Genomic DNA, 57,671 nt, shown 5'->3' on the forward strand with positions numbered 1-57,671 from the left:
CCCAGCGTACGGATACGCCGGGCCGACTCGGTCAGGAGCGGGACCACAGTTGAGTGGTAGCGGTACCGCAGGTCAGCTGTTGGAGGTCGACCGCGTCGGACGCCAGCGCCAGGCACTTGCCCGAGTGGCGCGCCTTGAGCTGGTAGTAGCCGCTGCTCGCGACCCACGACCACTGCTGGTTGGCGCCGGTCCCGCACGCGTACTGGATGATGTTGGCGCCGTCCGCCGTCGACGACGACGCCACGTCCAGGCACTTGCCGCTGTTGCGGTTGATCACGTGGACCCAGCCGCCACCGGTGGAACGGAAGTCCCACTGCTGGTTGGTGCCGGTGTTCGCGGCGTACGTCTTGACCTCGGCGTTGTCCGCCGTCGAGGAGTTCCAGACGTCGATCACCTTGCCCGAGCTGCGGTTGGTGACCTGGTAGTACGGCACCGCACTGCCGGTGACCGTGCCGGCCGCCGCGTCCACGGTGATCGTCGGTGACCAGCTGAGCGTCATCGAGGTGCTGCTCGGGAAGCTGATCGGCAGCCAGACGTACTCGGAGCTGTTGACCGGGCCGCCCCACGCGCCGGCCCAGCGGTCACCCAGGTACAGGAAGCTGTTGCCGAGCTGCAGCACGTACGCCGGCTGGGAGTTGTAGGTGGTCGCGTCGCCCACGTTGGTCCAGCCGGTCCACGGCCCCGCGATGCTGGACGCGGTGGCGTATTTCGACTGGTTGGGGTTCCAGCCGGACGTGCCGGAGGTCAGCATGAAGTACGTGCTGCCCCGCTTGAACAGGGCCGGCGCCTCCCGGGACGCGTCGTTCCAGAAGTTGCCGACCACCGACTCGACGTTCAGGTAGTCCGACGTGAGCCGGTAGATCATCAAGTCCCGGTTCTCGTCGGCCGCCGAGATCATGTAGGCCGTCGAGCCCTCCTGGTAGAGCGTGATGTCCCGGGACATGTAGCTACCCAGGGGACGGAAGCTCCCCGCGTACGCATAAGTGCCGTCGACCGTGTCGGAAACCGCGACCGCAGCGCGGGCCTCGGCATAATCGGTCCCGTTCTCCTTGTGCATCCACATCACGTACTTGCCGGTGGCCGCGTTGTAGACCACCTTGGGCCGCTCGATCTTGGCGGAGGCCAGCTCGGCCGCGGACGAGCGGGTGAGCACGTTGTTGCGGAACTCCCAGGTGAGCAGATCGGTCGACCGGTAGACGCTGACGGCGTAGAACGTGTCGTCCGCGCTCCGGTTCTCGCCGAACCAGTAGTAGTAGGAACCGACCTTGATCACGCCGCCGCCATGGGCGTGCACCCCGCCGAACTGGGTCCCGTTCGTCACGGTGACCGGGGTGAACAGCATCAGGAGCGCCATGAGGATCTTCATGCCGCGCTCCGCGTCCACTGCTGGTTGGTGCCGCCGTTGCAGGTGTACTGGCTGATGTCGGCGCCGTCGGCGGTGCCCGCGGCGACCACGTCCAGGCACTTGCCGCTGTGCCGCGCGACGAGCGTCCAGTAGCTGCCGGTGGCGACCCACGACCACTGCTGGTTGGTGCCGGTCCCGCAGGTGTACTGGACCACGTTCGCGCCGTCCGCGGTCGACGCCGACGCGACGTCCAGGCACTTGCCGCTGAACTGGTTGACCACCCGGACGTAACCGCTGCCGACGTCCTCGAACGCCCACTTCTGGTTGGCGCCGCCGTTCCAGGTGTACTGCTTGACCTCGGCGCTCTCCGCGATCGACGAGCCGACCACGTCCATCACCTTGCCGCTGTTGCGGTTGGTGACCCGGTAGTGCGCCAGCAGCGCGTTCCCGCCGCCGTCCAGGCCCCACGAGTAGCGCAGCTGGTCGCGCCCGGAGGCGTTGGTGGTGGTCAGGGTCAGCGCCGTGCCGCTGCCGCCGATCTCCTGCAGCCGGTACGGGTCGGCGATCCGGATGCCCGGCCAGTAGACCGTGCCGAGCCCCTCGGCGCGCGCCTCGGCGGCGACACCGCGCAGGAACGGTACGAACTTGTCGCTCGACGACACCGCGTTGTAGTTGCGCCCGTCGGTCATCGTGGCGCCGAACTCGGTGATCAGCACCCGGCTCGCGTAGCTGCCCACGCTGGTGCGCAGCGCCTCGCGCCAGGAGTCCTCGGTGACCCGGGCGGCGTCGAAGAACTGGTAGATGTGCCGGGAGATCAGCGTGCCGTCGAACCGGGTGTCGCTGCCGATCGTGGTGAGCCGCTGGTTGTACCCGGCCCCGCTGATGATCACACGGGCGCGCGGGACGCTCGCGTAGTTCGTGAGCCACTGGGCGGCGAGGTTCTTCCAGTCGGTGTCGCTGTAGCCGTACGGCTCGTTGAACGGCTCGAAGTAGACGTTGGCGTTCGACGCGTACTTCGTCACGATGGTCTGCCACATCGACCAGAACTGGGTGCTGTTGTCGACCAGGCCGTCCCGGGAGCTGTTCGCCTCCCAGTAGCTGAGGATGACCTTGCCCTTGCTCGCGGCGGTGTCGATGGCGCCGACGTACGACGCCCAGTACGACCCGGACACCGTCGGGTAGTTGACCGGCATCCGTACCGTGTTCGCGCCCAGGTTGTTCTGGAAGCCGGTGATGATGGCGTTCGCCTTGGCCTGCGTGGTGGCGTAACTGTCCGACGTGCTCAGACCGCCCAGGACGAGGGTGTCGTCGACGAAGTTGTCCCGCTGGTCGGCCCAGTTCACCCCGCGGAAGCCATTGGTCGCGGCGGTGGCCGGGGAGGAGGACGCGACGAGCGCGCCGGAGAGGAAGAGCAGGACCGCGCCGAGCGCGGTGGGGATTCTTGCTCGCATGACACATTCGTAATACCCGCGACACATGGGCACCACGATGCGAACCCAGGTGTTCAGAAGCGTTCAGAGTCGAACAACCCGGCCCAGCGACGACTCGCGGATCATCAGCTCCGGGGCGACCAGCACGCCCTGCACCGGCCGCCGGTCGCCGCTGAGCAGCCGGGAGACCATCAGCTCGACGGCGATCCGGCCCACGTGGTTCTTCGGCGGGCGGACCGCGGTCAGCGCCGGCTCGGCCAGGTGGGCGATCTCGTCGTCGTAGGAGACCAGCGCGAGGTCGCCGGGGACGTCCAGGCCGGCCCCGGCCAGCGCGCGGGCGATCGCGATGGCGTCCGGGTCGCTGTGCACGATCAGCGCGGTCGGACCGCCCCGGCCGCACGCCGCGACCGCCGGGTCCGGGCCGGCGAAGACCAGGTCGTCCGGCAGGCCGAGGTCGGCCCAGCCCCGGGCCAGGTAGGCCGAGGTCGGGCTGCCCGCGGAGAGCACCAGGCCGATCCGGCGATGCCCCTGATCACCGAGGTGCCGGACCGCCATCTCCAGGCCCAGGCCGTGGTCGCTGCGGACCCACTCGATCCGGCGGGCGGCCGGTGACCAGCGCCGGGGCTGCCGTTCGACGAGCACGGCCGGCACCGGCAGCCCGCCGATCCAGTCGATCATCCGATCCGCCTCGGCCGGCGCCGGTGACAGGCACGGCGCCAGCAGCACTCCCTGGACCTGCTGTTCGTCGACGAGCCGGCCGATCTGCCGGCGGTCCTCGGCCGGGTCGTACCGGGAGCCGCGCAGCTGGATCGTGACACCGAGGGCCGCCGCCGCGGCGCGCGCACCGGCCACGATCGGGGGCCAATAAAAATCCAGCGAGGGTACGACCATGCCGATCGTCCAGGCCTGTCGCGGGCGCAGCGCGGGCCGCGGCTGCGCCGGCAGCGTGGCGCCGCCGTGCACCCGGGTGACCAGGTTCCGGGCGGCCAGTGCGGCGATGTCCCGCCGGATGGTCAGCTCACTGACGCCGAGGTCGCGGGCCAGTTCCCGGACCCGGATCGCGCCGTGGTCACGCACCCGGCCCAGCAGCCGTTCGTGCCGCTGCGCCTGGAGAAGCCGGTCCTCCGTCACGCCGCTCCCCAAGGATCGAGATGCAGCGATGTTAACGTAAACCACCGGCCGGGCGTCAGTAGCGGAACGTGTTGACCAGGCTCGTCATGTCCCCGGCCAGCCGGGACAGCTCGGCCACCGCGTCCTGTGCCTCGCGCGCGTTCGCCGAGGCCTTCCGGGCCACCTCGTTCACCTCGGCGATCGCGTCGGACACCCGCCCGGTGTTGCCGGCCGCGTCGGAGACACCCCGGCTCATCTCGGTGGTGGTCGCGGTCTGCTCCTCGACCGCCGAGGCGATCGACGTGGTGTAGTCGCCGATGGTCGCGATCACCTGGACGATCTGGGTGATCGCCGAGGCCGCGTTGCCGCTGATCGACTGGATCGCGGTGATCCGGTTGGTGATCTCCTCGGTCGCCCGGGCGGTCTGCTGGGCCAGCTCCTTCACCTCGCCGGCCACCACCGCGAAGCCCTTGCCCATCTCACCGGCCCGGGCCGCCTCGATCGTCGCGTTCAGCGCGAGCAGGTTGGTCTGCTCGGCGATGCTGGTGATCAGCTTGACCACGTCGCCGATCTCGTCGGTCGCCGTGCCCAGCTCGGCCACCTGCCGGTTGGTGGTCTCGGCCACGGTCCGCGCGTTGTTGGCCACCTCGGCGGCCTGCGCGGCGTTGGAGGCGATCTCGCCGATCGAGGCGTTCATCTCCTCGGCGCCGGCGGCCACCGACTGCACACCCTCGTCGACGGTCTGGGTGGCGTCCGCGGCGGTCCCCGACTTCTCGGAGACCCGGGCCGCGTCGGCGCCGAGCCGGATCGTGGTCTCGTTGAGCCGCTGGGCGGCGGCCCGCACCTGGTCGGCGGAGCCGGCGATGCCGCGCACGGTGCCGGCCACCTTCTCCACGAACCGGTTGAACGCCTGCGCCAGCTCGCCGGACTCGTCGTCCCGGGTCACCTCGGCCCGCTGGGTCAGGTCACCCTCGCCGTCGGCGATCTGCGCCATCCGGTCCCGGAGCCGCTCGATCGGCCGGACCACCGACCGGGCCAGCAGCAACGCGATCCCCGCCGAGATCAGCACCGCGACCAGCGTGATCCACATGCTGGTGCGCTGCGCGTCGTTCGCCTCGGCCAGGATGGTGGCGGTCGGCACCGTGACGATCAGCGACCAGGTGTCCTCGGTCCCGAGCGCCACCGGCACCGCGATCTGCACCTGCTCGGCACCGTCCCCGGAGATCACGCGCTGCGCCGCCGCCGCGGAGCCGGCCGCTTTCGCACCCAGCTGGGCCACCGCCGTGTCGGCGGCCTTACCCGCCTGCGCGCTGTCCCCGCCGCCGGCCAGCAGGCCGTTCGAGCTGACCAGCATGGCGCTGCCGGTGCCGAACGGCTTGATCGCGGCGACCGTCGCGCCGACGCTCTCCAGCGGCAGGTCGACACCGGCGACACCGACCGTCGTGCCACCCTTGATGATCGGCGCGGCCATCGAGGTCATCAGCACGGCCTTGCCGCCCACCTCGTACGAGTACGGCTCGAGCACCTTCTCCTTGCCGGTCGCCTGCGCGATCAGGTAGTAGTCGCCGGCGCCCTGTTTCGTGTAGTCGGTGAGCACCGCCGACGTGATCGTGGCGCCGTCCCGGAACCAGTACGGCACGAACCGCCCGGTGGCGTCGTGCCGCGCGTCGGCGTCGCGGTACCGCCGGTCCCGCCCGTCGAACGCGTTCGGCTCCCACGCGGTCCACACCCCGAGATAGGCCGGATGGCCGCTGAGGATCGCCTGGAGCTCGGCGTTCGCCGTCGACCGGTTGCCACCCGAGGTCGACTCGGCGGCCATCGCCTCGGTCAGATCCCGGGCGGTGTTCATCGCGGTCATCAGGGTCTGCTGCACCTCGGCGGCGTTGCGGGCGGCGACCTCCCCGGCGTACGCGAACCCGGTCCGGCGCGCCTCCGCCGTGTTGTGCCGGGTGATGTAACCGGCGACCAGGGCCAGGGAGATGCCGGTGAGCAGCACCACGCAGATGATCAGGCGGAGCTTGATGGTCATACGTGGCAGGCGCACCATTGCCCCCTCGGTGGCTCAAAGCAGTCGACAACACCGTGTTCGGCACGATCGCACGGTCGCTGAGGGGAACACCGCGGAACGGGGCATGAGATCATCCGGCGGTGCGCCGCCTGATCGTCACTCTGCTCGTGGTCTGCCAGAGCGCCCAGGCGCTGATCTTCGGCGGGATCGCGCTGTTCCTCCCGCTGATCCGCACCGACCTGGGTCTGAGCTTCGCGCAGGCGGGCACGCTCGCCGCGGCTAGCAGCCTGACCTACGCGCTGATGCAGGTGCCGTCCGGTTTCCTGGCCGACCGGTACTCCCCGCGCACGCTGTTCCTGATCGGGCTGCTCGGCACGAATCTGCTCGCCGCGATGTTCGCCGTGCTCCATTCGTACGACATGCTCCTGATCAATCAGGCGCTCTCCGGTTTCTTCCGGGCGCTGGTCTTCGCGCCCGGCCTCATGTTGATCAGCGAGCAGTTCCCCAGTGACCGGCGCGCCACCGCGATGGGTCTCTACGTGGCCGGCGGGTTCTCGTCGAACATCCTGCTCAGCTCGACCGGCCCGCTGCTGGTCGGCCCGCTCGGCTGGCGGCTGCTGTTCGTGCTGTTCGCCGCGTCCGGGCTGCTCGCCCTGGTGCTCTACCTGCGGGCCGCCGGGCCGGCCGTGCCGAAACCCGCGCCGGACCACCCGGTACGCGTCGCCGACCTGCCCGTCCTGCTGCGGCACCGGATCGTCTGGCTGACCGGGGTGATCCAGTTCGCCCGGCTGGCCGTCGCGCAGGGCTTCACGTTCTGGCTGCCCACCTGGCTGGTCGTCGACCGCGGCCAGTCGCTCGCCGCGGCCGGGCTGGTCGCCGCGCTCGGCGCCGCGGTGACCGCGCCGGCCAACTTCCTCGGCGGCTACGTCTCGGACCGGATCGGCCGCCCGCTGCTGGTGATCAGCGGCTCGCTGGTGGTGCTGACGGCCGGGCTGGCGCTGCTCACCTACGTGCCCGGGATGCCGGCCGTGCTGGTCGTGGTCGCGCTGATCTCGATGGTCGTGCAGGTCTACTTCGGACCGCTGTTCGCGCTGCCGATCGCCGTGCTCGGGACGCAGCGGGCCGGGCTGATCAGCGGGTTCGGCAACTTCTGCGCGAACCTGGGCGGCTTCGCGTTCGTCTACCTGCTCGGCGCGGTGAAGGACGCCACCGGCTCGTTCCGGGCCGGGTTCCTGAGCCTGGCGGCGCTCTGCGTGGTCGCGCTGGTGGCGGCGTTCTTCGCGCGGACCCGGTCGGACTTGTCCACGTACAGCCGGCCGTCGGCGACCGCGTAGAGGGCGTCGAAGTCGTCGCCGTCGTGGTCCAGCACAGCGGCGCCGACACTGGCCGGGGTCCGCTCGGCGAGAGCCGTCCGCAGCCGCCGGGCGGCGTCGGCCGCCGTGTCGCCGATCGCGCCCGGGACGCCGGCATCGCCTGTCGGGCCCGGGGACCCCACGTCGGTGAGCAGGACCACGAACTCGTCGCCGCCGAGGCGGCCCACCACGTCGTGCGGCTGGGCGGCCCGGCGCAGTGTCGCGGCCACCCAGCGCAGCAACTCGTCACCGGCCGCGTGCCCGGCCGAGTCGTTGAGCTGTTTGAACCCGTCCAGGTCGAAGACCAGCAGGGCGACACCGCGGGCTCGCCCGGACTCCGCGGTGAACCGCTCGGCGAACCCGCGGCGGTTCAGCACGCCGGTGAGCGCGTCCACCCTGGACAGTGCGGTGAGCAGCTCACGCTGCCGGGCGGCGGCACGGCCCTGTGTCGCGGTGGCCACCGCCACGGCGGCGGTGCCCAGGAGGCTGATCACGACGTACCAGAGGCTCGCTCCGCCGACGGTCACCGCGACCGTGACGTACAGCGCGCCGGTGGCGACCGCGACCGGCGCGGCGATCGCGCGGCGCAGACCCAGCATCAGCAACGGCACCGCGAGCAGCATCCCGATCCCGAGCGGGCCGGCCACCCCGCCGTCCAGGGCCGCGATCGCGGCGCAGCTCAGGAACGAGCTGACCGCGAACGCCAGCATCAGCGGGCGGGCCAGCCGCGAACGGCTGAGCCGGTCGGCGCCGGCGACCAGGGCGAGGCCGGTGGCGAAACCCCAGAAGCAGAGCGCGACCATGCCGGAGCGGTGCGGGTGGCCGCCGGCGAAGAGCAGCACGTAGACGGCGGCGGTGCCGGTCTGCGCGACCGCCATCCAGCCCGGGTCGGCGATCGCGTGCCGTTTGCGGGTCGGCGCCGAGCACGGCTCCGGGTCTGTCGACCTCTGCTCGCCGAGTTCGGCGCCGGCCTCGGCCACCGCGGCGGCACTCGGCGCGTGGCGGTCCCGGCCGGCCTTGTCGGCATACAGGCGCCGGTCCGCGGCCGCGGACAGCCCGGCCGCGTCGGTCGCGTCGTACGGAAAAGTCGCGGACCCCAGGCTGGACGGCGCGCAACGGTTCAGCCGGGCCCGGACCCGGTCCACCGCCGACGCCGCGCCGCCCGCATCGGTACCGGTCAGCAGCAGCGCGAACTCGTCGCCGCCGAGCCGCCCGGCCGCGTCCGGCCCGCGCAGACCGGCCCGCAGCTCGCGTCCGGCCCAGGTCAGCAGGTCGTCGCCGGCCCGGTGACCGTGACTGTCGTTGACGGTCTTGAAGTGGTCCAGGTCGAGCAGGATCAGGGTGACCGGCTCGCCGGTGCGCTCCGCGCCGGCCAGCGCCGCGGCCACCCGCTCGTCGAAGCCGCGCCGGTTCAGGCAGCCGGTCAGCGGGTCGGTGCGCGAGCTGTCCGCGAGGCGGCGGCGCAGCCCGATCAGGACCGCGGCGTGCCGCCGGCAGAGCACCGCCGAACCGGCGAAACCGAGCACGTGGACCACGGCATATCCGGCCGGCGCCGGGTCACCCCAGAAGACCACCGCGGCGTACGCCAGCGCGCTGTACGCACCCACCACCGGGAACGCCGCCGGGGGCAGCACGATGGCCAGCAGCATCACCGAACCGGGGACCAGCGTGCCGAGCGGCCCGGCCACCCCGCCGTCGAGCAGGGCCAGGACGGCCGACCCGGTCAGCGTGACGGCCGACCCGGCGAGCAGCGCCACGAGCCGGCCCCGGCGTGAACCGGCCAGCCGCCCGGACCGGGTCCAGAGCAGGACGCCGGCCAGGACCATCGTCGCGGCCACCGCCAGCATCACGCCGCGGTGCGGATCAGACCAGGTGACCGTCGCGTACCCGGCGGCGAGCAGTGCCGGGGCGCTGCCGTTCACCGCGATCGCCCGGAGCGTGCGGCGCCGGGACCGGACGGCTCCCACCGACACACCTGGCATGAGCACCTCCCGGCCGTGAGTCACGGCCGGCACGATCGGCCCTCCACGGGCGGCCTTGAGTGTTCCGGCCACCGCAATTGCGCCGTCGTGCACCCGGGCCGCAACCCGGGTGGATTAACCGCCGCCCGGGGCCTTGCCGGAGTGCACGAATCTGCAACGTCGCGGACCCGACCTGCAACCACGTAAGGCTTCAGCGGCCCAGTGGTCGGACCGAAGTCATAGTTGCCGCCAGCTGAACCTGACGGTGACCGCACAGCCAAGGAGAAGCGCCATGGACAAGCTCAACATGATCGTCGCCTACGCCCACGCCCGCTTCGCCTCGATGGAGCGCCGCAACGACGAGGGCGCCACCGCCGTCGAGTACTCGCTGCTCGCCGCTCTGATCGCCGGCCTCTGCATCGTCGCCGTCACGGCCTTCGGCACCCAGATCGCCTCGGTCTTCTCCACCCTGACCACCAAGATCAAGATCACCTGAGCCGACTCCCCCGGCGCGGTGCTCCCCCGGTCCCGCCGGGAGCACCCGCCCGGGAGGCAGGCCCCGGTGCCTCGCGGAAACGCCTGGCCGGGGCGGCAAGCTCAGCACTCTGCAGACCGCCGGCAGGAAGCCCGGATCCCTGGTCGCCGCACAGCGGAGGCCGCGTCCACGTCGCAAGGAAGCGCCATGCAAAGACTGACCATGCTCGCCGCCTACCTCCGTGCCCGCTGCCTCTCCCAGGCCGACGACCGCGGCGCCACCGCCGTCGAATACTCCCTGCTGGCCGCCCTGATCGCGGGCCTCTGCATCATCGCGGTCACCGCCTTCGGCACCCAGATCGCCTCGGTCTTCGACACGCTGACCTCCAAAATCAAAATCACCTGACCAAGGCAAAGGCGCAGGGGTACGGCCGGTGGCCGCGCCTCTGCGCTTTCGTCGTCCCGGAGGGGAGCGCACTTCGCCCGTCTCACGCGGCCGCACAGCCGGGTGGGAACGTGGTTGCCCGGCCGGTCGGGCTGCTCCAGGATGACCGCCATGAGCATGAGCCCGGCCGAGGTGGCCGACGCCGTCGACGAGGCACTGGCCGCCGAGGAGGATCGACGCTGGGCGCTCCTCTCCCACCTGCAGTTCCACGGTGGCGAGGCCGCCCTGCACCGCGCCACCGACCTGAGCCGGGACACCGATCCCGAGCGCCGCAGGCTGGCCGCCGACATCCTGGCCCAGCTCGGCACGGGCCAGGGGACGCCGGCCCGGACGAGCCCCTACCGCACGGAAGCGACCACCGTGCTGCTCGCGATGGCCCACGACGACGAGGCGCCGGAGGTGCTCGACTCGGTGGCCTACGCGTTCGGGCACATCGGGGACGACCGCTGCGTGCCGGCGCTGATCCGGCTGAGCACGCACGCATCAGACCAGGTTCGGCACGGTGTCGTTTTCGGACTGCTGGGCTGGGACGACCCGGCCGCCCTGACCACGCTGATCCGGCTGACCACGGACACCGACCCGGAGGTGCGCAACTGGGCGACGTTCGGCCTGGCCCGGCAGACCGACGCGGACACCCCGGAACTCCGGGCCGCGCTGGCCGCACGGCTCGACGACGAGGACGAGATCCGGTACGAGGCGATCAGCGGCCTGGCCCTGCGTGACGACGACCGCGCCGTCGAACCGATGCTCCAGGCGCTGACCGCCGCGAAGAACGGCGACAGCGGCTGGGACCTCACCGAGGTGCTGCACCGCACCGCCGCCCGCACCGCCGACCCCCGCCTGCGGCACCACCTGCCCGACTGGCCCCGCTAGGCACCACACGCGTGGGGAGTTCGGGTGCGCACCGCGCCCGAACTCCCCACGCTCGGGGTGGGTCAGAACAGCGAGCGGGGGACGGCGCCGGCCAGCGCCGCATACCCCGCCGGATTCATGTGCAGGTGATCCCCCACGTCGTATGCCGGGTTCAGCCGGGCCGGCGAGGCCGGATCCGCCACGGCCGCCGCGAAGTCCACATAGGCGTCGAAGACCCCGCCCCGGATCACCCCGTTGACCGCCACCCGGGCCCGTTCCCGCAGCCCGCCCGGATCGTCATACCCGGCGTTCCCGCCGAACGGGGTGATCGTCGCCCCGTACACCCGCAGGTCCTGGGCGTGCGCGCGCTGCACGATCTGCCGGTACGCCCCGGTCAGCGCGGTGATCACCTGCCGCTGCCCGGCCTCGGTCGCCTCCGCCGTGCCGATGTCGTTGACCCCCTCGAAGACCAGCACCCAGGCCGCCCCGCTGACACCGAGCACGTCCCGGTCCAACCTGGCCAGGACGTTCGGCCCGAGCCCGTCGTGCAGCACCCGATTCCCGCCGGCCGCCTGGTTGAGCACGGCCAGCCGCGGATCGCGCAGCCGCGCGGCCAGCTGGTCCGGCCACCTGTCGTTCCCGTTCGTGGTGGAGCCCCGCCCATCGGTCAGCGAGTCCCCGATGATCACCACGCCGGCCGCGTCGGCAGCGGCCACCTCCACCCCGCTGAGCAGGTACCAGTGGTCCACCGGCGTACCGGCGACGTCCGGCGCGGTCAGCGAATCGCCGTTAACCAGCCAGGACGTCGTCCGGGAACCGGGATGCGAAGTCAGATTCACTCCCGCCTGACCGGCCGCGAGATACACCGAGACGCTCAACGCGGAACGGGCCGCGACGGTCAGCGCGACCGGGTCCGAGACGACCTGCGCACCGGCCGGCACCACGACGGACGGCTGCCCGCCGAAGGTCAGCACCCGTGAGCTGCCCGGCACGATCCCGGAGACGCCCGAGCCCCCGCCTGCCGGGAGTGCCACGGCCGCCGAGGTGAGCGGCAGGTCGGTGGTCCCGAACGCGTTCGAGAAGCGGATCCGGATGCTCTTCCCACCGATCGAGGCGCGCACGGTCTGCCGGATCGTGGTGTCCACCAGCACCGCGTCGCTGCCGGTGAACGGCGCGGGCGGCAGGTTCCCCGGCTCGGTGAGCTGCGGCATCGCTGTCCAGGTGTGCACCCACGCGAGCCGCTTGGCGGCCGCCGGGGACGGCGGGACCGCACCGGCGGCCGGTGCCGCGCCCACGGCGGCCGGAGCCAGGCCAGCCGCGGGGACCAGGCCAGCCGCGGGGACCAGGCCCACCACCCCGGCCGAGCCGGCCAGCAGAGCACGACGTTTCATGATCAGAACCTCCGGCTGGTCGGCGGGCCGAGATAGCTGTACTTCACGCCGCCGGTGTCCACGATCAACCGTTGCAGGATCACCGCCGGGTCGACCGCCCGGAACGTCACGGTGTGCGTGCCGGGCCGGTCGATCTGATGCGTGGTCGTGGTGACGTTGACGTTGTCCGAGGTGTTGCGGGCCCACTGCCGGTTCATCGTGGTGTCGTTCGCCCCGGTGGCCGCGACCGCGTCGACGAGTTGCGGCGGCGCGCCGTCGACCGAGACCGAGTACCGCAGCGACCCGTTGCGCGGCGCGAGCATCGCGGAGATCTTCACCGGCCCGGTCGTGGTCAGCGTGACCCGATAGTCGAGCCGGGATTCACTTCCGGTGCCGCCTCCGGCCTGAGCACCGGCGTGATCCAGCGGCAGCGGCATGATCCCGTCACCGCTCTTGCCGATCCCGGGCAGCACCTGCCAGCCGCCCACCTTCCGATCGAATCCGGTCGCCGGGATCGAGACGTAGCCGTTGGCCTCGGCGAAACCCCGCGGCGTGATCTCCGGCTTGCGGATCGGCGCGCGGACCACGACCGTGCTTCCCGCGCCGTTCACCCTCAGGGGTACGTCGGTGAGCCCCGCCGGCGCCCGCGCCCAGTCCACCGCGACGGTCACCCGCACCTGGGTGCCGACCGTCCCGGAGGCCGGCGTCACGTGCACCCACGGTTGCCCGGACGTGACCGTGTAGGCGAACGGCGTGCTCCCTCTGTTGTAGACGTCGAGGTACTGCCGCGGCTGTGCCTGCCACGGGCTGAACTCCGGCAGCGTCACCGCGTCCCCGCCGTCGAGCGCGACACCCAGCGCCGCACCGGCGGGCACCTCGATCCGCTGGAGGTACGGGTAGATCTCGTCCGGCAGCGCCACGTTGTTCAGCTCCGGCTGCTGCCACGGGGCGTTCGGGCCGTACCGGGCCACGTTGCCGTACCCGATTTTCGGCTGGAGCTGCCAGTCGCGCCATTTACCGTCGGCGAGCACGGTGTTGTAGTGCGCGTTCAGCGCCTGATCCGCGGCGAACAGCGCCTCCGCCTCGTCGGCCAGGCCATTCGCGGCCGCCCGGCCCTGCCCGGCGTACAGAATGTTGGTGAACTCGGCCCGCCGAAGTGAATACAGATTCGCGGTCGCGGCCACTTGGTAGTACACCAGCTGGAAGTAGGCGTCCTGCCAGGCATCAGGCACCCGGGCGCGCAGCCGGGTGGCCCGGCCGGCCAGATTCTGCCACTCGGCGACCACCCGATCCATCTCGCCGTAGTCGGTGAGGCTGAACGGATTGCCCTGATCGTCGTAGACCACCGCGCTCGGGTCGGTCGCCGGGTTCTTGGCCGGGTCGAGCGTGATCCGCCGGTTGAGCAGCTCGGGCTTGCGGCGGGACTGCAGTACGCCGTACGCCGAAAGCACCTCGCCGATCTCAGCGGACAGTGACTCTCCGAAGTTCTCCGCCGCGTAGCGGCGCTCCCAGTCCTTGATCCCGCCCAGCGGTATCGCGTCCGGATTCCACGCGTAGTCCAGGAAGAACTGCGTCGGTTCCTCTTCGTTCTTCAGGTCACCGACGTTCGCCACCCAAAGACGATCAACCCCTGAGGTGTACGCACGGTGAAGCTGCTCCCAGGTGTTGGTCAGGTTCGCGGTGTCCACCCACTTGTAGTTGCGGCCGTCGCCGACGTAGTCGAAGTGGTAGTACAGCCCGTAACCGCCGCTGCGGGCCGGCAACGACGGGTCGGGCAGCTTGCGCATGTTGCCCCAGTTGTCGTCGCAGAACACCACTGTCACGTCGTCCGGCGGCCGGTAGCCCTGATCCCAGTAGCGCTGCACCTCCTTGTAGAGGGTCTGCACCTGGGGCGCGCCGAGCATCCCCTGTTCGCCGAGGATCTGCCGCTGCGTCTCGATGATCGAGCTCATCAGGTCGATGCCGTCGCCGTCCGGCAGGCTGACGTCGCCGTTGCCGCGCATGCCGAGCGTGACCACACCTTCGATGTCCTGATCGCGCATCCGCTCGACGCCGGCCCGCCAGTACGCCTTGATCGCCTCCGGGTTGCGCCGGAAGCTCCATTCGCTGGTCCCGGCCGGGTGCCGGTTCCACTCCTCGATACCGCGCATCATCGGCGCCTCGTGCGACGTGCCCATCACGACGCCGTAGTAGCTCGCGGTGGCGTGGTTGGCCGGGTCGTCCTCGGCGAACGCCCGCCCCCAGACCGCCGGCCACAGGTAGTTGGCCTTGAGCCGGAGCATGGTCTCGAAGACCTTCGCGTAGTACCCGGCGTTCAGCCCGCCCGGGTAGCCGGGCGCCTTGCCGGGTCCGAAGAAGCCGGGCGCCCAGGTGCCGGTGTCCGGGTTCTCGTCGTTGATGAAGACGCCGCGGTACTTCACCTTCGGGGTGCCCTGGCTGTGCCGGCCGGGCAGGACGTAGAGCGCGTCCGCGTGCGGGACCGGCACGTCGTCCCAGAAGTGCCAGGGCGAGACGCCGATCAGCCGGGACACGTCGTAGACGCCGAAGATGGTGCCGCGCTGGTCGCTGCCGGCGATCACGAACGCCCGGCGTACGCCCGGGAGCGGGTGGTCGACCACCTGTTGCAGCGAGGTCTCCCACTTGCCGGCGATGCCGCGGGTGTCGAGTGTGCCGGCGGCGACCATCCGGTCGATCAGGGTGGAGCGACCGAGGGTGCCGACGATGATCGGGTCCTGCCCGGCCGGGACGGTGCCCTGGCTGAGACCCGGGGTGACGCCGGTGGCGGCGCCGAGGTCGGATCGCAGGTCACCGGCGACGCGGAGCACCCCGGCGTAGTCGTTGCCACTGGTCACGATGGGAGCGGCGGCGCCGCGCGCAACCAGCGGGAACCGGCCGGGCCCGGGTTGCTGGGAGAGATAGCCCGGCGCCGCGGCCGGGGGACGGGCGGCCGCGGCGGGGACGGGGACGACGGCGAGCAGGGTGAACGCGGCAAGGGCAGCCGCAAGGGGATGTCGCATGGGTACGCCTCCGGTGGACGAAGCGCTCCGAAACTTTCGGCAACACGCCGATCGCGTGCCGGTAACGTATAGCCGCTCTTCTATACGAGTCAACCCATCGACACATGACGATCATTGATGAAGAGGGGTGCCGAAAGTTCCGGACAGCGGAGCGCTTCGCCGGAGGTGCGGATCAGAGGACGGCGCAGGCGGTTCCGTTCACGGTGAAGGCGGACGGGACCGGGTTGCTCCCGGTCCACGAGCCGAGGAAACCGACCGACGCCGAACCGCCGGCCGGCAGCGCGCCGTTCCAGGCCGCGTTCGTGACGGTGACCGCGCTGCCGGACTGGGTGACCGAGCCGTTCCAGAGCTGGGACACCGTCTGCCCGCCGGTGAACTGCCAGCCGAGCTTCCAGCCGCTGATCGCCGCGGCTCCGGTGTTGGCGATCTTCACGTCGGCCTGGAAGCCGCCGGTCCAGCTGCCGGTGACCCGGTAGGTGACCGCGCAAGAGGCAGAGGTGCCGGTCGACGCGCTGGGGCTCGGAGAGGTGCTGATGGACGCGCTGGGGCTCGGAGAGGTGCTGGTGGACGCGCTGGGGCTCGGGGAGGTGCCGATCTTGGTGGGGTCGACGACTCCCCAGTACGCGGACTTCGCCTGCAACCGGGTGTCGAACAGCAGCGGCGCGTCCTTGCGGGCCACCGGGTAGGTGTCCAGCCAGGTGTTGTCGTCGGCCAGGCCCCACAGCGTCACCGAGGTGACGTCGGCCGCGTACCGGCGGAACAGCGCGAACATGTCCCGGTACATGTACGCCTGCGCCAGCAGCCGGTCGGCCGGCGGCGTCGGGAACGACTCCCCGCTGCTGGTGTAGATGCTGACGTCCATCTCGGTGATCTGCTGCTCGACGCCGATGCCCTGGAACTTCTTCAGCATCGCCTCGGTGTCCGCGATCGACGGCCAGCTGACGTTGACGTGCATCTGGTGCCCGACGCAGTCGATCGGCACGCCCTCGCCCTTGAGCTGGACGACCAGGTTGTAGAGCGCGTCCCGCTTGGCGGCCACGTTGGTGTTGTAGTCGTTGATGCAGAGCTTGGCGGCCGGCGCGACCTCCCGGGCGACCCGGAACGCGGTCCGGATGTAGTCCAGCCCGGTCACCGTGTACCAGGTGCTGCGCCGCATCCCGTCGGACTGCGACTCGTCGATGACCTCGTTGACCACGTCCCACACCCCGATGGTGGTGCCGTAGTGCGCGGCCACGTTCCGGATGTGGTTCTCCAGCCGGGCCAGCAGGGTCGCCTTGTCGGCGTTCGCGAACACCCAGGCCGGTGTCTGGTTGTGCCAGACCAGGGTGTGCCCGCGCACCTTCATCCCGTGCGCCGTGGCGAACGCGATCAGCGGATCGGCCTGCGTGTAGGTGAAGGCGTTCTCGGTGGGCTCGGTCGCGTCCCACTTGAGCGCGTTGCCGGGCGTGACCGAGGTGAAGTGCCGGGCGAGCAGGTCACCGTGCGTACCGATGATCTCTGCGCCGGTGATCGCCGCGCCGACCGGGAATTCGGTGACCACACTCTTCACCGCGGGGATGTCGGTCTGGATCGGCAGCGCCGGGACGTAGCTCGCGGTCACGTCGTCGAGGTAGAACGATCCGGTGGTGGAGGCGGTCTCGATGTAGACGCTGAGGAAGTCCACGTCGGTGGCGAGGGTGTACCGGCCGGTCAGGTTGACCCAGCCGCCGGAGGTGACCGCGGTGTTGCCGACCACCGTCTCGTAGGTCGCGGTCCCGGCGGTGCGGCGCTCCACGCTGAGCCGGGCGTTGTCCGAGCCCTCGGCCATCCGCACCCAGGCCGAGATCGTGTACGACGTGCCCTTCTCGAACGTGTCCAGCACGCTCAGCGACGGCCCCTGCCAGGTGGCGGTCCGGCCGGTGATCGACAGGCTGCGGGTGCCGCCGTGCGCGACCGTGGCGCTCGCGGCCAGGGTCTCGGCCGAGCGACCGGCCCAGCCCTGCACGGTGCCGTCCTCGAAGTCGCTGGTCAGAACGGTGATCGGGGTGGGGTCGTCGGCCGCGTGGGCGGCCACGACGGCGGCGAACGGCACCGCGGCCACCAGGGTGGCCAGGGCCAGCCGCGTGAGTACACGCATCGGCGTTCCCTTCAGGGGATCATCGGTTTTCCGGCTCAAGACAGTGACCGACATCGTTACATGGGAGCGCTCCCATTACAACGGTGTGTCAAGAATGTTGCCGGGCAGGATGCCTCAACTCCGCGGGTCGCCGACCGATAGGACGAGCGTGCCGGACCAGATGTTCCTGCTGGCCAACCTGGTGATCATGGCCGCCTATGCGGCGATCACGGTGGCCATCGTGGTGCCCGTGACCCGGGCCGGTCAGCTGCGCAGCAACAAGCTGGCCACCGCCACCGCGCTGATCTTCTTCAGCTGCGCGGTCGGTCACGGGCTGCACGCGCTGGGCGCGCTGCTGGCGGCGGTCGGGGCACCGGCCGGTCACGGGGTGCACGCGCAGGTCACCGGATGGTTCTGGGCCTCGGCGATCTGGGACGCGTTCACCGGGGCCGTCGCGGTCTACTACTGGACGCTGCGCCACGGCTACGGCGTGCTGCTCGGCCCGGGCGCGATCTACGTCGACCCGTTCACCCGGCTCCGGCTGGACGAGGCCGACGCCCGGGAACGTGCCGCCCAGGACGTCGCCGAGGCGCACCGGGCCACCCTCGCCACGGTCGTCGAGCACAGCGACGACGCGATCATCGGGCTCACCCCGGACGGCACGGTCACCGCGTGGAACGGCGGCGCCGTACGGCTCTTCGGGTACACCGCCGAGGAGATGCTCGGCCGGCCGGCCACCATGCTCGCCGACGAGGCCGGCGCCGGCCAGCAGTCCGCGACGCTGGCCCGGATCCGTGACGGGGAGCGCAGCATCGCGTACGAGGCGCGCCGGGTCGGCCGGGACGGCGCCCCGGTCGACGTCTCCCTGGTGATCACCCCGATCCACGACCAGGCCGGCACGGTGATCGGCGTGTCCGTGGTGGCCCGGGACATCACCGCCGCGAAGGAGAACGCCGAACGGCAGCAGGCCGTGCAGGAGCGCACCCAGCAGGCCCAGCGGATGGAGAGTCTGGGCAACCTGGCCGGCGGGGTGGCGCACGACTTCAACAACATCCTGGCGATCATCGGGAACTACACCGAGTTCGCGATCGAGGAGACCGCCGATCTGCCCGAGGTGCAGGCCGACCTGATCCAGGTGCGTACGGCCGTGGAGCGGGCCACCAACCTGACCCGCCAGCTGCTGACGTTCACCCGGGGTGACGCCATCCAGCCGCGCAACGTCGCGCTCAATCCGGCGCTGGCCGAGATCCGGGCGATGCTGGAGCGCACCATCGGCGAGCACATCACCCTGGTCACGGTGCCCTCGGCGGCGCCGCTGACCGTGCACGCCGACCCCGGCCAGCTCCAGCAGGTGCTGCTGAACCTGGCGATCAACGCCCGGGACGCGATGCCGGAGGGCGGCACCCTGGTGCTCGAGGCGAACGCCGCCGACCTTGACGGGTACGAGCTCAACATGCAGCCGCCACTGCCCGCCGGACGGTACGCCCGCCTGCTGATCAGCGACACCGGCGAGGGCATGCCGCCCGAGGTGGTGGCGCGCATCTTCGAACCGTTCTTCACCACCAAGCCGCGCGGCAAGGGCACCGGGCTGGGCCTGGCCACCGTGTACGGCATCGTCACCGAGGCCGGCGGGAGCGTGAACCTGTACTCGGAACCCGGCGTCGGCACCACGTTCCGGATCTACCTGCCGCTCGTCGACGCGCCCGGCGATCCGGAGCAGGAGACGGCGCGGCCGGTCGCGCCGCGCCGTGGCGAGGGCCGGGTGGTGCTGGTGGTCGAGGACGAGGTGGCCCTGTCCCGGATCATCACCCGGATCCTGACCGAGAACGATTACCGGGTGGTGACCGCGCCGGACGGCCGGCAGGCCCTCGCGCAGTTCGACCAGCACGGCTGCGACCTGCTGCTGACCGACGTGATCATGCCGGAGATGTCCGGCCCCCGGCTGGCCGAGCTGCTCACCGAACGCCGGCCGGGCCTGCCGGTGATCTACATGTCCGGGTACAGCAACGGCCTGCTCGGCAGCACCCACGTGCTGGACGGCGACATCACGTTCATCGAGAAGCCGTTCACCGCCGCCGAACTGCTGCACAAACTCGCCGCCACCCACCGCGAACCCGTCAGCTGACGGCCTCCGGCTGGTGCTCAGGGGTGTCTCAACGGGCGTGAGACACCCCTGAGCACCAGCCGAGAACCCGGTGCCCGGCCCAGCACCGCCGGGCGGCACGGCGCGAGCGCGGAGCGTGGCGTGGCGTGGCGCCGGGGGTATCGAGAGTCTTGACTGTCGTGGTGTGAGCGTTAACACTCGGGCAACCGCCCCGACACGCGCGCGACTCCGCAGCGTCCTCTTCGGACCGCGCGCGGCACCCCGAGCAGGGAGAAACGATGCCCCTCACCGCACGCCGGAGCACCGCCCGGCGCCTGCGATCGCCGCTGTTAACGTTCCTCACCACGGCCTCCGTGCTGACCGGCGTCCTGGTCACCGAAACGCCGGCCACTGCCGCACCGGCCGCCACGAGAGACGCCGCGCGAGACGCCGGACAGGCCGCCGCGGACGTCACCGACGGCCTGCTGCTCTGGTACAAGCTGGACGAGAACTCCGGCACGGTCGCCACCGACGCGTCCGGCCACGGCCGGAACGGCGCCGTGCAGGCCGCGACCTGGTCCGGCGCCCAGGGCCTCACCTTCGACGGCGCCACGACGTCGGTCAAGGCCCCGAACGACCTGATGAGCAATCTGGACGCCATCACCGTCGCGTTCGACGTGAAGATCGACAGTGCACAGGCGACGCCGTACTTCCTCTACGGCTTCGGCAACACCGATACCGCCACCGGGTACGGCAACGGCTACCTCTTCGCGACCGGGGACGGCTTCCGCAACGCCGCCTCACTGAGCAACTGGAGCGGCGAGCAGAACACCCGCCCGGCGACCGGCCGCAACCTGGTCCGCAACGCCTGGAAGCACGTCGCCTACACCCAGACCGGGACGACCGGCACGCTCTACGAGGACGGCGTCGCGGTCGGCACGAACACCGCGATCAGCATCCAGCCGGGCGCGATCGGCGGCGGCACGACCACCGCCAACTACTTCGGCCGCTCGCTCTACACCGGCGACCGGTACTTCAAGGGCGGCATGCGCGACATCCGCGTCTTCGACCGGGCGATCACCGCGGACGAGGTGAACACCCTGGCCACGCCGTCCAACACCGCGGCGGTCACGGCCGACCAGTCGACGCTCGATCTCGGCGACACCAGCGCGCTGACCGCGAATCTGAATTTACCTTCCACCGCCCCGAACGGCTCCGGGCTGAGCTGGGCCACCAGCGACCCGTCGGTGATCACGGCGGCCGGGCGGGTCACCCGTCCACCGGCCGGTGAGCCGGACGCGCACGCCACCCTCACCGCGACCGTCACGCGCGGCACGGTCACCGCCACCAAGACCTTCGCGATCACCGTTCGGGCCGAGCTCGACGACGCGGCCACGGCCGCCGCCGCGGCAAGTGCCTTGATCGTACGCAACGCCGACGACGTACGCGGGAACCTCGCTCTGCCCGGCAGCGGCGCCGCCGGCACGACGGTGACCTGGACCAGCAGCGATCCGGCCGTGCTCGCGCCGAGCGGCGAAGTACACCGTCCCCCGCACGGCGCGGGCGACACCACCGTGACCCTCACCGCGACGGTGACCAAGGGCAGTGCGGCCGCGACCCGCGAATTCACCGCGAAAGTCCCCGCGTTGCCCGCTGCGGAGCCGTTGAAGGGTTACCTGTTCAGCTACTTCACCGGCGAGGGGTACGCCGACGGCGAGCAGATCTACCACGCGCTCAGCAACGGCAACGACGCGCTGAGCTGGCGCGAGGTCAACGCCGGGCAGCCGGTGCTCACCTCGACGCTGGGCACCAAGGGCCTGCGCGACCCGTTCATCATCCGCTCGCCGGAGGGCGACAAGTTCTACCAGATCGCCACCGACCTCAAGATCTACGGCAACGGCGACTGGGACGCGTCCCAGCGCAGCGGAAGTAAATCGATCATGGTGTGGGAGTCCACCGACCTGGTCACCTGGACGAACCAGCGCCTGGTGAAGGTCTCCCCCGACACGGCCGGCAACACCTGGGCGCCGGAGGCGTTCTACGACAAGAAGCTCGGCGCCTACGTCGTCTTCTGGGCCTCGAAGCTCTACGACGCGGCGGACACCGGGCACACCGGCACCACCTACAACCGGATGATGTACGCGACCACCCGCGACTTCTACACGTTCAGCGAGCCGCAGGTGTGGAAGGACCCCGGGTACTCGGTGATCGACTCGACGGTGGTCGAACACAACGGCGAGTACTACCGCTTCACCAAGGACGAGCGCAACAACTCGTCCTCGTCGCCGTGCAGCAAGTACATCATCGAGGAGAAGTCCACCGATCTGCTCGACCTCGGCTACGACTTCGTCGCGGAGTGCATCGGCTCGTCCGCGCTGAGCCGGGGCGAGGGACCACTGATCTTCAAGTCGAACACCCCGTCGTCCGACGGCAAGGACAAGTGGTACCTGTTCATCGACGAGTACGGCGGCCGCGGCTACGTCCCGTTCTCGACCACCGACCTGGACTCCGGCCAGTGGACCGCGGAGACCGGCTACACGCTGCCGTCCCGGCCCCGCCACGGCACGGTCCTGCCGGTCACCCAGGCCGAGTACGATCGGATCTCGGCGAAGTACGAGGAGCCGCCGGCCACTCCCGGGCTGCGCCTGCGCTACCAGTTCGACGAGACCGGCGGCACCGTCGCGCGGGACTCGTCGGGCAACGGCTTCAACGGCGCGTTCAACCGCGAACCGGCATTCACTTCCGGGGTCGACGGCGGCGCGGTAAGCCTCGCCGGTGGCGCCGCTTCGTCGAGCACCGCGCCGTACGTCACCATCCCGAACGGCGTGCTCAAGGGCGCGACGAGCGCGACGGTCTCGCTCTGGGCCAAGTGGACCGCGTCGACGACGGTCAACCAGTGGATCTACGGGCTCGGGCCGGACAGCACAAAATATCTGTTCACCACACCGGCCAACGGCGGCTCGCTGCTCTACTCGGCGATCACCAGCGGGAGCTGGTCGGCCGAGTCGAAACTGCCCGGCGCCGCGACACTGCCCGGCGGGAGCTGGCAGCACCTCGCGGTCACCGTGGACGGCCCGGCCGGCACCGCGGCGATGTACCTGAACGGACGGCGGGTGGCCGCCGCGACCGGGGTAACGGTCAAGCCCGGCGACCTGTACGACGCGTCGAAGGCCTACTCCGGCTACATCGGCAAGTCGCTGTACTCGGCGGACCCGTACTTCGCCGGGTCGGTGGACGACTTCCGGATCTACAACACCGCACTGACCGGGCCGGAGATCCTGGCCCTGGCCGGGAAGGGGACCTCCCTCGGCGCCGTGACGTTGCCACAGCTCAAGGCGGACGCGATCGTCGACGACGCGGCGGGCACGGTGAAGCTGCCGGTCGCCGAGGGCACCGACGTGACAGCGCTCGCGCCGCAGTTCACGCTTGCCAGCGGGGCGACGATCAGCCCGGCCTCCGGCACGGCGCGTGACTTCAGCAGCTCCCAGTCGTACGAGATAGTCGGCGGCGATGGCGCGAAGCGGACCTGGACCGTCACCGCGGTCGTGATGAAGAGTCCGGTCCTGCCGGGCCTGAACGCCGACCCGAACATCACCGTCTTCGGCGACACGTTCTGGATCTACCCGACCACGGATGGTTTCGCGGGTTGGTCCGGCACGCAGTTCCACGCGTTCTCCTCGACCGACCTGGTGCACTGGACCGACCACGGGGTGATCCTCGACCTCGGACCGGACGTGACCTGGGCGGACGACAGCGCGTGGGCGCCGGCGATCGCGACTCGGAACGGGAAGTACTACCTCTACTTCTCCGGCGGGCTGAGCAGCGGCAACACCGCCAAGCAGCTCGGCGTGGCGGTCGCCGACAACCCGGCCGGGCCGTTCCGTGACGCGCTCGGCACGCCGCTGGTCGCGGCCGGCAGCCACAGCGGGCAGATGATCGACTCGGCGGTGTTCACCGACGACGACGGGAAGTCCTACCTGTACTGGGGCAACGGCAGCTCCTACCAGGTGCCGCTAAACGACGACATGATCTCGTTCGACCCGGCGCTGGTGAAGACGTACAAACCGGCGAACTACAACGAGGGGTCGTTCGTCGTCAAACGGAACGCGACCTACTACTTCATGTGGTCGGAGAACGACACGCGCAGCGCGGACTATCGGGTGGCCTATGCGACGGGGAATTCGCCGACCGGGCCGTGGAGTGACCGGGTCGGCGTGATCCTGCAGAAGGACGCGTCCCTCGGCATCCTCGGCACCGGCCACCACTCGGTGGTCCGCGCCCCGAACAGCGACGACTGGTACATCGCGTACCACCGGTTCGCGATACCGGGCGGCGACGGCACCCACCGGGAGACCACGATCGACCGGCTGGAGTTCACCGCGGACGGCGCCATCACGCCGGTCGTGCCGACGCTGGAGAGCGTGAATCCGGTGACCGTCGCGCACGCCGGCGAGGACGCGACCGGGGCCGAGGGCTCTGCCATCGCATTGACCGGCACCGTCTCCAACACCGCAAACCGGCCGACCTGGACCGTGCCGGACGGCACGCCCTGCTCGTTCGCCGATCCGCACGCCGCGACCACCACGGTGACCTGCACCGATGACGGAACGTTCGCGGTCACCCTGACCGCAGGCGGCAGCCACGACACGGCCCGGCTGACGGCGGCCAACGTGCCCCCGACGGTCACCGCCCCGGGTGGTCACCCGGCGCCGGAAGCGCCGTTCGCCACCGGAACGCCGATTAACTTCAGCGTTCCGGTCACCGACGCCGGCGCGCACGACACCCTTTCCTGTACGGCTTCGTGGGGCGACGGCCGCTCCACCCCGGGAACGGTCAGCGGCGGGGTGTGCACGGTCTCGCACGCCTATCCGACAGGTGGCGTGTTCCAGCCGACCCTGACAGCGCGCGACGACGACGGCGCGGCGGCCACGGTGACCTTGCCGTATGTGGTCACCTACGCAACCGGAAGCGGCCAGGTGGCCGGCAGCGGCTGGCTCACCGCGGCACCGGGCTCCCTGCCCGGCAACCGGGTCGGCGGCACGGTGGATCTCGCCTTCTCCGCCGGCCCGTCCCCCACCGGCTCTCCCTCGACCGGCGCTCCCCCGACCGGCAGCTCTTCGGCCGCCGGCTCTTCGTCGGCGGGCCGCACGTGGATCCGGTTCGCCGCCGGTGACCTGCTGTTCCAGTCGACGTCCCAGAGCCCGGCCGTGATCGCCGGGAAGACCGCGACCTACACCGGAACCGGCACGGTCAACGGAGCCGGCTCCTACCGGTTCCAGGTCACCGCTGTCGAGGGCACCGGCCGCCTCGCCGACCGCTTGGCGATCCGCATCTGGTCGGCCCGCACCGGCAAGCCCGTCTTCAACCTGACCAACCACGGCCCAGCCCGCCTAACCGGAGGCGGCATCGTCATCACCCCGAAAAAGCACCACCCCTGACCCACCACCACTGACACACCGGCCCCGAGGCATCGGCGCTGAAGCATCGGCGCTGCGGCGCTGCGGCGCTGCGGCGCTGCGGCGCTGAAGCATCGGCCGGGTCCGGATTCCGGACTCGGCCGACGCCTGGCTGGTGGTGAGGGGTGCCTCCGGACCCGCGAGACACCCCTCACCACCAGCCCACGCCGCGCGGCTGGCCACCAGAGGTGCCTCACACCCCCAGACACACCCCTCACAACCAGCCCGCCACGCCCAGCTGGTGCTGACGGTCGCATCAGCGGCCTGGATACCACCATGGACACCAGCCCGACGCATTCGGCTGGTGCTGGTGGTCGTATCAGCGGGCGGGATACCACCGTGAGCACCAGCCGAGCCCGCTTTGCGTGCGCCTGCCGCCCCCGGCAACCCGGAGCGGACCAACTGCCAGGACCGGACGCCCACCTTATGGGACAACCGGCCCTGGCTCGGGCAGTGATCGGCGTAGCGGACCGCGACCAGCCGCCAGCCCAGCCTGGCCGCCACCCCAGCCACCCACCAACCGCGACCAGCGCAGAAGAGCCCCACGCCGGCGCCCTCACGCCCATCCGGCACCACACCGGCCGGTCCCTGTGGCCCGGAGGCCCGAGGCCCGGAGGCCCGGAGGGCACGCGCGACCCAGAGGGCACGCGCGACCCAGAGGACGGGCGCGACCCCATAGGCAGGTGCGGGCCGGGCAGGCCGGAGGCTAGGCGACCCGGAGGCAGGCTGGCGGACTGGCGGACTGGCGGACTGGCGGGCTGGCTGGCGTGGCGGGCTGGCTGGCGTGGCGGGCTGGCTGGCGTGGCTGGCGGACTGGCGGGGCTGGCTGGCGGGGCTGGCCGCCTGGGGTGTCTCGCCAGGCCGGAGACGCCCCTGGCGGCCCGCCGGGCACTGACATCATCCGCCCGCGCAGGAAACCGCATTCCCCGTGCTGAGAACGTTTCATTTCATCGTTGACTGACGATTGACACCCGTGCAATGCTGCGTCAACGCATTGAAAATCACTGATTTACATAGCCCCGGGCAACACCCACCGGCGGCGTTGCACCCTCATGTCTTGAAACGTTATAAAGCACGGGAGGCGTCATGGCGGTCAGCAGGCGAACACTTCTCCGGGGCGGTTTGGCCGGGCTCGCCCTCGCCGGGACGGGCGCGGCGGCCACCGGGTGCGGCGACTCCGGGGACGACGGCAAGACGCTGCGCTTCGCCTGGTGGGGCAGCGAGGAACGGGCCAAGGTCACGCAGAAGGTGGTGGACCTGTTCCACACCAAGCACCCGGACATCACCATCAAGACCACGTACGCGGCGTTCGACCCGTACTTCCAGAAGCTGGCCACCGAGATGAGCGGCGGGAACGCCCCGGACGTGCTGCAGATGAGCGAGCGCTACGTCCGCGAGTACGCCGAGCGCAACACCCTGCTCGACCTCACCCCGCACATCGGCTCGAAGGTGCAGACCGCCGACCTGGAGCAGAAGCTTTTCACCTCCGGCAACATCGGCGACAAGACGTACGGGCTGCCGATGGGCCAGACCACCCACGTGCTGCAGTACGACGCCGCGCGCTGGACCGAAGCCGGCGCGAAACTGCCCGCTGACGGCTGGACGTGGGACGACCTCCGCGACGCGAGCGCGAAGGTCTCCGCGAAGTTCGGCCCGAAGGTCAGCGGGCTCAGCGACCCGTTCGGCATCGAGGACTGGTTCGGCGACTGGCTGCGCCAGCAGGGCAAGGACCTCTACACCGCGGACGGCAAGCTCGGGTACACCGAGGCCGAGGTGGTCCGCTGGTGGCAGATGGCCGTCGACTTCAAGAACGCCAAGGCGCTCACCCCGCCCGCGGTCACCAGCAACACCACGAACACCCCGTTCCCCCGCAAGGAGTCCACCGCCGAGTTCTGCCCGGACTCGACGGTCGGGATGACCTCGTGGGAGACGTACGGCTCGGAGTTCAAGCTCTCCGCGTTCCCGACCGCCGGCACCAGCCTCGGCCAGTTCACCCAGCCGCCGATGATGCTCAGCATCGCGCAGCGGACGAAGAACCAGGACGCCGCGCTGACCTTCGCGGACTTCTTCCTCAACGACCCGGAGGCCGGCGCGCTGCTCGGGATGAGCCGGGGACTGCCGCCCAACCTGAAGATCCGCCAGACGCTGTCCGGGACGCTCAAGGACGAGTGGAAGATGGTCGCCGACTACGAGGCCCTGGTCAGCCCGAAGCTGCTGCCCGCTCCCCCGCCGCCGCCGAAGGGCGCCGGCGTGGTGAAGACCCAGTTCCAGCGGATCTACGACGACGTCATGAACGGCACGGCCACGCCGGAGAAGGCCGCTCCCCGGCTGATGAGCGAGATCCAGCAGGCGCTCGGGGCCTGAGCGGATGACGACGGTGCTCGACCGCCCACCCCGCGTACCGAAAACTCGGACCGCGGACCGCAAGCGGCGCTACGGTGAGCGACCCTCGGTCGCCTATCTCTTCCTGTCCCCCTGGATCGTCGGCGCGCTGCTGCTGACCCTCGGCCCGATGGCCGCCTCGCTGTACCTGTCGTTCACCGACTACGACCTGTTCACCTCGCCGGAGTGGACCGGGCTGGACAACTACCTCCGGATCCTGACCGACGACCCGCACTTCTGGAACTCGGTGTGGGCGACCACCAAGTTCGTGGTCATCTCGGTGCCGGTGCAGCTGGCCGCGGCGCTCGGCGTGGCCATGCTGATCAACCGGCGGAGCCGGGCGCAGGGCACGTACCGGTCGGCGTTCTACGCGCCGTCGCTGCTCGGCGCGAGTGTCAGCGTCGCGGTGGTCTGGCGGGTGATCTTCCACGACTGGGTCGGTCAGCCGAACCGGGCGCTGCTGGCCCTGGTGCTGCTCGCGGTCTGGCAGTTCGGCGCGCCGATGGTGATCTTCCTGGCCGGGCTGCAGCAGATCCCGCAGGAGTACTACGACGCGGTCGCGGTGGACGGCGCCGGCCGGTGGCGGACGTTCGTCTCGATCACGCTGCCGATGCTCTCGCCGGTGATCTTCTTCAATCTGGTGCTCGACACGATCCGCGCGTTCCAGGTCTTCACCGGCGCCTATGTGATCAGCAACGGCACCGGCGGACCGAGCGACTCAACCCTTTTTTACACCCTTTATCTGTACGAGAAGGGCTTCGTGGAGTTCAAGATGGGCTACGCCTCCGCGATGGCGTGGCTGCTGCTGGTCGCCGTCGCCACGATCACCGCGCTGCTCTTCCGCTCGTCGCGGCGCTGGGTGTTCTACGGGGGCGACGCGTGAACCCCGCACTCCGCCGCGTGGGCTGGCACCTGCTGGTGCTGGCGCTGCTCGTCCCGCTGCTCTACCCGATCGTCTGGCTGGCCGCCGCGTCGTTCAAACCGTCCAGCGAGATCCTGCAGAGCCTGGCGCTGCTGCCCAAGCAGGTCATCCTGGACAACTACGCGGCCCTGGCCGACGGGCTGGGCGGGGTGCCGATCTGGCGGTTCTTCGTCAACTCGATCCTGGTCTCCGGCGGCTGCGCGGCGGCCAACATCCTGAGCTGCTCGCTGGCCGGGTACGCCTTCGCCCGCCTGCGGTTCCGGATGCGCGCCCCGCTGTTCGGTTTCATGCTCGCCACCATCATGCTGCCCACCCACGCCGTGCTGATCCCGCAGTACACGATCTTCCAGCAGCTCGGCATGGTGGACACGTTCTGGCCGATGATCCTGCCGAAGCTGCTCGCCACCGACGCGTTCTTCGTGTTCCTGATGGTCCAGTTCATGCGGAACATCCCGCGCGAGCTGGACGAGGCGGCCCGGCTGGACGGCTGCGGCTCGATCCGGATCTTCTCGGCGGTGATCCTGCCGCTGATCCGGCCGGCCGTGATCACCACCGCGATCTTCACGTTCATCTGGACCTGGAACGACTTCCTCACCCAGCTGATCTACCTGTCCAGCCCGGAGAAGTACACGCTGCCGCTGGCCCTGCGGCTGTTCATCGACACCACCGACTCGTCGCAGTACGGGCCGATGCTCGCGCTCTCCGCGCTCGCCCTGGTGCCGATCCTGCTCTTCTTCGCGGCGTTCCAGCGCCTGCTGGTCGAAGGCTTCGCCACGTCCGGCCTGAAGGGCTGACCAGTCCCCGCCCCCACCCCCCCCACGGAGACCTAAATGTCGGAAATGCCGCATGTCTCGCGCCGCACCTTCGTCCGCGGTGTCGCCGCCGGCGGAGCGGTCCTGCCCTTCGCCCAGCTGCCCGGCGGCACACCGGCGGCCGCAACCCCCGCCGTACCCAAGGAAACAGCAGAAGCCCCGCAGACCGTCACCCTGCGCTGGCTCGAGGGCACCCCCGCGGCCGGCGTCGGCAACACCTGGGGCGTCCCCTGGCCGCAGGGCGCGCTCGCGCCCACCGAGAGCTTCGCGCTGACCGCCGCCGGCGGCGCGGACGTCCCGGTGCAGACCTGGCCGATCGCCTACTGGCCGGACGGCACGCTGAAGTGGAGCGCGCACGCCATCCCGGCCGACGCCCCGCTCACCGAGACCTACACGCTGACCCGCGGGCAGCAGAGCCCGGGCAAGACCCCACCGGTGCTGGTCACCGAGACCCGGGACCGCGTCACGATCAACACCGGCGTGATCAAGGTGGCCGTCGAGAAGCACGGCACCGCCCTGATCAGCTCGATCCTCCGCGGCAGCGTCGAGATCGCCCGCAACCTGCACCTGGTCAGCCTGCGCCAGCGCAAGATCGAGGACTTCCGCTCCGCCAGCGAGCCACTGACCAGCGCGATCACCTCGGTCAGGGTGGAACAGCGCGGCCCGGTGCGCGCGGTGGTCCGGATCGACGGGACGCACAAGCGGCGCGGCACGTCGTGGCTGCCGTTCACCGTGCGGCTCTACCTCTACTCCGGGGCCGAGCACGTCCGGATGGTGCACACGTTCGTGCTGGACACCAACGGTCAGGACGAGTTCATCGCCGGGCTCGGCGTGCGGGTCGGCGTGCCGATGCGCGACGCGCTCTACGACCGGCACGTCCGGCTCTCCGGTGACGGCGACGGGCTGCTGCGCGAGGCGGTCCGCGGGATCACCGGGCTGCGCCGCGACCCGGGCGCGAACGTGCGGACCGCGCAGGTGGCCGGCACGAAACTGCCCGACCCGGCCACCTGGGACCAGCGGGTCACCACCCGCCTCGAGTTGATCCCCACGTGGAGCGACTACACCCTCAGCCAGGCCAGCTCGGAGGGCTTCACGATCAAGAAAAGGACCAAGCAGGGGTACGGGTGGGTAGGCGCGGACGCGGGCCAGCGGTCCCGTGGCTTCGGATACGTCGGCGGGGTCACCGGCGGCCTCGGCTTCGGCATGCGGGACTTCTGGCAGCGGCACCCGTCCCAGCTGGACATCCGGGGCGCGGCGACCGACGAGGCGGAGGCCACCGTGTGGATGTGGTCGCCGGAGGCCGGCCCGATGGACACCCGGTTCTACCACGACGGCCTGGGCCAGGACACGTACCCGGAACAGCTCGAGGGCCTCAACATCACCTACGAGGACTACGAGCCGGGGTTCGGCACCCCGTACGGCATCGCCCGCACCACCGAGCTGACGTTCTGGGCCCTCGCGGCCACCCCGCCGGCCGCCGAGCTGGCCGCCCTGGCCCGTACGGTGTCCACCCCGCCGCAGATCGTCGCCCCGCCCGCGCACCTGGCCGCGAGCGGAGCGTTCGGTGGCCTCTTCGCGCCGGTCGACCGGTCCACCCCGGCCCGCGCCACCATCGAGGACCGGCTGGACTTCCTCTTCGACTACTACCGCAACCAGCGCGAGCAGCGGCACTGGTACGGCTTCTGGAACTACGGCGACATCATGCACACCCCGGACCCCGACCGGCACGTCTGGCGCTACGACGTCGGCGGGTACGCCTGGGACAACTCGGAGCTGTCCCCGGACCTGTGGCTGTGGCTCGCCTATCTGCGCTCCGGCCGCGCCGACATCTTCCGGTTCGCCGAGGCGATGACCCGGCACACCGGTGAGGTCGACGTCTACCACCTGGGCAAGTGGGCCGGTCTCGGCACCCGGCACGGCGTGCTGCACTGGGCGGACAGCGCCAAGCAGCAGCGGATCAGCACGGCGGCGTACCGGCGGATCTACTACTTCCTGACCGCCGACGAGCGGTGCGGCGACCTGATGCGCGAACTCGTCGACTCGGACCAGACGTTCCTGGCGCTCGACCCGCTGCGCAAGATCCGGACCGAGCCGTACACGCCGGATCCGCACGCGCTCTCGATCGGGCTGGGCACCGACTGGAGCGGGCTGGCCGCGGCCTGGCTCACCGAGTGGGAGCGGCGCGGCCCGAAGGCGGGCGTCGCGGAGAAGAAGCTGCTGGCCACGATGCGCACGATCGCCCGGATGCCGAACGGCTTCGTCACCGGCAGCGGGCTCTACGACCTGGACACCGCGGAGTTCGCGGTCGCCGCGAAGACGGTCAGCGTGTCGCACCTGAGCGCGATGTTCGGCCAGGTGGAGATCTGCGCCGAGCTGATCGGGCTGGTCGACGTGCCCGGTTTCGAGCAGGCCTGGCTGCAGTACTGCCGGCTGTTCAACGCGACGAAGGCCGAGCAGGCCGCTGAGACCGGCGCCGACTTCGGCAACCTGATCCTCAAGCAGGGCCACTCCCGGCTGACCGCGTACGCGGCGGTCCGGCTGGGTGACGCCGCGCTGGCCGCACGGGCCTGGAAGGAGTTCACCAGCACCGACGGCTACACCGACGCGTCACCGTGGCGGACCACCCACCTGGAAGGCCCCGAGGTGCTCAACCCGGTCGACGAGGCGTCCTGGGTGGACACCAACACCACCGCGCTGTACGGCCTGGCCGCGATCCAGAACCTCGCCCTGATCGGGGACCAGCTGAGCTCCTGACCACGAAGCACCCGGCATCGAGGCTCTTGACATTGATAACGGCACATGTCGAGACTGTTGCGACCACCGATGTTAACGTAAACATGAGGGGTCACGCATGAGGATCCTGCTGTCCGGGCTGGCCACGGCGCTGCTCACCGTCGTACCCACGGCTGTCCCGCAAGCGGCCGCGGCCGCTCCCGAAACCGCGGTCTCGACCACCGTCATCCCTGATCCGTCCTATCAGGGCGCCGCGTGGCAGGGCTGGGGCACCAGCCTGGCCTGGATGGCCGAGGCCACCGGCGACTACCCGGACCCGATCCGGCAACGCCTGGCCGACCTGGTCTTCGGGGCCGACGGGCTGAACCTGAACATCGCCCGCTTCAACATCGGCGGCGGCAACGCGCCGACGGTGCGCGACTACCTGCGGCCGGGCGGCGCGGTGCCCGGGTTCTGGAAGGCGGACCGGCAGTACACGCCGGCCGACAAGGACTGGTGGGATCCGGCCGACGAGGCCGACTGGGACCTCGACGCCGACCCGAGCCAGCGCTGGTGGATCGACCAGATCAAGGACAAGGTCACGCACTGGGAGGCGTTCAGCAACTCGCCGCCCTGGTTCCAGACCGTCAGCGGCTACGTCAGCGGCGGCTTCAGCGCCACCACCGAGCAGATCCGGGCCGACAAGGTCGACCAGTTCGCGCAGTACCTCGCGACGGTCACCACGCACCTGGAGCAGGCGCACGGCATCACGTTCGACACGATCGAACCGCTCAACGAGCCGAACACCAACTACTGGGGCACCACGCTGGGCGCGGACGGGCAGCCGACCGGCGGCCGCCAGGAGGGCGCGCACGCCGGCCCGGCGCTGCAGGCCGCGGTGATCTCCGCGCTGGCCCGGGTCGCGCCGGACCGGAAGATCGCGGCGCCGGACGAGACCAACCCGGGCACCATGGTCACCGACTACTACGGGTGGACCGACGAGGCCCGCGCCGCCGTCGACCGGCTCAACGTGCACACCTACGGCACCGGTCAGCGCACCAGCGTGCGGGACATCGCCAAGGCCGCGCAGACGCCGCTCTGGATGAGCGAGGTCGAGGGCAGCTGGGGCAACGACTACACCAGCATGAACTCCGGGCTCGGGATGGCGCAGCGGATCGTCGACGACATCCGCGAGCTGGAGCCGTCCGCGTGGGTGCTCTGGCAGCCGATCGAGGACGCCAAGAACATGCAGGCCGAGGGGAACCTCCAGTGGGGATCGATCCACGTCCCGTTCGACTGCCAGGCCACCGACACCCTGGCCACCTGCCCGATCAGGACCAACACCAAGTACGACACGATTCGCAACTTCACCCACTTCGTGAAGCCCGGTGACCACTTCGTCAAGGTGTCCGACACCCGCAGCCTGGCCGCGGTGACCGCGACCGGGGCCACGGTGGTGCACGTCAACCCGGCCACCACCGCCGAGACGGTCACCCTGGACCTGTCGAAGTTCGCCACGATCCGCCGCGGCGCCACCGTCACCCCGGTGGTGACCAGTGCGGACGGCAAGCTCGTCCCGGGCTCGCCGGTGCGGGTGTCCGGCAAGCGGGCGGTGCTCGCGGTGCCGGCGCAATCGGTCACCACGTTCCTGGTCGACGGCGTCTCCGGAGTCGCGGTTCCGCATCTGGCGCCCGGCAACACCTACCGTCTGCAGGGGGTGGCCAGCGGGAAGTCGCTCGCTCCCGGAATCACCATTCGCGCGAACGACGCCACCGCCGCTGATCAGCTCTGGACGTTCCAGGCGGCCGGGGACGCGTACCGGGTGACCAACGCGGGCACCGGGCAGCGGCTGGCGGTGCGGGACGGCACGCCGGTGCTCGACGACACCGGCTCGCTGTGGCGGGTGTCCACCACCGGCGACGGGACGTACACGCTGATCAGTGCGGACGCCCGCGCGCTGCTCGACGTGAACGGCGGCTCCACCGCGGACGGCGCCGGGGTCGGGCTCTACCGGCCGACCTCGGGCGGCAACCAGCGCTGGACGGTCGTCGACGAGACCGTCGGGACGCTCTCCGACGCGACCGCCTACACCGTGCCGGGTCGCGCGCCGACCCTGCCGGCCACGGTCACCGACGGGACGCACGCGCTCCCGGTGGTCTGGAACCTGCCCGCGGCGCGCACCTGGCGGCACCCCGGCGTGGTCACCGTCACCGGCACCGCCACCGACGTGCTGGGCCGCACCCACCGGGCGCGCGCCCGGGTGACCGTGGACGTGTTCACCTCGACGCTGCCGGGACGGGCCAAGACGTACCCGGGCGGGCAGCCGGTCCGGCCGGCGACGGTGGTCGCGCTCGGCGAGCACGGCGGCCGGGCCGACGTGCCGGTCACCTGGAACACCGCCACCTACCCGCACACCGGGGTGGTCACCGTGAGCGGTACGGCCCGGGTCGTCCCGGGCCAGACCCTGCCCGCTTCGGTACGGGTGCAGGTCACCCCGCCGGTCGACGCCCCGCTCACCACCGGGGTGACCGTCGCCGCGAGTTACACCGAGCCCGGCTACTCCACCGCCGGGCTGACCAACGGCGACACCACCGACAAGGCCTGGTCGAACTGGAAGTCCGCGGGGCGCAACGCCACCGACACGTTCACCGTGACGCCGCCGGCCGGCGCCTCGCCGTCCCGGCTGACCGTGCACTTCTACCGGGACAACTCGTCCGGTGGCGGGCTGCCGCAGAGCGTGCAGGCCGGGGTGCCGGACCCGGCAGGGGCGTGCGCGGTGACCGGCCCGGTGGTGCCGGTCGGCGTGGACAGCCCCCTCGCCGTCGACGTGCCCGTGCCGGACGGGGTGACCGGGCCGGTGTGCCTGGTGCTGACCGCCGTGCCGAACGGGTACCTGACCGTCGCCGAGGTGCAGGTGCTCGCGAAGGCACCGGGCGTGGGCACCGACGCGTCAGCGGCCGGGATCCGGGTCGGCGGGGTGCCGGTGCGCGGGTTCGACCCGGCCACGACGTCCTACCGGGTGGCGGCCGCACACCCCGAGCGGGTCACCGTCACCGCGACGGCGGCCGACCCGTACGCGACGGTCCGGGTGACCCGTTCCGGCGCCACCCGGGTCGTGACGGTCACCGCCGAGGACGGCGTCACGGTGCGGACGTACCGCGTCGAGGTGGTCCGGCGGCACTGAATCGCCTGGTCCGGCCCGGTGCCATGCCGGGCCGGGCCGGTCGGCCGTCACGCTGCCGGGTTCGCCGGATCATCGCCGCGCGTGAACGATCGATGAACCCACGCCGTACAAAAAGCCGAAATTCACGATGATCTTGATCCGTTGTGGACATCTCTCCGTGAATCGTGGAGGCGGGCAGGGGGCTCGCCGACACTTTTTTGCAGGGGGATTCATGTTTCGTACCAAGCGTGCCCGGATCCGTGCGATCGCACTGACCGGCAGCCTGGCCGCGGCCGCCGCCACCATCGGCGCCGTCTCGTTCAACGCCTCAGCCGCCGAGACCACCCCGGCGGCACCCGTAGCACCGGCCGCCGCCGCGCCGATCACCCCGGCGAACGCCGTCGCACCGGCCACCTCGGCCATCCCGTCGCTGATCCAGCCGCCGGCCGGCTCCCGCCCGGTCGGCGCCTACCTGGTCACCAGCGGCACCCAGGACTACACCTGCGTGGTGCCGGCCGGCGCCACCAGCGGCGCGTTCACCGGCGCCTCGACGCCGGAGGCGCAACTGCTCGGCACCGGCGGGCGGATCCATCACTTCGCCGGGCCGAGCTGGCAGTCCACCCGCGACAAGTCGCTGGTGACCGCGACCAAGGTCGAGGCCTCGCCGCGCACCGGCACCATCCCGGAGCTGCTGCTCAAGGTCGCCACGCACACCGGCAAGGGCGTGCTGACCAAGGCGGACTACATCAACCGGCTCTACACCTCCGGTGGCGTCGCCCCGACCACGGCGTGCACCGCCGGCCAGGTCGTGAAGGTGCCCTACAAGGCGCTCTACGTGTTCTGGGACGCCCCGGCCGCCCCGGCTGCCTGATCCACGGCTGCACCGGCCCGGCGGTCCGCCGCCGGGCCGGTCGTCTCACCCGGGTTCGACGACCTCGAACTCCGGCTGCTGCTCCCAGAACACCGCGATCTCGGTGATGATCGCCCGCAGCTCGCCGGCCACCTCGGGCGGCAGCGCCTCACCGGTGTCGTCCCAGCGCGGCGCGGCCGGCAGGGTGAACCGCATCCGGTGCTGCCCACGGTCCACCGCGATCATCAGCACGTGCCCGCCGAGTTCGAGCGCCATGTCCTCGCGGCCCGCGCTGGACAGCGTCACCCCGCTCTCCACGTGCAACGCCTTCTGCGACAACAACGAGCGCACCGTCATGCCGAGACCTCTCCAGCCAGGGCCCTCGGCTGGTCCTCAGGGGTGCCTCCGGCACTCTGAGGCACCCCTGAGGACCAGCCGCCGTCTCACGAGAACGGATCGATCTCGTTGAGCTTCGTGATGCCCGGATTGGTGAGCAACGCGGGCTTCTCCGCAGTGTTCCAGAGACTTCCGGACCAGGCCTGGTGCGTCCACGCGGTGGCCTCCCCCGAGGCGTCCTGCGCGTACCGCTGGGACAGCCGCCGCCACACGTCGACGGCCTGCTCCTGACTGACCGGCGACCCGCCCTCGAAGAGGCGCTTGTCGTCGAAGCGCCGGCCGCCCGGCGTCATCTCCAGCGTCACCGCACCGAACCCGTCGGCCTGCTTCTCGGCGAACGTGCGCATCTTCTCGTCGTTGGGCTGCCGGCCGGAGTAGAAGTGCGCCCCGTTGAGCGGGCTGCGCACGTCGGCGTTCTCCACCTCGTGCATCAGGCCCTTGAACGCGGTCCGCTCACTGCCGCTGACCGTCTTCTCGGCGAGCTGTTTCGCGCCGGCCTTCTCCATCAGCTTCGCGGCGTTGCGGAGCAGCACCGCGATCTCCCGCTCGATCAGCGCCATCGCCTCGTGGAGCAGCTTGCGGCAGGCGGTCCGGGTGAGCCCGACCCAGACCGGGATCTCGGCGAGGGTCGCCCCGGCGGTGACCGGGGCCGTCGCGATCGCCTGGCCGACCTCGAAGGCCAGCGCGCCGAGCTGGGCGATGAACGCGACCTTCAGGCCGAGCGTCACGCCGGCCATGGCGATCAGCGCGCCACCGATCAGCTCGGCCGCGGTGGCCGCCTCCTGCAGGTGCCGGCCGGGGCCGTCGGCGCCGTTCCACCACTGCTCGAACGCCTCGATGCTGGCGCCCTCGTTGTCCAGCCAGACCTGCCGGGCGGTCGCGGTGGACCGTACGGCGTGTGCCCGCAGCCGGGTGCCGTGGTCGATCCACACCTGCCCGTCGGCCTGGAGCCGGTCCTCGTCGGCCTCCGGCCACTCCAGCCCGATCCAGCTCAGCGCGTCGGTGAGCTCGGCGGGCAGGGTGATCGTCACGGCGCTACACCCCGCCGCGCCCGGCAGCCGTGGCTGCGGAGAACGTGCCGGGCAGCGCCGCGGCGTACAGGGAAGCGGCTGCCTCGGCGTCCTCGGCCGCGACCGCGCGGGCCTCCATGACCAGCGTCGCCGCCGCGAAGCCGACCTGCTCGGCGTACGAACCGATGGCGTCCAGCGCCACACCGGCCACCGCCCGGTACGCCACCGCGATCACACCCGAGGTCTCGTCCCCGCCGAACGGGTCGGAGCCGCCGACCGCGCTCTCCAGCTGCGCCAGGTCGTCGGCCATCCGCTGCGCCACCGCGGCCAGGTCCCGCCCGGCCGCGGCCACGCTGTCCGGGTCGAGGCGCAGCTGCCCGGTCACCACGGCCGGGCCGATCGGCGGCTCAGGTCGGACAGGGCCGTGGAGATCTCGGCGAACCGGCGTTCCGCGCTGTCCGACGCTTCGGCGAGCGCGGCCTTGAGCCGGTCCGGGGCGACCGGCGTGCCGTATCCGGAGGTGGCCGGGCCGGTCCGGTCCGCGGCCGTGTCCTGCGCCGTGGTGAACGCCTCGACCAGCGCGTCGCGCAGCTGCTCCACCGGCAGGTAGGCGACCCGCGGGTCGAGGTACAGGTCGGACAGCCGGCCGTCGGCGCCGAGCTCGACCCGGACCCGGCCGTCCGCCGCCTCGCCGGCCGCCGGTCCCTCGAAGGCAAAATCCCGCATGACGCGCCCCTCCACCTCGGCCGTGATCGGAACGCCGTGTGAAGCGGCGCTCACCCCCTGTGCCGCCGAATACAGCGAAACGAGTGAACGCGTTCAATGGAAAAGCCCCGCGGATCAAAAATCCGCGGGGCTTTGAGGTGTTACGGGGTCACTCGAGCTCGCGGCCGGTCGAGTCCGGGCCGCTGGTGAGGTCCATCAGCTGCTGGGTGACGTGGTTGGTGAGGGCCTGCTGGTAGCCCTGCGCGAGCTGACCGAGCCGCTCGATCTCGTCGAGCAGCGCGGCCCGCTTCTCCACCAGGCTGTCCATCGCCTCGGCGTGGTTGCGGCGCGCGTCGCTCTCGATCGTGCCGGCCTTCAGCTGCGCCTCGCTGGTCAGCTGGTCGGCCTTGCCCCGGGCCGCGTCCAGCAGCGCCTCGACCTCGCGCTGCGCGTCGCGCATGTGCTCGTCGGCGGTGCGCTGGGCCATCATCAGCACCCGGGCGTTGCGGTCGTCGTCGCCGACGGTCGGCATCGCGCCGGACGGGACGGCGCTGCGGGCGCGCTCCAGCTGGGACTGCATGTCGCGGGCGTTCTGCTCGGCGCGGGCGCGGGCCTCCTGGAGGCGCTCCAGCTGGCCGGTCAGATCGGCGAACTCGTTGGTGAGGACCATGGTGGCGGCCGGGTTGGAGGCCATCCCGGCGCCGCCGCCGCGCGGCGTCTGGTTGCGGAGCGCGTTGTTCTCCTCGAGGAGGCGGATCAGCTCCTGCTCGACCTCGTCGAGGAACGCGTCGACCTCCTCCTCGTCGTATCCACGCTTGCCGATCGGAGGCTTCTTGAAGGCAACGTTGTGGATATCTGCTGGAGTGAGCGGCATCGCATTCCTCGGTTCCCGTCGGCGGACGTGGTGCGGCCCGAAATCCTACGCAACGGCGGCACGGTACCGCCGATGGGCATGATCATGCGGTCCCGGGACCACTGACCAGCCTTCCCTGTGAGCAGACGCACGCCCGGGTCACGGCGCACGAGTCACGGATAGTACTCGTCGTAGCGGGTTCGCACACCCCGTCCTCAGACCTTGGCAACCCGGACTTCACCGGCCCGGTGCTGGGTGACCCCGGTGATCACGCCGGCCACGAGCACGGCGGCGCAGAGTGCCACCAGCACGGACGGTGACAGGCCGGGGAGCAGGACGAGCAGCAGGATCAGGGGTACGCCGAGGCCGGGCCAGACCAGCGCGACCCTCCACCGCCCGGACAGCACGCCCTGGATGATCGCGGCGCTCAGCAGGTACCCGGCCAGGCCGGCGCCGAGCACCGCCCGGGTGCCGATCGACAGGTGATCCTTCTCGCCGTACGCGATGGCGTGCTCCAGCCCGACCGCCACGGCCGCGAGGCTCACCGCGACCGGCAGGTGGGCGTAGACGTAGAAGTCGTGCACCCCCTGGCGGGAGTCCTCGCCACCCTCCTGGACCAGGCGGCGCTTGGCCACCCCACCGGACAGGTCGAAGTACGACCACCAGAGCGCGGCCGCGGCCAGGAACGCGAACGTCGCGGTCACCAGCACCTCGGCCGACCACTTGCCGTCGCGCAGGCCCATCACGGTGGCCGCCACCGACTCGCCGAGCACCAGGATGACGAAGAGCCCGAACCGCTCCGGCAGGTGCTCCATGTGCAGCGGCGGCGCGTCCTTGACCCGGGCCGCCAGGGTCGGTCCGAGCAGGTCGAGCAGGACACCGACGGCCCAGAGGGCATACCGGGCCGGACCCGGCACGGCGATCGAGATCAGCCAGCAGGCCGCGCCGGCGCTGTGCCCCCAGAGGTACGGCCTGATGCCCGGGCGGGCCTCCGGCAGGGTGCGCCAGACCCGCAGGTAGCCGAGCACCAGCACCACCCGCAGCAGCGCGTACCCGATGGCGAACCAGACCGCGTGCGGGCCGATCGCCTGCTGGGCCGCCGCGGCCATCATGATCACGCCGCCCATCCCGGTCAGGGTGAGCAGCCGGAAGATCGCGTCGTCGGTGTCGAACCGGTTGGCGTAGAGCGTGGTGCTGGCCCACGCCCACCAGCCGGCGACCAGGATCGCGGTGAACCGGAATCCGCCGCTCCACGACTCGTCCGCGGCCAGCAGGTCGGCGCAGCGCGCGACGAACAGCACGAAAGCCAGGTCGAAGAAGAGCTCCAGCCGGGTCGCCGAGCGGTTGGCGTCCCGGTTCACGTCCGGCGGCCGGACGAGCTCCTTCTCCTCCTCGTCCTCGCGGTCCAGTCGTGCCTGGTCGGTGGCCTTGTCCGCCATCGCACCTCCCCTTCCGCGGCACCGGTACCCGATTCGCAGTGTCCGGAACCCAACGCTCCGGCCGAGACAGTGACCGACGTGGATACAGTCGGGCGATGTCCGTATCGGTCACTCGGCGTACCGTCCTCGTCGCCGCAGCCGCAACCGGCGCCGCGACCCTCACCACGACCCCGGCCCTGGCCTCACCCCGGCCGTCCCTGGCCGGCCGGGAATCCACGATCCTGGCCGACCTGGAAGACAAGATCAAAGACGGGATGGCCAGGTACGGCATCCCCGGAGTCGCCCTCGGCCTGCACCACCGCGGCCGGGACTACGTCCGCGGCTACGGCGTGACGAACCTCGCCGACCCGCAGCCGGTGGACGGCGACACGGTCTTCCGGGTCGGCTCCACCACCAAGACCTTCACCGGCACCGCGGTGATGCGGCTGGTCGAGCGCGGCAAGCTCGACCTGAACCGCACCGTGCGCAGCTACCTGCCGGACTTCCGCACCGCGGACGCGGCCGCCTCGGCCCGGGTCACCGTCCGGCAGGCGCTGCAGCACACCGCCGGCTGGCTCGGCGACTTCCTGCTGGACACCGGCGAGAGCCCCGACGCGCTGGCCCGGTACGTGTCCGGGATGTCCCGGCTGCCGCAGCTGACCGCGCCCGGGACCACGTTCGCCTACAACAACGCGGCGCTGTCGCTGGCCGGGCGGCTGATCGAGGTGGTGACCGGCCGGCCGTACCAGGAAGCGGTCCGCACCCTGGTGACCGCGCCGCTGCGCCTGGACTCCAGCGCGTTCTACCTGGACGACCTGCCCGGCGCGCGGGTCGCGACGTCGCACACGTTCACCGCGGAGGGCGAACTGGTCGCGAACCCGGCCGCGTTCACCGTGCCGCGCAGCCTGCACCCGGCCGGCGGGCTGATCTCCAGCGCCCGGGACCAGCTGCGCTGGGCGCGGTTCCACCTGGGCGACGGCGGCCGGCTGCTCAGCTCCCGCTCGCTGCGCCTGATGCAGTCGCACCCCGGGCCGGGCGGTTCGCTCTTCGTGGAGCTGGACGGGGTGGGCATCACCTGGATGCTGCGGCCGACCGCGGAGGGCCCGCGGGTGGTGCAGCACGGCGGGGACTGGGCCGGCCAGCACTCCGGGTTCCTGATGGTGCCGGAGCGGGACTTCGCCATCACCGTGCTGACCAACGCCGACACCGGGCCGGACCTGCTCGCCGAGCTGTTCGTCGAGGACTGGGCGCTGGACCGGTTCGCCGGGGTGCACAACCTGCCGGCGACGCCGCGGACGCTGCCGGCCGCGGAGCTGGCCGCCTACGCCGGGCGGTACACGTTCGAGCAGATCGGGTTCGACGGCGAGACCGTCTCGCTGGCCTTCCTGCTGGCGCCGGACGCCGGGAAGCTGCAGTTCCGGGCGGAGACCGGCGAGGAGGGCGGGTGGCTGGTGTTCTACCGCCCGGACCGGGTGCTCGAGCAGTTGCCGGACGGCGTGTTCCTGCCGGGGCGCGACGACTTCGTCCGGGGCGCGGACGGGACCGTCACCTTCTTCCGCAGCGGCGGGCGACTGTTCCGGCGCACCCCGCTCGACGCCGCGCCGGCGGTGGCGGCGACCCGGGCCGGCACGCCGCTGAAGCTGCCGATCAGGATACCGACCCCGTAGCCTTTCACCATAGGGAAAGCGCTTGCCTAGATCGATGCGCGCTGATTTGATGGCGGCATGACGATCGACCGGAGAACCCTCCTGCGCGCATCCCTCGGCGGCGCCACCGCCGGCGTCCTCGGCGTCACCACCCCCGCCTTCGCCTCCGACCGTCCCCGGCGACGCACCGTCTTCGTCGCCGGGGACTCGACCGCCGCCACCTACGCCACCGCCGACGTGCCCCGGGCCGGCTGGGGCCAGGCGCTGCCCGCCTTCCTGCACCGCGAGATCGCCGTGGTGAACGCCGCGCTCTCCGGCGCCAGCTCGAAGAGCTTCGCCGACCTCGGCCGGCTCGATCTGATCCTGGACGCCATCCGCCCCGGCGACACGCTGCTGATCTCGTTCGGCCACAACGACGAGAAGGTCGAGGACCCGGCGCGCGGCACCGAGCCGTGGAGCACCTTCCAGGAGTACCTCAGCCGCTACCTGGACGGGGCGCGGGCGGCGCGGGCGCACCCGGTGCTGGTCACCCCGGTGGAGCGGCGCCGGTTCACCGCGGACGGCGTGCCGTACCTGTCGCACGGCGAGTACCCGGCCGCGATGCGCACCCTGGCGCTGCGGACCCGGACCCCGCTGATCGACCTGACCGCGCTCTCCTTCACGCTCTGGGGTGAACTCGGCCCGGAGGCCACCAAGGACTACTTCCTGTGGCTGGACGCCGGCGCCTCGCCGAACTATCCGGCCGGGGTCGCCGACAACACGCACTTCCAGGCACACGGCGCGATCGAGGTGGCCCGGCTGGTCGTCCGGGCCGGCCAGACGATCCCGGGCCGCGACCGCCGGGCCCTGCGCGCGGACATCCCGGACGACGTGCTGACCTGGCCCGCCACCCGGCCCGCCGAAAGCTGACCGGCGAGCTGAAACTCCGGGTGAATGCCGGAGGAACACTGCATAAGGGCCCTATGGAACGGTCGCCGGGCGGGTACACGCTGCCTTGGTGACCGAAACTACCGTGGTCCTCATCCTCGTGGTCATCACCGCCCTCGGATTCGACTTCACCAACGGCTTCCACGACACGGCCAACGCGATGGCGACCTCGATCGCCACCGGCGCGCTGCGTCCCAAGGTCGCCGTGCTGCTGTCCGCCACGCTCAACCTGGTCGGCGCGTTCCTCTCGGTCGAGGTCGCGCTGACCGTCACGAACGCGGTGGTCAACATCCAGAACAGCGACGGCACCCCCAAACCGGACCTGCTCGCCGACGGCGGCCAGGCGCTGCTGCTGATCGTCCTGGCCGGCCTGGTCGGTGGCATCCTCTGGAACCTGCTGACCTGGCTGCTCGGCCTGCCGTCGAGCTCGTCGCACGCGCTCTTCGGCGGGCTGATCGGCTCGGCGGTGGCCGGCCTCGGCTGGGCCGGCGTCAAGTGGACCGGCGACGGCTCCAAGCTGGACGGCGTGGTCGGCAAGGTGCTGCTGCCCGCGGTCATGTCGCCGGTGATCGCCGGCGTGGTGGCCGCGGCCGGCACCTGGATCATCTACCGGATCACCCTCGGGGTGGCCGCCCGCTTCACCGACAACGGCTTCCGCTGGGGACAGATCGGCAGCGCCTCGCTGGTCTCGCTGGCGCACGGCACCAACGACGCGCAGAAGACGATGGGCGTGATCACCCTCGCCCTGATCGCGTCCGGCGAGTGGACCGACACCAAGAACATCCCGCTCTGGGTCAAGGTCGCCTGCGCGCTGGCCATCGCGCTCGGCACCTACCTGGGCGGCTGGCGGATCATCCGGACGCTCGGCAAGGGCCTTGTGGAGATCGCTCCGCCGCAGGGCCTGGCGGCCGAGGCGGCGTCCGCCGCGGTCATCCTCTCCTCCAGCCACCTCGGGTTCGCGCTGTCCACCACGCACGTGGCGACCGGCTCGATCCTGGGCAGCGGCGTCGGCAAGCCGGGCGCGACGGTGCGCTGGGCGGTGGCCGGCCGGATGGTCTCCGCCTGGCTGATCACCCTGCCCGCGGCCGGCCTGGTCGGAGCGATCATGTGGTATCTCGGCGACGTGATCGGCGGCCTCGGCGGCGCGCTGACCATCGTCGCGGTCCTGGTGGCCCTGGCCACGTACATGTACCTGCGCTCGCGGCGCGAGCCGATCGACCACAACAACGTCAACGACGAGTGGGACGCCCCGGCCGACGCGCCGAAGGCCACCGCCGGCGCGGCGAGCTGACGGGACGGGACGACGACATGAACAACCTCAGCCTGGCCCTGGAAGGCGCCTGGAAGGTGCTGCTCGCCAGCGTGCTGCTGGGCGCCGGCCTGCCGGCCCTGTTCGCCCTCGGCATCCGCTCGCTGGCCTACGGCGCGGGCGGTGAGGCCTCCGGCCGCCGGCCGAGCCCGGCCGGCACCGCCGGCGGCTACGCCTGCTTCGCCGTGGTCCTGATCGGCGTGGTGCTCGGCATCACGTTCATCGTGGCCACCGGCTTCGGCAAGGCGCTCAGCTTCGAGCACGTCTACCCGACCATCGTCGACAAGCACTGACCGGGAGCGATCATGAGTGAGCAACGCTCCAACTTCGTCACCCGCGCCGTGGGATGGCTGCGCGCCGGCTATCCGGAGGGTGTGCCGCGGCAGGACTACGTCGCCCTGCTCGGCCTGCTGCGCCGCAAGCTCACCGAGGACGAGATCCGCAAGATCGCCCAGGAGCTGGCCGCGCAGGCCCAGCCCGGGGCCGACCCGATCACCAGCGCCGACATCGAGGATCTGATCAACGATCGGCTGCTGCAGGAGGCCACGCCGACCGACGTGGTCCGGGTCTCGGCTCACCTGGCCGCGGGAGGCTGGCCGCTGGCCGATCCGCCGGTGGAGTGAATGTGACCCAGCAGGGTCCGGACGGCGCCCGCCGGTGGCGTCCGGACCCCGGTCCACACCGCCAGCAGCTCCCGGGGCAGCGTGAACCCGGGCACCGGCACGTGCCGTAGCCGCCCAGACCGCAGGTCGTCCTCGACGGCGAGCCGGCTCACCACGGCCGGTGCGCCACCGGCCAGCACCGCGGCCCGCACGGCCGCCGTGGTGGAGAGCTCCAGGGCGGCCGGCGCCGGCTCGTATCCCGCCCTGCGCAGCGCCGCGGCCAGGGACTCCCGGGTGCCGGACCCGTGCTCGCGGGTGACCATCGGGGTCGCGGCCAGCTCGGCGACGGTCACCCCGCCGGAGCGCCGGGCCCAGTCGTGCTCCGGCGGCACCACCAGCACCAGCTCGTCGCGGGCGACCACCCGGCTGCGCACCCCGGCCGGCACCGTCGGCCCCTCGATGAACCCCAGATCCGCGGTGCCGGCCAGCACCTGCTCGAGCACCTGATCGCTGTTGACCGCGGTCAGCACCACGTCGGGCGGCGTGCGGCCCTCCCGGGTGGCGGCCGCCCGGCAACCGACCAGCCAGCCGGGCAGCAGGTGCTCGGCGATGGTCAGGCTGGCGCTGACCCGCAGCCGGGTGCGGGTGTCCTCGCGCAGCGTGGCCAGCCCGGTGTCCACCTCCTCGGCCAGCCGGATCAACCGGTCCGCCCACTGCGCCACCACCACGCCCTCCCGGGTGAGCCGGGTGCCGCGGGTGGTCCGGGTGGCCAGCCGGACGCCGGTGCGCGCCTCCAGCGCGGCGAGCCGGGCCGAGACCGCCTGCTGGGTCAGCCCGGACTCGCGCCCGGCGCCGCTCAGCGTCCCGGTCCGGGCGACCAGCAGCAGGATCTCCAGGGCGGCCAGGTCCGGCATGCGAGGGCTCAGGGTCACACCCGGTGACGGTACGCCGTCACAAGCTCCGGTTGTGACTCCACAAGATCGTCACGGCTACCCGCCGCACCCGGCCCGGACGAGGGTGGGGACATGCTCCTCGCTCCGCCCCGCCCCACCCGCACCGTCACCCCGATCCGCCCCGCCCCGAACTGGTACGCCTCCGTGATGGGCACCGCGATCCTGGCCACCGCCGCGGCCGTCCTGCCGTGGCGGGTGCCGGGCCTGGACACGCTCGCGCTGGTCGCCTGGCTGCTGTCCGTGGTCGTGCTCACCGTGCTGCTGGCCGGCAGCCTGCGCCGGCCCCGGATCGCCCTCGGGCACGGCGGCGACCCGGTGCTCGCACCGTTCTACGGCGCCCCGCCGATGGCCCTGCTCACCGTCGGCGCCGCGACGCTGCTGGTCGGCCGGGACGTGCTGGGCACGACCGCCGCGGTCACGGTGGACTGGGTGCTCTGGTCGGCGGGCACGGCGGCCGGGCTGGTGGCCGCGGTGACCGTGCCGTTCCTGCAGTTCACCCGGCACACCGGCGGGGACGGCGCGTCGGCCGGCTGGCTGATCGCGGTGGTGCCGCCGATGGTGTCGGCGAGCGGCGGGGCGCTGCTGGTGCCGTACGCCCCGGCCGGGCAGGTGCGGCTGACGCTGCTGCTCGGGTGCTGGGCGATGTTCGGGATGAGCCTGATCGCGTCGTTCGTGGTGCTCACGCTGATCTGGCATCGGCTGGCCACGCTGCGGGTGGGGCCGGCCGCCACCGCGCCGGTGCTGTGGATCGGGATCGGGCCGTTCGGGCAGTCGATCACGGCCGCCAATCTGCTCGGCGACGCCGGTCACGGGGTGCTGCCCGAGCCGTACGCTCGGGCTTTCGGCGCCCTCGGCGTGCTCTACGGCGTACCCGCATGGGGTTTTGCTCTGCTCTGGGCCGGCCTGGCCGCAGCCGTGACGGTCCGCGCGGTCCGGACCCACCTGCCCTTCTCGCTGAGCTGGTGGTCGTTCACCTTCCCGGTCGGCACGATGGTCACCGGGACGTCCGCGCTGGCCGCGCACCTGCACGTGACGGCCCTGGCGCTGATCGCGGTGCTCGGTTACGGCGCGCTGCTGACCGCCTGGGCGGTGGTCGCGGCCCGCACCGCCCGCGGCCTGCACAGCGGCGCCCTCACCCGGCCCGCCTGATCCCGCGCTCTGGACCCCTGGCACCGCGAACCCGGTCGTTGCGGAAGAATCCCTGCTCGGATCTTCAGTGACACCCGGCCGCGCCTGCACCCCGCCCGCGCCGGCGACAGAGAGGAGGACCGACGTGACGGTGACCCAGAACGCACCCGCGGTCCGCACACATCCCGGGCCCACCGACGATCAGGCCGTCCTGATCGTGCACGGCAAGGACCGGACCGGCATCGTGGCCGCGATCAGCGCGGTGCTCGGCAAGCACGACGCCAACATCGTGCAGCTCGACCAGTACTCCGACAACCCGCACGGCGGCGCGTTCTTCCAGCGGACCGTGTTCGCGCTGGACCACCTCAAGGCCCGGCTGCCGCAGGTCGAGGCGGACCTGAAGGCCACGCTCGCCGAGGGTTTCGAGCTGGAGTACACGCTGCGCGACATGTCCGCGCCGAAACGCGTCGCGATCTTCGCCTCCAAGGACGACCACTGCCTGCTCGACCTGCTCTGGCGCCACCGCCGCGGCGAGCTGCCGGTCAACGTCGCCATGGTGATCTCGAACCACGCCGACACCGCCGACGAGGTGCGCTTCTTCGGCGTGCCGTTCTTCCACGTGCCGTCGGCCGGTCCGGACAAGTCCGCCGCCGAGGAGCAGCACCTGCGGCTGCTGCAGGGCAACGTCGACTTCATCGTGCTGGCCCGCTACATGCAGATCCTCTCGGCCGGCTTCATCGAGCGGCTCGGCGTGCCGATCATCAACATCCACCACAGCTTCCTGCCCGCCTTCATCGGCGCCGGCCCGTATGCCAAGGCCAAGCAGCGCGGCGTCAAGCTGATCGGCGCGACCGCGCACTACGTGACCGAGGCCCTGGACGAGGGCCCGATCATCGAGCAGGACGTGATCCGGGTGTCACACGCCGACACGGTCGCTGACCTGCAGCGCCGCGGCGCCGACGTGGAACGGGCGGTGCTGTCCCGCGCGGTCCGCTGGCACTGCGAGGACCGCGTCGTCCGCCACGACAACCACACGATCGTCTTCGCCGGCTGATCTTCTCGCGGCCCGCTGCCGGCCGGATCGGCGGCGGGCCCGCTGGTCGTCGCGGCCCGCTTTCCAAGATCTTTTTGTCGTGCGTCCGCCGGGGTGCAGACCGCCGCTCCCGCCGGGACCCCTGCGGGCGGCCGCGATCTCCGCGTCCGCGTGCACAGAGTCTGCCGTCTTGGATTCAGCGCTGCCATGTGCAGACATTCCGCCTGCAGCATCGCGGCCGTCAACGGCTAGTACTTAGAGGTACTAAAACCGTGTAACGTAGGCGGCGTGGCCTACCGGCTGGAACTCGTGGCGGAGGTGCGGGACTGGCTTCACCAGCTCCGCCGCACCGACCGGGCCAGTGCCATCCTGGTCGGCCAAGCGATCGCCGCGCTCCTCGACGAAGGCCCGAGCCTCGGCCGGCCCCTGGTCGATCGCGTCAAAGGCTCCGACCTGCACAATCTGAAAGAACTTCGACCCGGCTCGACCGGGACGACGGAGATACGGATCTTGTTCATCTTCGACCCCACCCGCAACGCGGTCCTCCTGGTCGCCGGCGACAAGGCTGGGCAGTGGACGGCCTGGTACCGCCAGTCGATTCCTCTCGCCGAGGCGAGGTATTCGACCTATCTGAAGGAGAAGGGGGAGTCGTGAGCAGCACCCAGGGGTACGACCGCGAAGGTTTCCTCGCCGAGTTCTTTCCCGAGGCGGCGGATCGTGCCGAGGTCGAGGCCGGCGCGCAGGCTCTCATCAACGTCAGTCGAGCCCATCGGCTCGCCGAGATGCGCAAGCGGCTGGGGCTGACGCAGGCTGAGGTCGCCGAGCGGATGAACGTTCGCCAGGAGCGCGTCTCCGCCATCGAACGCGCGAAGGTCGACGCCAGTGAGCTGAGAACCCTTGCCGCCTACATCACGGCGCTCGGTGGACGCATGGAGATCGTCGCCGACTTCGGCGGCGAACGCCTCGTCGTCGGCTGACCTCAACGGCGGCGGTGGAGCCAGGTGGCTAGGTGGCGGGTCAGGCGGGGCATGATGAGTCAGGTCATCAGGGCGACCACCGGGATGATGGTGACGCCGGAGCGGAGCATGGCCGGCCAGTCGCCGACCAGGGGGCGCAGGGCGGTGGAGACCGCGGTCTGCAGGCACCAGATGACCAGCGCGGTCATCAGGAACTGCTTCCAGCGGACCGGGCCGGCCGGTTTCGCGGTGGCCGGGGCGATGATCGGGTAGGCCACCGACATCAGGGCCGCGCGGACGTTGCGGCGTACGGTCACCGCCAGCTCCCGGCGCGCGGCCGCGCGCGTACGACGTAATTCTTCGGCGTCAACCGTGACCTGCTCAGACTCCCGGACCAACGGACGGCCCAGGTACGCGGCCTGGAAGGCCTGGTCGGCGAAGGCCAGCAGGACCAGCCCCACCCCGGGTGGACCACCAGCTCACCCGCGGCGGGCCGGCGCCCCCGGCCCGGCATCAGGCAGGCTGGGTCGCCGGAACCGAGATCCAGTCGGTGTACTTGCCGCTGCGGTGATCGCCGGACGACTGGCCACGCAGCCGCCGCTGCACCCACGGCAGCACGTGCTCGCGGTAGTACCGGGCCTCGGCCAGCAGGCCGTTGCGCGCCCCCGGACCGGGATCGATCACGTGCGCCGGCGTCTCGTGCCCCAGCGCGCTGAGCACCAGGCTGGCCACCCGCCGGTGCCCGGCCGCGTTCAGGTGCAGCCGGTCGCCCGACCAGTACCCGGCCCGCTGGATCTCGGTGTCGTGGAAGACGTCGACGAAGGTCAGGTCGTAGCTCTGCGCGATCGGCGCGACCGCGTTGGTCAGCGCGTCGCCCTTGCGCCGGAACTTGCTGCCGAACGGCAGGTGCGAGGACGGGTCGGCGCCGGAGAGCAGCAGCACCTGCACACCCTCGTCCAGGCACCGGCGGATCGCCTTCACGGTCATCTCGACCAGGGTGTTCAGGTCCCCGCCGGGGCGCAGCATGTCGTTGCCGCCGCCGTTGAGCGACAGCAGCGTGGGCTTGGGGTCGAGCGCGAGCGCCGCCTCCAGCTGATCGTCGACGATCGGGCGCAGCAGCCGGCCCCGGATCGCCAGGTTCGCGTACTGGATGGGTTCGCCCAGCCCGGCCGCCAACCCGGCGGCGACCAGATCGGCCCAGCCCCGCTCGCTCCCGTCGGGCTGGGTGTCGCCCATGCCCTCGGTGAAGCTGTCCCCGATCGCGACGTACCGCATACCGCTCTCCCACCGGTCGTTCGTCATCCCGGCCACACACTAGTCAGCGTTCGCGGTGACCCGGTGGCCCTCCGGCGACCCCGTGATCAACGACTCGCCGGCCAGCACCGCCAGCGCGGCCATCACCAGCACGCCACCGGCCAGCGGGGTGGCCCGCGCGCCGTACGTCTCGAGCACCCCGGCGCCGAGCAGCGAACCGCTCGCGATGCCGACGTTGAACGCGACCGAGTTGCCGGCCGACGCCATGTCGGTGCTGCCCGGCGCCACTTCGAGCACCCGGTTCTGCAGCGCCGGGGTGAGCGCGCCCAGACCGAAACCGGTCACTGCGAGCAGCACCGCGGTCGCCCCCTTCGAGCCCGCCACCGGGTAGGACGCGAACAGCGCCGCCGCCAGCAACGCCACCGGCACGAGCATCGCGCCGCGCTGCCAGCGGTCGGTCGCCGCACCCCCGGCCGCGATACCGGCGAAATCGGCCACCCCGCGCGCCAGCAGCAGCGGCCCGAGCGCACCGGCCGCGAACCCGGTCACCGTGGTCAGGAACAGTTCGGTGTACGTGAACGCGGTGTACAGCCCGGCCACCGACAGCGTCGTCACGACGACCACCACGGCGTAGCGCCGGGCGTCCGGGGTGGTGCCGGTGGCCGCGTGCGTGTTCGCCACCTCGATCCGCGGCATCAGGAAGACCACCATCGCGTACGCGAGCAGCGCCAGCACGGCGAGCGCCCCGAACGCGGCCCGCCAGCCGTACTGCTGCCCGATCCACGTGCCGGCCGGCACCCCGAGCATCGGCCCGAGCGACGCGCCGGCGAAGACCACCGCGTTGACCCGCCCGCGTACCCGCACCTCGAACATCGCCGACACGATCGGCCCGACCACCGCCCAGAACAGCGCCTGGGTCAGCGCGACCACGACTCGCACCCCGAGCAGCACGCCATAGCTGGGCGCGAGCGCGGACGCGACCGTCGCGACCACCAGCAGGGCGAGCAGGGTGCTGACCAGCCGCCGCCGCGGCATCCGCCGGGTCACCCAGGTCAGCGGGAACGTGACGAGGCTGACGGTGACGGCATACCCGGTGACGAGCAGCCCGACCGACGCCGCCGGCACGCCCAGATCCGCGGAGATCAGCGAGAGCAGCCCGATCGGCAGCGTCTCGGTGGCGACGTAGCAGAACGCGGACACCGCCAGCGCCACCAGCGCCCCGACCGCCGACATCACACCTCCCCGCAACCACCCCACCCTAACGGCCGTCGATCCCCCAGGCTGCGCAGCACGCGTCACGGCCCTCAGCACCGCAGCTGGCCATGACGGCCCATATGCGCACCCCAGAAGGGCCCCCAGAACCAGCCAGGCAACCCTGGCTGGCCGTGGCGGCCGTTATGAGCACTCCATAAGGGCCGCCACGCCAAGCCCGGCGACCCCGGCTGGCCGTGGCGGCCGTTATGAGCACTCCATACGGGCCCTCAGGACCAGCCCGGCAACCGCGGCTGGCCGTGGCGGCCCTGGTCCGGCCATCCCGCGAGTCGTGACGTTTGCGGGACCTCGCGCCGCCCGTACCTCTGGCAAGCCGACCCGGACCGGCCACGAACCGCGACCGGGAAGCGAACCCGGTGCAGGCCGGGGTCCGGGAATGGGACGGCCCGCCGGAGAGGAAACCGGCGGGCCGTGTGAAGAAGCCGTGGGTAAAGGGGGTCAGCTCATCGGCAGGACGCGGGCGATTTTGATGGCTGAGGTGCTGCTGCCGGCCGCGGGGTAGGCGATGCTGCCGTCCGCGTACGACTTCAGCGCCGTGTAGTCGTGGTCCTTGGCGGCGATGGTGAACTTGGCGCCGGTCGCCTTCCCGGTGCCGGAGTCGTACACCTGCGCCGCGATCGAGGAACCCGACTGCCAGGTCAGCAGCATCCGCCCGGTGCCGTAGGCCGCCAGGTGCGGGTGGCCGGTGCTCGCCGACGTGGTGATGCTGGTGTCCGCCTTGCCGGTGGTGAAGTGCGCCAGCCGGGCCTTGCCGCCCTGGCTCCACGCCGTCCAGTAGCCCTTGGACTTCGCCAGCACCAGGTCCCCGCCGAACAGCGTGCCGTCGCAGGTCCCCGCCGCGACCGTCCGGTACGGGTTGGGCCGCGCGATCCGGCAGTCGTTGTCAGTCGCGCAGACCGTCACGTAGTGGCTGGTGCGCGGATCCCAGACCACCCGCGACGTCCAGGCGTGACTGCACCCCACCTCGAACGCGTCCCGATGCCCGCTGACCAGCGCACCGCTCGCGCTGACCACCTGCATCCGGTCGCCCTCGTGGATGTCGACGCAGCTGCCGTTCTTGACCGTGATCGCGACGCCGAAATAGGCGGCGAAGGTCTTGCCGTCCGACGCCAACCGGCCGTGGTGCTGGTACCACCAGATGAAGCGGGCGCCGTCGTCGTACCCGGTGCGGCTGCTGCTCAGGTTGGTGACCTGGCGCTGCCAGACCAGCTTGCCGGAGGTGTCGAAGCGGATCATGTGCATGGTGTTGCACGGGCTGGACTCGCCGCCGCAGAGCGGGGTGTCGCCGCAACTCCCCTTGCGGGTCAGCAGCAGCACGCCGCCGGTCTTGTCGGCCTGCACGTCCTGCAGGTCGATGCCCTCGAAGCTGGTGGGCGTGCCGACCAGCTTGTCGTCGCAGCCCAGCTTGCCGAGGTAGACCTTGCCGCCGGTGCCGAGCCAGGCGAGCCAGGAGCCGCCGTCGGGGCGGGCCGCGACGGCCATCGGCAGCTTCTCGGTGTCGCCCTCGCCGCCGTACCCGACGACCTTGGCGGACAGCTTCACCTCGGTGACCTTCGTGACCGGCTTGGCGGACTTGGTCCGGCCGCAGGCGCCGGTGGCGGCCGGCGCGGCAGCGGCGGAAGCGGCGCTCGCAGCCGGCGACACGGAGCCACTGGGCGCGACCGACGCGCTGGGGGCGGCCGGGGCGGCAGCGCCGGATGCGCCCGCCGAGGCGACCGGCGAGGACAGCGACGAAGAGGAGGAAGCGGAGGAGGACGAGGTGGGGGACTTGGAGCACGCGCCCGCCGCGACGACGAGGGCCACGGCGACCGCCGCCATGATCCACCGCTGGCCGGCGCGGTGCTCTTCCGCTGCGCGCATGTCGAGTTTCCTCATTGTTTTAAGCTTTTCTTAAGGGGGGATTAAATGGCACTGAACCGCAATCGGGGACGATGGCGACGGCCGACTTTACCGGTTAACCCGCCAATTATGTGAACCGGTATCGAGAAAGTGGCCGCCGGGAAACAACCCCGACGGCCACCATGGTCGAAATACCATTTTTCAGCTCGGCAGTGCCCCACTGGGCCGGGGTCCGCCCGGCGGCGCGCCACCGGGCCCGCCGGAGCTGGGCGCACCGTCGCCGCCGGCCGGGGCGCTCCCGCCGGCGGGCGTCGTCGTGGTGTCCACGCCCGCGGTCAGCGAGACGGTGTACCCGGCGGTGACGTCCCCGCTCACGGTGGGCAGCTGGAGCGCACCCGCGTCGTCGCCGAACACGTTGTCGTCGTCCAGCGAGACCTGCGCGAGGTTGGCGACCGAGGCCTCGTACCCGGTGGTGGCGAACACCGTGTCGCAGGCCGCCTTCGGCATGGCGACCTGCGAGGTGGCGATGGCGTTCGACGCGCTGCTGATGCTCGCCTGATCCGGGTAGACCTCGAAATGGATGTGCGGCCAGCGACCGGAGTAACACGCCGGGAAGATACTGGTGAATGTCACCTGGCCGGCGGCGTCGGCGATCTGCACGCCGCGCAGATAGTTCTCCTTCGCGACGCTGGTGGAGTACATCGAGTACTCGCCGGAGCGGGTGCAGTGCCAGACGTAGACCGCGCCCCCGGCGAAGGGCACGCCGCTCCTGGCGAGATCGGTGATCGTCAGGGTGAGCGTCATCGGCACACCCTCGGCCTTGCCGCTCGCGTCGCCGAAGCTGGACGTGATGTCGCTGCGGACGATGCCGCTCTCGGTGAGCACGTTCGGCCCGTTCGACCCGTCACCCGGGTACGGCCCGGCGGTCTCGTCCGGGATCTCGCCCGAGGCGGCCGCCGAGGCGGAGGTGGACGCCGAGGCCGACGCGGTCTCCTCGGCGGACTTCTTGCCGCAGGCGGCAAGCCCGAGAGTGACCGCACCGGCGCCGAACGCCCGGAACAGTCCGCGGCGGCTCAGGGTGCCCAGGTCGAAGTCCAGCCCCTGATCGAACACCTCGTCATCGGGGCGAGGCAGATCGCGACCTTCGTAGCGCGGCATATGTTTCCTCCGATTCTGGACAAACTAGGCCCAGTATCGGATTCCGGAGAGATTCATGCCGACATTTCCGTTTTGATAAGGCCGACGGGTGGCGTCCTCCCCGGCCGGTGCGCATCTTTCCGGTGTGCGCGCGGATTTCCGCCTGACGATCAACCCCCTTTCCGGTACGCGATGAGATCAGGTCAGGGCGGCCAGGATCAGGCGCTGGGCGGTGACCGGCTGGTCCCCGCCCATGGTCAGCGTGTTGAGCGAGAAGGTCACCCGGCGCCGCAGGTCGAGCGTCGCGCCCATCCCGTTGTTGTAGCCCGGCCGGTCTCCGGACTTGCCCCAGACCTCCACGCCACCGAGCCGGATCCGGGACAGCCCGGCGCTGTACGTCGCCGGACTGCCGTCCTCGTCCTCCCCGGGCGCCCAGATCGGGGCGTCCGACGGGACGGTCAGCATCGCGGCCAGCTGGCGGTGCGGCAGCAGGTGGCCGCCGAGCAGGCCGACCAGGAACGCATCGAGGTCGGCGGTGGTCGAGATGATCTCGGCGGCGGCCCACTGGAGGGTCGGGTTGGCGCGGGTCACGTCCACGTACCGGACCGTGCCGCCCTCGACGATCCGCTCGTAGCCGTGCGCGTGCGGGCCGGGGATGCCGAGCCGGGTGCCGGGCAGCGAGGTGGCGCGCAGCCCGAGCGGGCGCAGCACCCCGCGCCGGACGGCGTCCGCGTACGGCCGGCCGGTGACCCGCTCGATCACCAGCCCGGCCACGATGTACCCGAGGTTGCTGTAGTCCTGCCGGGTGCCCGGCTCGAACAGCGGCTCCTCGGTCCATTGCACCTGCGAGCCCGGTACGAACGTGTCGTACCGGTGGGCCAGGAACCACGCGCGGTCCTTGTTCGGGATCGGCGTGCCACGCAGCCCGTGCGTGTGGTCCAGCGCCATCCGGACCGTCCCCGGGTAGCCCTCGGGCAGCAGATCCGGCAGGTAGCGGCGCAACGGCGCGTCCAGCTCGACCAGCCCGGCCGCGACCAGCTGCAGGATCGCCGCGGCGGTGAACGCCTTGGTCATGCTGCCGATCCGGAACCGGCCGTCCCACGGCACCGGCCGTCCGGTGCCGATCTCGGCCTCGCCGGCCCGCCCGTGCCACCGCCCGGCCGCGCCCTCGATCCGGACCAGGGCGCCACTGATCTCCGCCGGGAGCGGGTCGATGACGGCCGCCAGTGCGGTGGTGTCCAGCGGAGGGAGGGCAGACCCTTTCGCGGACGCGGGTCTGACCCCGGTGACCGCGAGCAGTCCTCCGGCGAGTGCCCCACCGAGCAGCGAACGACGATTCATCGGAACCTCCACTATGGCCGGTTGATCGATGACCACCCTTCCGTCTGCGCGACCCGCGGCCATCCGGGTCGGCCCCGGAGGCTCCCCCGATCCCGCACCCGTAAGGCCCGTCGGACTTGGTAGCGGAACGGGAGCGCCTCCGGGGCAGGTCGGGTCTCAAACCGCCACGGGGTCACTCTGCGCCCTACGGTGATGACTCCCCGTACTGGTACGTCGAGAGGCCCCCGCCGTGAAGCACCGCCGTTCCGTTGCCGTCGCCGTTGCCGCCGCTGCTGCCACCGCCACCGTGTTGTCGATGTCGAGCGCCGCCCTGGCCGCCGGGAAACCGAGCGCGCAGAAGACCGCGGCGACCAAGGACACCGACCGCGACGGCATGCCGGACAAGTGGGAGACCGCGAACGGCCTGAACCCGAAGAAGAACGACGCCCGCGCGGACAAGGACCGGGACGGCCTGACCAACAAGGCCGAGTACAAGGCCGGCACCAACGCCCGCAACGCGGACACCGACCGGGACGGGATGACCGACGGCTGGGAGGTCAGCTTCCGCCTCAACCCGCGGAAGAACGACGCGGCCGCCGACCCGGACGAGGACGGGCTGAGCAACGTCGAGGAGTTCGCGCTCGGCTACGAGCCCCGCAACGACGACTCCGACGACAACGGTGTGGTCGACGGTGACGAGGACGCCGACGAGGACGGGCTCACCAACCTGGAGGACCTCCAGCTCGGGTACGACCCGGAGGAGGCCGACAGCGACGACAACGGTGTCTCCGACGCGGACGAGGACCTGGACGACGACGGCCTGACCAACGCACAGGAGTTCCTGCTCGGCGACGACCCGGAAGCGGCCGACAGCGACGACGACGGGGTGGCCGACGCGGACGAGGACCACGACGGCGACGGGGTCAGCGACCTCGACGAGTTCGCCGACGGCACCGACCCGCTGGACGGCGACGACTCCAGCGCGGGCGACGGCGGCTCCGACGACGACGGCACGGACGACTCGGGTGACGACAACGGCACCGGTGACGACGACGGCAGCAACGACGGCAGCGGCAGCGGCAGCGACGACAGCACCAGCGGCATGGCCGTGTCGGTCCGGGTCAGCGCGGCCGGTTCCGGGCCACTGCAGGTCACCGACTGGCGCTGAGCCCCGGCTACCCTCGCGCCGTGACAGATCTGCACGTCGAGGAGTTCGGCGCCGGCCCGCTGCTGGGGTATTCGCACGGCGTCTGGTTCAGCAACCGGGTCGAGGACCGGCTCGGCCTGCTCGACTGGTCCCGGCTGTCCGGCTCGCGGCGGATCGTGCGGTACCACCAGCGCGGGCACGGCCTGTCCCCGGGCGAGCCGGACCCGGAGCTCTACACCTGGCCGAGCCTGGCCGGCGACCTGCTCGCCGTCGCCGACCGGGTCGCCGGGGACCGGCCGGTGGACTGGGCCGGCTCGTCGCTCGGCACCGGCGCGCTGCTGTGGGCGGCGGCCCGGCGGCCGGAACGGTTCGGCCGGCTGGTGCTGATGAGCCCGCCGACCGTCCGGGACACCCGGGTCGCGGCGCGGCGGGCCTACCGCTCCGGCGCGAACGGGGTGGCGGCCCGGGGCAAGGCGAGCTGGCTGCGGATCGCCCGGGACTTCCCGAAACCGGCGATCTTCGACGACGTGCCGGGCTGGGAGTTCGACGCGGACGTGCCGGAGGCGCTGATCCCGGCCGTGATGCGCGGGGCGGCGGCCACCGACCTGCCCGGCGACGAGGCGCTGCGCACGATCACCCATCGCACGCTGATCCTGGCCTGGGAGACCGATCCGGTGCACCCGGTGAGCAGCGCGGAACTGCTGGCCGGGGTGCTGCCGGACGCACGGTTGCACGTGTCACGGAGCTCTGCCGACGTACAAGATTGGCCCGATCGGATCGGTGAGTTCCTGGCGGCCTGAACCGGGAGCGGTCTCAGGTGGTGGAGTGCTTCTTGCCGGTGGCGATCATGTCGGAGACCGTGACCATCCGGAATCCCCGGTCGCGCAGACCGGCGAACATCGTGGCCAGCCCCTTGATCGTGACCAG

At 71.4% G+C, this 57,671-nt stretch carries 44 protein-coding genes and 1 pseudogene (1 of these 45 cut by a window edge); 23 read left to right on the plus strand and 22 right to left on the minus strand.

The features are described from left to right. Positions 1-31: 31 nt before the first annotated feature. The 4 genes from Apa02nite_RS10825 to Apa02nite_RS10840 all read right to left on the minus strand — a co-directional run bounded on the left by Apa02nite_RS10825 (position 32) and on the right by Apa02nite_RS10840 (position 5,914). The gene (locus tag Apa02nite_RS10825) at positions 32-1,366 is read right to left on the minus strand and encodes an RICIN domain-containing protein (protein WP_203824922.1); all 1,335 of its coding nucleotides are present in this window, start codon (positions 1,364-1,366) and stop codon (positions 32-34) included. Further along, positions 1,363-2,796, minus strand: a complete 1,434-nt coding sequence (locus Apa02nite_RS10830) for an RICIN domain-containing protein (protein ID WP_203824923.1) — start codon at positions 2,794-2,796, stop codon at positions 1,363-1,365. The genes Apa02nite_RS10825 and Apa02nite_RS10830 overlap by 4 nt, the downstream gene beginning before the upstream one ends. Before the next feature lie 63 nt (positions 2,797-2,859). Next, positions 2,860-3,906, minus strand: a complete 1,047-nt coding sequence (locus Apa02nite_RS10835) for a substrate-binding domain-containing protein (RefSeq protein WP_067699815.1) — start codon at positions 3,904-3,906, stop codon at positions 2,860-2,862. A 55-nt stretch (positions 3,907-3,961) separates the two neighbouring features. After that, positions 3,962-5,914: a methyl-accepting chemotaxis protein gene (locus Apa02nite_RS10840; protein ID WP_203824924.1), complete on the minus strand. Its 1,953-nt coding sequence runs from the start codon at positions 5,912-5,914 to the stop codon at positions 3,962-3,964. A 119-nt stretch (positions 5,915-6,033) separates the two neighbouring features. Here Apa02nite_RS10840 and Apa02nite_RS50940 point away from each other — a divergent pair, with 119 nt between their 5' ends. Further along, a complete protein-coding gene (locus Apa02nite_RS50940; RefSeq protein WP_239164240.1) occupies positions 6,034-7,227 on the plus strand; it encodes an MFS transporter in 1,194 nt (397 codons plus the stop codon). A 20-nt stretch (positions 7,228-7,247) separates the two neighbouring features. Here Apa02nite_RS50940 and Apa02nite_RS10845 read toward each other — a convergent pair. After that, positions 7,248-9,227 (minus strand): annotated as a pseudogene (locus Apa02nite_RS10845) (GGDEF domain-containing protein); the annotation flags it as partial. Positions 9,228-9,498: 271 nt separating this feature from the next. Between Apa02nite_RS10845 and Apa02nite_RS10850 the strand changes: the two are divergent. The 3 genes from Apa02nite_RS10850 (at position 9,499) to Apa02nite_RS10860 (ending at position 10,998) form a co-directional block, all read left to right on the plus strand. Next, complete coding sequence (locus Apa02nite_RS10850; RefSeq protein WP_232344730.1) at positions 9,499-9,702, plus strand: Flp family type IVb pilin; 204 nt, start codon at positions 9,499-9,501, stop codon at positions 9,700-9,702. 186 nt (positions 9,703-9,888) lie between these two features. After that, positions 9,889-10,086 carry a Flp family type IVb pilin gene (locus tag Apa02nite_RS10855; RefSeq protein ID WP_083972137.1) on the plus strand — a complete coding sequence of 66 codons (198 nt, stop codon included), beginning with the start codon at positions 9,889-9,891 and terminating at the stop codon, positions 10,084-10,086. Between the two features lie 150 nt (positions 10,087-10,236). Beyond that, the gene (locus Apa02nite_RS10860) at positions 10,237-10,998 is read left to right on the plus strand and encodes a HEAT repeat domain-containing protein (RefSeq protein ID WP_203824926.1); all 762 of its coding nucleotides are present in this window, start codon (positions 10,237-10,239) and stop codon (positions 10,996-10,998) included. 62 nt (positions 10,999-11,060) lie between these two features. Here the strand turns inward: Apa02nite_RS10860 and Apa02nite_RS10865 are convergent, their stop codons facing one another. The 3 genes from Apa02nite_RS10865 to Apa02nite_RS10875 form a co-directional block, all read right to left on the minus strand. After that, positions 11,061-12,368: an SGNH/GDSL hydrolase family protein gene (locus tag Apa02nite_RS10865; protein WP_203824927.1), complete on the minus strand. Its 1,308-nt coding sequence runs from the start codon at positions 12,366-12,368 to the stop codon at positions 11,061-11,063. Positions 12,369-12,370: 2 nt separating this feature from the next. Further along, the gene (locus Apa02nite_RS10870) at positions 12,371-15,364 is read right to left on the minus strand and encodes a glycosyl hydrolase 115 family protein (RefSeq protein ID WP_203824928.1); all 2,994 of its coding nucleotides are present in this window, start codon (positions 15,362-15,364) and stop codon (positions 12,371-12,373) included. 172 nt (positions 15,365-15,536) lie between these two features. Then, positions 15,537-17,480, minus strand: coding sequence for an endo-1,4-beta-xylanase (locus tag Apa02nite_RS10875; protein WP_203824929.1), 1,944 nt, complete (start codon positions 17,478-17,480; stop codon positions 15,537-15,539). A gap of 148 nt (positions 17,481-17,628) precedes the next feature. Between Apa02nite_RS10875 and Apa02nite_RS10880 the strand changes: the two genes are divergently transcribed. The 8 genes from Apa02nite_RS10880 (at position 17,629) to Apa02nite_RS10915 (ending at position 35,860) form a co-directional block, all read left to right on the plus strand. Further along, on the plus strand, positions 17,629-19,584 hold the full coding sequence (locus tag Apa02nite_RS10880) for an ATP-binding protein (protein WP_239164241.1): 1,956 nt from the start codon (positions 17,629-17,631) through the stop codon (positions 19,582-19,584). 257 nt (positions 19,585-19,841) lie between these two features. After that, positions 19,842-24,980: a family 43 glycosylhydrolase gene (locus Apa02nite_RS10885; protein ID WP_203824931.1), complete on the plus strand. Its 5,139-nt coding sequence runs from the start codon at positions 19,842-19,844 to the stop codon at positions 24,978-24,980. A 1,104-nt stretch (positions 24,981-26,084) separates the two neighbouring features. After that, complete coding sequence (locus Apa02nite_RS10890) at positions 26,085-27,362, plus strand: ABC transporter substrate-binding protein (protein WP_083970986.1); 1,278 nt, start codon at positions 26,085-26,087, stop codon at positions 27,360-27,362. A gap of 4 nt (positions 27,363-27,366) precedes the next feature. Continuing rightward, positions 27,367-28,263, plus strand: coding sequence for a carbohydrate ABC transporter permease (locus Apa02nite_RS10895; protein ID WP_203824932.1), 897 nt, complete (start codon positions 27,367-27,369; stop codon positions 28,261-28,263). Continuing rightward, complete coding sequence (locus Apa02nite_RS10900; RefSeq protein ID WP_239164242.1) at positions 28,260-29,096, plus strand: carbohydrate ABC transporter permease; 837 nt, start codon at positions 28,260-28,262, stop codon at positions 29,094-29,096. Before Apa02nite_RS10895 ends, Apa02nite_RS10900 begins: the two co-directional genes overlap by 4 nt. A 36-nt stretch (positions 29,097-29,132) precedes the next feature. Beyond that, the gene (locus tag Apa02nite_RS10905; protein WP_203824933.1) at positions 29,133-31,868 is read left to right on the plus strand and encodes an exo-rhamnogalacturonan lyase family protein; all 2,736 of its coding nucleotides are present in this window, start codon (positions 29,133-29,135) and stop codon (positions 31,866-31,868) included. 97 nt (positions 31,869-31,965) lie between these two features. Then, positions 31,966-35,010 carry a glycoside hydrolase gene (locus tag Apa02nite_RS10910; protein ID WP_203824934.1) on the plus strand — a complete coding sequence of 1,015 codons (3,045 nt, stop codon included), beginning with the start codon at positions 31,966-31,968 and terminating at the stop codon, positions 35,008-35,010. 211 nt (positions 35,011-35,221) lie between these two features. Next, entirely contained in the window at positions 35,222-35,860 is a 639-nt protein-coding gene (locus Apa02nite_RS10915) for a DUF3455 domain-containing protein (RefSeq protein WP_067686107.1), read from the plus strand. A 45-nt stretch (positions 35,861-35,905) separates the two neighbouring features. Here the strand turns inward: Apa02nite_RS10915 and Apa02nite_RS10920 are convergent, their stop codons facing one another. The 6 genes from Apa02nite_RS10920 to Apa02nite_RS10945 form a co-directional block, all read right to left on the minus strand. Further along, positions 35,906-36,196 (minus strand): hypothetical protein, encoded by a 291-nt coding sequence (locus Apa02nite_RS10920; protein WP_067686111.1) that lies wholly within the window; start codon positions 36,194-36,196, stop codon positions 35,906-35,908. Between the two features lie 86 nt (positions 36,197-36,282). After that, positions 36,283-37,266 carry a WXG100-like domain-containing protein gene (locus Apa02nite_RS10925; RefSeq protein ID WP_203824935.1) on the minus strand — a complete coding sequence of 328 codons (984 nt, stop codon included), beginning with the start codon at positions 37,264-37,266 and terminating at the stop codon, positions 36,283-36,285. Positions 37,267-37,270: 4 nt separating this feature from the next. Then, a complete protein-coding gene (locus tag Apa02nite_RS10930) occupies positions 37,271-37,633 on the minus strand; it encodes a hypothetical protein (RefSeq protein ID WP_067686115.1) in 363 nt (120 codons plus the stop codon). Further along, the gene (locus Apa02nite_RS10935) at positions 37,627-37,971 is read right to left on the minus strand and encodes a YbaB/EbfC family nucleoid-associated protein (RefSeq protein ID WP_203824936.1); all 345 of its coding nucleotides are present in this window, start codon (positions 37,969-37,971) and stop codon (positions 37,627-37,629) included. The genes Apa02nite_RS10930 and Apa02nite_RS10935 overlap by 7 nt, the downstream gene beginning before the upstream one ends. A 148-nt stretch (positions 37,972-38,119) precedes the next feature. Next, positions 38,120-38,824, minus strand: coding sequence for a DivIVA domain-containing protein (locus tag Apa02nite_RS10940; RefSeq protein ID WP_203824937.1), 705 nt, complete (start codon positions 38,822-38,824; stop codon positions 38,120-38,122). Positions 38,825-39,018: 194 nt separating this feature from the next. Then, positions 39,019-40,242, minus strand: a complete 1,224-nt coding sequence (locus tag Apa02nite_RS10945) for a low temperature requirement protein A (protein WP_203824938.1) — start codon at positions 40,240-40,242, stop codon at positions 39,019-39,021. Between the two features lie 95 nt (positions 40,243-40,337). Between Apa02nite_RS10945 and Apa02nite_RS10950 the strand changes: the two genes are divergently transcribed. The 5 genes from Apa02nite_RS10950 to Apa02nite_RS10970 all read left to right on the plus strand — a co-directional run bounded on the left by Apa02nite_RS10950 (position 40,338) and on the right by Apa02nite_RS10970 (position 44,726). Next, complete coding sequence (locus tag Apa02nite_RS10950) at positions 40,338-41,888, plus strand: serine hydrolase domain-containing protein (protein WP_203824939.1); 1,551 nt, start codon at positions 40,338-40,340, stop codon at positions 41,886-41,888. 57 nt (positions 41,889-41,945) lie between these two features. Next, positions 41,946-42,776: a rhamnogalacturonan acetylesterase gene (locus Apa02nite_RS10955; protein ID WP_203824940.1), complete on the plus strand. Its 831-nt coding sequence runs from the start codon at positions 41,946-41,948 to the stop codon at positions 42,774-42,776. 88 nt (positions 42,777-42,864) lie between these two features. Then, entirely contained in the window at positions 42,865-44,085 is a 1,221-nt protein-coding gene (locus tag Apa02nite_RS10960; RefSeq protein ID WP_203824941.1) for an inorganic phosphate transporter, read from the plus strand. Positions 44,086-44,102: 17 nt separating this feature from the next. Next, positions 44,103-44,396 (plus strand): hypothetical protein, encoded by a 294-nt coding sequence (locus Apa02nite_RS10965; protein ID WP_203824942.1) that lies wholly within the window; start codon positions 44,103-44,105, stop codon positions 44,394-44,396. Between the two features lie 12 nt (positions 44,397-44,408). Beyond that, positions 44,409-44,726 carry a DUF3349 domain-containing protein gene (locus Apa02nite_RS10970; protein WP_203824943.1) on the plus strand — a complete coding sequence of 106 codons (318 nt, stop codon included), beginning with the start codon at positions 44,409-44,411 and terminating at the stop codon, positions 44,724-44,726. Here the strand turns inward: Apa02nite_RS10970 and Apa02nite_RS10975 are convergent. After that, positions 44,678-45,637 (minus strand): LysR family transcriptional regulator, encoded by a 960-nt coding sequence (locus Apa02nite_RS10975; RefSeq protein ID WP_203824944.1) that lies wholly within the window; start codon positions 45,635-45,637, stop codon positions 44,678-44,680. The genes Apa02nite_RS10970 and Apa02nite_RS10975 overlap by 49 nt on opposite strands. Before the next feature lie 93 nt (positions 45,638-45,730). Between Apa02nite_RS10975 and Apa02nite_RS10980 the strand changes: the two genes are divergently transcribed. The 4 genes from Apa02nite_RS10980 to Apa02nite_RS10995 all read left to right on the plus strand — a co-directional run bounded on the left by Apa02nite_RS10980 (position 45,731) and on the right by Apa02nite_RS10995 (position 48,796). Beyond that, entirely contained in the window at positions 45,731-46,807 is a 1,077-nt protein-coding gene (locus Apa02nite_RS10980; protein WP_203824945.1) for a TDT family transporter, read from the plus strand. A 124-nt stretch (positions 46,808-46,931) separates the two neighbouring features. Beyond that, the gene (gene purU, locus Apa02nite_RS10985) at positions 46,932-47,840 is read left to right on the plus strand and encodes a formyltetrahydrofolate deformylase (RefSeq protein WP_067701687.1); all 909 of its coding nucleotides are present in this window, start codon (positions 46,932-46,934) and stop codon (positions 47,838-47,840) included. Between the two features lie 267 nt (positions 47,841-48,107). Continuing rightward, the gene (locus Apa02nite_RS10990; RefSeq protein WP_203824946.1) at positions 48,108-48,473 is read left to right on the plus strand and encodes a type II toxin-antitoxin system RelE/ParE family toxin; all 366 of its coding nucleotides are present in this window, start codon (positions 48,108-48,110) and stop codon (positions 48,471-48,473) included. Continuing rightward, complete coding sequence (locus Apa02nite_RS10995) at positions 48,470-48,796, plus strand: XRE family transcriptional regulator (protein WP_067701683.1); 327 nt, start codon at positions 48,470-48,472, stop codon at positions 48,794-48,796. The genes Apa02nite_RS10990 and Apa02nite_RS10995 overlap by 4 nt, the downstream gene beginning before the upstream one ends. Positions 48,797-48,855: 59 nt before the next feature. Here the strand turns inward: Apa02nite_RS10995 and Apa02nite_RS11000 are convergent, their stop codons facing one another. The 6 genes from Apa02nite_RS11000 to Apa02nite_RS11025 form a co-directional block, all read right to left on the minus strand. Then, positions 48,856-49,236, minus strand: a complete 381-nt coding sequence (locus Apa02nite_RS11000; RefSeq protein WP_203824947.1) for a putative antibiotic biosynthesis monooxygenase — start codon at positions 49,234-49,236, stop codon at positions 48,856-48,858. A gap of 52 nt (positions 49,237-49,288) precedes the next feature. Beyond that, a complete protein-coding gene (locus tag Apa02nite_RS11005) occupies positions 49,289-50,077 on the minus strand; it encodes an SGNH/GDSL hydrolase family protein (RefSeq protein ID WP_232344785.1) in 789 nt (262 codons plus the stop codon). Between the two features lie 12 nt (positions 50,078-50,089). After that, positions 50,090-51,262: an MFS transporter gene (locus tag Apa02nite_RS11010; protein WP_203824948.1), complete on the minus strand. Its 1,173-nt coding sequence runs from the start codon at positions 51,260-51,262 to the stop codon at positions 50,090-50,092. Between the two features lie 477 nt (positions 51,263-51,739). Next, on the minus strand, positions 51,740-53,161 hold the full coding sequence (locus tag Apa02nite_RS11015; protein ID WP_239164243.1) for a hypothetical protein: 1,422 nt from the start codon (positions 53,159-53,161) through the stop codon (positions 51,740-51,742). 180 nt (positions 53,162-53,341) lie between these two features. Next, positions 53,342-54,298 (minus strand): intradiol ring-cleavage dioxygenase, encoded by a 957-nt coding sequence (locus Apa02nite_RS11020; protein WP_203824949.1) that lies wholly within the window; start codon positions 54,296-54,298, stop codon positions 53,342-53,344. Between the two features lie 177 nt (positions 54,299-54,475). Next, positions 54,476-55,618 (minus strand): serine hydrolase domain-containing protein, encoded by a 1,143-nt coding sequence (locus Apa02nite_RS11025; RefSeq protein ID WP_203824950.1) that lies wholly within the window; start codon positions 55,616-55,618, stop codon positions 54,476-54,478. A 295-nt stretch (positions 55,619-55,913) separates the two neighbouring features. On the opposite strand from Apa02nite_RS11025, the gene Apa02nite_RS11030 reads away from it, so the two are divergent. Both Apa02nite_RS11030 and Apa02nite_RS11035 read left to right on the plus strand, forming a co-directional pair. Further along, positions 55,914-56,765 (plus strand): Midasin, encoded by an 852-nt coding sequence (locus Apa02nite_RS11030; protein ID WP_203824951.1) that lies wholly within the window; start codon positions 55,914-55,916, stop codon positions 56,763-56,765. Between the two features lie 20 nt (positions 56,766-56,785). Continuing rightward, positions 56,786-57,544, plus strand: coding sequence for an alpha/beta fold hydrolase (locus Apa02nite_RS11035; protein WP_203824952.1), 759 nt, complete (start codon positions 56,786-56,788; stop codon positions 57,542-57,544). A gap of 13 nt (positions 57,545-57,557) precedes the next feature. On the opposite strand, the gene Apa02nite_RS11040 is transcribed toward Apa02nite_RS11035, so the two are convergent. Next, positions 57,558-57,671, minus strand: the 3' portion of a protein-coding gene (locus Apa02nite_RS11040) for a polysaccharide deacetylase family protein (protein ID WP_203824953.1). 684 nt of this gene lie beyond the right edge of the window; the window shows 114 of its 798 coding nt (coding positions 685-798); its start codon lies beyond the right edge, outside the window — the gene reads right to left on this strand; the stop codon is at positions 57,558-57,560.

Source organism: Actinoplanes palleronii, assembly GCF_016862315.1.
In the GTDB taxonomy this organism is placed as follows: Bacteria; Actinomycetota; Actinomycetes; order Mycobacteriales; family Micromonosporaceae; genus Actinoplanes; species Actinoplanes palleronii.

Bases quoted from the DNA above. Each gene is read 5' to 3' on its own strand.
- Apa02nite_RS10825 (WP_203824922.1), bottom strand. From the start codon at position 1,366: ATGAAGATCCTCATGGCGCTCCTGATGCTGTTCACCCCGGTCACCGTG.
- Apa02nite_RS10830 (WP_203824923.1), bottom strand. From the start codon at position 2,796: ATGCGAGCAAGAATCCCCACCGCGCTCGGCGCGGTCCTGCTCTTCCTC.
- Apa02nite_RS10840 (WP_203824924.1), bottom strand. From the start codon at position 5,914: ATGACCATCAAGCTCCGCCTGATCATCTGCGTGGTGCTGCTCACCGGC.
- Apa02nite_RS10850 (WP_232344730.1), top strand. From the start codon at position 9,499: ATGGACAAGCTCAACATGATCGTCGCCTACGCCCACGCCCGCTTCGCC.
- Apa02nite_RS10855 (WP_083972137.1), top strand. From the start codon at position 9,889: ATGCAAAGACTGACCATGCTCGCCGCCTACCTCCGTGCCCGCTGCCTC.
- Apa02nite_RS10860 (WP_203824926.1), top strand. From the start codon at position 10,237: ATGAGCATGAGCCCGGCCGAGGTGGCCGACGCCGTCGACGAGGCACTG.
- Apa02nite_RS10865 (WP_203824927.1), bottom strand. From the start codon at position 12,368: ATGAAACGTCGTGCTCTGCTGGCCGGCTCGGCCGGGGTGGTGGGCCTG.
- Apa02nite_RS10870 (WP_203824928.1), bottom strand. From the start codon at position 15,364: ATGCGACATCCCCTTGCGGCTGCCCTTGCCGCGTTCACCCTGCTCGCC.
- Apa02nite_RS10875 (WP_203824929.1), bottom strand. From the start codon at position 17,480: ATGCGTGTACTCACGCGGCTGGCCCTGGCCACCCTGGTGGCCGCGGTG.
- Apa02nite_RS10885 (WP_203824931.1), top strand. From the start codon at position 19,842: ATGCCCCTCACCGCACGCCGGAGCACCGCCCGGCGCCTGCGATCGCCG.
- Apa02nite_RS10890 (WP_083970986.1), top strand. From the start codon at position 26,085: ATGGCGGTCAGCAGGCGAACACTTCTCCGGGGCGGTTTGGCCGGGCTC.
- Apa02nite_RS10895 (WP_203824932.1), top strand. From the start codon at position 27,367: ATGACGACGGTGCTCGACCGCCCACCCCGCGTACCGAAAACTCGGACC.
- Apa02nite_RS10905 (WP_203824933.1), top strand. From the start codon at position 29,133: ATGTCGGAAATGCCGCATGTCTCGCGCCGCACCTTCGTCCGCGGTGTC.
- Apa02nite_RS10910 (WP_203824934.1), top strand. From the start codon at position 31,966: ATGAGGATCCTGCTGTCCGGGCTGGCCACGGCGCTGCTCACCGTCGTA.
- Apa02nite_RS10915 (WP_067686107.1), top strand. From the start codon at position 35,222: ATGTTTCGTACCAAGCGTGCCCGGATCCGTGCGATCGCACTGACCGGC.
- Apa02nite_RS10920 (WP_067686111.1), bottom strand. From the start codon at position 36,196: ATGACGGTGCGCTCGTTGTTGTCGCAGAAGGCGTTGCACGTGGAGAGC.
- Apa02nite_RS10935 (WP_203824936.1), bottom strand. From the start codon at position 37,971: ATGCGGGATTTTGCCTTCGAGGGACCGGCGGCCGGCGAGGCGGCGGAC.
- Apa02nite_RS10940 (WP_203824937.1), bottom strand. From the start codon at position 38,824: ATGCCGCTCACTCCAGCAGATATCCACAACGTTGCCTTCAAGAAGCCT.
- Apa02nite_RS10945 (WP_203824938.1), bottom strand. From the start codon at position 40,242: ATGGCGGACAAGGCCACCGACCAGGCACGACTGGACCGCGAGGACGAG.
- Apa02nite_RS10950 (WP_203824939.1), top strand. From the start codon at position 40,338: ATGTCCGTATCGGTCACTCGGCGTACCGTCCTCGTCGCCGCAGCCGCA.
- Apa02nite_RS10955 (WP_203824940.1), top strand. From the start codon at position 41,946: ATGACGATCGACCGGAGAACCCTCCTGCGCGCATCCCTCGGCGGCGCC.
- Apa02nite_RS10965 (WP_203824942.1), top strand. From the start codon at position 44,103: ATGAACAACCTCAGCCTGGCCCTGGAAGGCGCCTGGAAGGTGCTGCTC.
- Apa02nite_RS10970 (WP_203824943.1), top strand. From the start codon at position 44,409: ATGAGTGAGCAACGCTCCAACTTCGTCACCCGCGCCGTGGGATGGCTG.
- Apa02nite_RS10980 (WP_203824945.1), top strand. From the start codon at position 45,731: ATGCTCCTCGCTCCGCCCCGCCCCACCCGCACCGTCACCCCGATCCGC.
- Apa02nite_RS11005 (WP_232344785.1), bottom strand. From the start codon at position 50,077: ATGACGAACGACCGGTGGGAGAGCGGTATGCGGTACGTCGCGATCGGG.
- Apa02nite_RS11010 (WP_203824948.1), bottom strand. From the start codon at position 51,262: ATGTCGGCGGTCGGGGCGCTGGTGGCGCTGGCGGTGTCCGCGTTCTGC.
- Apa02nite_RS11015 (WP_239164243.1), bottom strand. From the start codon at position 53,161: ATGCGCGCAGCGGAAGAGCACCGCGCCGGCCAGCGGTGGATCATGGCG.
- Apa02nite_RS11020 (WP_203824949.1), bottom strand. From the start codon at position 54,298: ATGCCGCGCTACGAAGGTCGCGATCTGCCTCGCCCCGATGACGAGGTG.
- Apa02nite_RS11025 (WP_203824950.1), bottom strand. From the start codon at position 55,618: ATGAATCGTCGTTCGCTGCTCGGTGGGGCACTCGCCGGAGGACTGCTC.
- Apa02nite_RS11030 (WP_203824951.1), top strand. From the start codon at position 55,914: ATGTCGAGCGCCGCCCTGGCCGCCGGGAAACCGAGCGCGCAGAAGACC.